Origin of the sequence: Sphingobacterium puteale, from assembly GCF_050986225.1 — a bacterium.
GTDB lineage: Bacteria > Bacteroidota > Bacteroidia > Sphingobacteriales > Sphingobacteriaceae > Sphingobacterium > Sphingobacterium puteale.
Map to the genome: position 1 here is coordinate 4786726 of NZ_CP158959.1, position 57671 is coordinate 4844396.

The window sequence follows — 57671 nt, forward strand, 5'->3', positions numbered from 1 at the left end:
TCCATTGTAGCACGTGTGTAGCCCCGGACGTAAGGGCCATGATGACTTGACGTCGTCCCCACCTTCCTCTCTGCTTGCGCAGGCAGTCTGTTTAGAGTCCCCACCATCACATGCTGGCAACTAAACATAGGGGTTGCGCTCGTTGCGGGACTTAACCCAACACCTCACGGCACGAGCTGACGACAGCCATGCAGCACCTAGTTTCGTGTCCCGAAGGACGGATGCGTCTCTGCATCCTTCACTAACTTTCAAGCCCGGGTAAGGTTCCTCGCGTATCATCGAATTAAACCACATGCTCCTCCGCTTGTGCGGGCCCCCGTCAATTCCTTTGAGTTTCACCCTTGCGGGCGTACTCCCCAGGTGGATAACTTAACGCTTTCGCTTGGACGCTGGCGGTCTATCGCCAACATCGAGTTATCATCGTTTAGGGCGTGGACTACCAGGGTATCTAATCCTGTTCGATCCCCACGCTTTCGTGCATCAGCGTCAATACCAGCTTAGTGAGCTGCCTTCGCAATCGGAGTTCTAAGACATATCTATGCATTTCACCGCTACTTGTCTTATTCCGCCCACTTCAAATGGATTCAAGCCCGTCAGTATCAAAGGCACTGCGATGGTTGAGCCACCGTATTTCACCCCTGACTTAACAGGCCGCCTACGCACCCTTTAAACCCAATAAATCCGGATAACGCTCGGATCCTCCGTATTACCGCGGCTGCTGGCACGGAGTTAGCCGATCCTTATTCTTCCAGTACATTCAGCCAGATACTCGTATCTGGGTTTATTCCTGGACAAAAGCAGTTTACAACCCATAGGGCAGTCATCCTGCACGCGGCATGGCTGGTTCAGGCTTCCGCCCATTGACCAATATTCCTTACTGCTGCCTCCCGTAGGAGTCTGGTCCGTGTCTCAGTACCAGTGTGGGGGATTCTCCTCTCAGAGCCCCTAGACATCGTCGCCTTGGTAAGCCGTTACCCTACCAACTAGCTAATGTCACGCGAGCCCATCTCTATCCTATAAATATTTAATCAACCGGACATGCGAACTGTTGATGTTATGCGGTGTTAATCTCTCTTTCGAGAGGCTATCCCCCTGATAGAGGTAGGTTGCTCACGCGTTACGCACCCGTGCGCCACTCTCATTAACTTAAAGCAAGCTTTAAGTTAAATCCCGTCCGACTTGCATGTATTAGGCCTGCCGCTAGCGTTCATCCTGAGCCAGGATCAAACTCTCCATTGTAAAATGAAGTTTTTGATTCCAACTATTTATAATAATCAGAATTCTTTTTTTATATCTCTGATCTTGGACCGAATTGAACTATTCTTGAATTTGTTCATGACTTTCGACTTTCGTCTGTCTACCCGTCACGCTTACATGATTGTGTTTTCTTAAAGAACTTCTCTCGCTTCAACTTCCGTATCCGCTATATTCCGATGGCATTGCGCCGTCTTTATCTTATTTGTTTCCCTTCGTTTTCGTTGGGACTGCAAAGGTAGAAATCTTTTCGGAACTTCCAAAAAACTTTTGAAGTTTTTTTTCTTTTCTCTTTTTCCGATTTCCGCGTTTAAAATAAACTCAGCGGGATTTTAAATCCTGCCGAACTCTCATTAAACCCTTCTTTTTTCATGGACACCTGCTCTCGCGGTAACCGTCCCTCCCTTGCGGAGTGGTGCAAAGATAGGGAGTTTAATAACAAACTTCCAAGACTTTTGTTCTTATTATTTTCATTTTGCCGCTAACTGGCTGTCAATATGGAAGATTCTTTTTGCGTTCTGGCCGTGGGAGCTGCAGAGGGTGGGAAAAAGGGCTGATCACAGGACTGCGGAATAACCCCTTTCATAACTGTACTTTCTTATTCTTTTAGTTAGGGTTTAGTTAGGGTTTGTTTAGGTTTAGTTTAGGTATAGTATAGGTAGGACCTAAACTAAACCTAATTTAATACTAGGCTAAATATAAAGAAAAGCTACACTAAGGAATAAGAAGTGCAGAACTCTTCTTTATTTAGGGGAGATCATGCCCCTCGTTCGGGGATGAGGCTCCGGATTCCGGGAAGAGCCTGTGGAAACCTCCTGTCCCCTCCCCACCTGCTCCCTGCTAGGGTCCGGGCGGGGTCGGCGTAGCTTCGGGGAACATTCGGGACAGCTTGTGGACAGCTTCGGTCTGCCAGCGTGCCGCGTCCGTGTTGCCTCCGACTATTACCCTGTACTCACCCCGCCACCATCACGGACAGATGGCGTTCCGAGGACGAACATTGCCCCCTGCATGCCCCGACCGGGGGCCAACGCTGACCCGAACTGCAACCGAAAACCTCCGCAACAACGCTCGAAACACGAAGACAACTCGCTATAAATAGCTATAACCAGATAAAAAGAAGTCGGGAGGTTCAGCATCGCACTGGGAATGCTTTAATTTAACGATGCAGTGGAACAGTCGTTGTTTCACGCCCCCGCAGGTTTAAGGTGATATGTAGGTACTTTTTATTTAGCCGCAATACACCCTGAATCCGTGTTGAGTCCGAGATGAGTACGTGTCTATACGCAGCAAGCCCTGTGGCAGTATGCCGCAAATCCGCTTAAACAGTGCTTAGAGCGGCTTTCGGGACCGAATGAAGACCGGATAAACCCTGGATAAAGACCAAATAGCGCGATATACTCTGACTTGAGTGTTATCAGTCAGCCTTCAACTAATGGTTCTTTATAAAGATAAAAGCATTTTTATCTATTTTTTTGTGTAGATTTATCTTCTTAAAATAACCATCAAAGCGATGAGCAGAACTACCCTGAAAGATATAGCCTTGGCACTCAATATTTCTGTTTCGACGGTTTCCAAAGCATTATCAGACAGCTACGAAATAAGTGAAGCGACTAAAAAGATAGTTCAGGAATATGCCAAAAAGCATAATTTCCATCCAAATAAATTAGCGCGGAGCTTGAAAATAGGAAAATCCAATACCATAGGGGTTGTTGTATCCAATATTAGCAATACATTCGTTTCACAAATCCTGGATGGAATTCAAATAGCCTCTCAGCAGACTGTATTTGATGTTATTTTCATGCAAAGTCGGGAAGACGAACGGATCGAAAAAAATTGTATTGACGTTTTGCGCATGCGAGGCGTTGATGGCTTAATGATATCTCCGGTCTCCTCGGATTCAAACATTGATGAACTGAAAGCATTAATCAAATCGCAGATACCTGTTGTTATTTTTGACCGCATCAATCACCAGCTCGATACCTTCAAAGTTGGGGTCAATAATTTTCAAGGCGCATATAACGCTACAAAACATCTCATCGAACAAGGCAAAAAAAACATTTTACATATCACAGGAAAGAACCTGGGTGTTGCAGCCGAACGATTAAATGGTTTCAAATCGGCCTTATCAGATGCGGATATTCCATTCAATAAAAACCATTATATCGAATGCAGCCTTAATAATACCACCGATATAGATCGAACGATAAAAGAAATTGTAATTCGGGAATATATTGAGAACAAGAATATAGATGCGATTTTTGGAGCAACAGATGTTATTACAACCAGAACATTGGGCATTTTAGCTGAACTGCAGATTGAGGTCCCGTTTCAGGTTGCCGTTATCGGTTTTTCAAATACGCAAATTGCCGCCTCGTTAAATCCGGCGCTATCCACAGTTGTACAGCCAGCTACCGAAATTGGCGAATTGGCAACAAATAAATTAATCGCCACCATTAACCAAACGAGACCAATACATGAATTTGAAACGATAGAGCTTCCGACACAGCTCATTATCCGCAAATCTTCTTTATAATTTTTGTCATTATATGAAGCTATATCATTCATTAAAATACTCTTTTGAAAATCAGAATTAGATTTTGTTGGTGCATTATCGGATTTAATTTTGAGTGAAATTGCAGAAGTTTATTTGGAGACAAAATCAAAAAATTGACTTTTGATACAGCCTCACTTAAAAATAAAAACAGCCGGGAAACAGGAAGAACAATACCTCCAATTTCTCGGCTATTTTGTATAAACGCTCCAGTGGAACGTTATAGATCGTTAATTAAATTTGTCCTTCTGGTATTATTCACCGGCAATACCATATTCCAGGCCCCGCAATTCGGCTAAGCCTCTCAATCGTCCAATAGCAGAATAGCCCGGATTCGTCACCTTATTAAGATCATCCAGCATCTGATGCCCATGATCTGGCCTGAATGGAATAGCTGTAGATCTCAACTGGTTTTCAGCAACCAAGATCTTCATTATTTTATACATATTGACATCACCATCCAAATGATCCGCCTCGTAAAAACTCCCGATCGCATCTTTCTTCACATTTCGTAAGTGAACAAAGTTTACCCGCCCCTTGATATTTTCCAAGATTGCTGGCAAATCATTTGTTTGACTAGCTCCCAAGGATCCCGTACAAAAACAAACGCCATTGAATTGTTGTGGAACTTCATTCAGAAAATAGTCAAAATCCTCACCATTACTGGCAATGCGAGGCAAACCTAAAATAGAGTACGGTGGATCATCAGGGTGAATGGTCATGCATACACCATTCTCCTCACAGGTTGCCGCGATTCCCCGAAGAAAATAAACCAAATTATCGCGCAAACCATCTTTTCCAATATGCTTATAGGTATCAATACTTGCTTTCAATGCTTCTAATTCCACACTCTTCTCTCCTGGAATTCCCATTAAGACAACATTTGCCAATTCATCTTTTTGTCGTTCCGAAATCTCTTCAAACCGCAAAGATGCCCCTTTAACAACATCTTCGGGATACTCCGTGCGGGCGGCATCTCGTTTTAATATAAATATATCGAAGAGTGCCAAATCAATCCAATCAAAGTACAGTGCCTTTGAACCATCTGCCATCAATAGATCCAATTGTGTCCTAGTCCAATCCAGCACTGGCATAAAATTATAGCAGATGGTTTTAATACCACACTGGGCGAGGTTGGCCAATGTCTGGTTATACTTAGCGATATACTCATCAGCTTTCGGTCCTTTTGTTTTAATTTCTTCATGAACCGTCACGCTCTCCACCACTGACCAAACTAAGCCCGCATCTTCAATAATACGTTTTCGTTCCTGAATATCGGCTAGAGGCCAAATTTCCCCATGAGGAATATGATGTAATGCCGTTACGATGCCCGTTGCACCGGCCTGTTTAACATCCTGTAAGGATACCGGATCGTTGGGACCATACCAACGCCATGTTTGTTCTAATTTATTCATCTCAAAATTTCGTTAAACGCCACACCATGCATTAAAGCCACCATCCACAAAAACCGTTTCTCCAGTTACAAATGCTGAGGCATCACTCAACAAATAGATCAAAGTCCCTTTCAATTCCCGCGGATCTCCCAATCGATTATAAGGTGTTCCACTGAGTATCCGCTTGGTTCGTTCACTATAGCTACCGTCGGAGTTTATTAATAGATTTTTGTTTTGTTTGGTCAGGAAGACACCCGGAGCAATTGCATTGACACGAACTTGGTCACCGTAACGTTGCGCAAGTTCCGTTGCCATCCATTTTGTATAACCGTCAATACCGTGTTTAGCAACGGTATATCCTAATACCCGTGTGAAGGGCCTGCTTGCAGTCAGGGAGGAAATATTTACGATTACACCCTTTCCGCTTTCTGCTATTTCACGGCCAATAATATGTGTAGGAATAATTGTTCCATAAAGGTTCAGCTCAATCGCTTTGATGGTGTCCTGAATATTGCTTGCAAACAGATCTTGATCAGCTCCTATTGTTGCGCCCGGGATATTTCCGCCAACAGCATTCACAAGTCCGTCTATTCGTCCCCATTTATTGAGGACTTCATCCTTTGCTCTGCTGATATCCTGTTCGTCCATGATATCTACTTCTACAAACATGGCCTCCCCACCAAGGGATTCCACCTGTTGCACACGCTCTGTTCCGGTCTGCTGATTACGTCCAAGAATAGCAACTTTAGCCTCTGCTTCAGCCAGTGCTTCCACAAATGCTTCACCTAGAATTCCCGTACCTCCCGTGATAACGACAACCTTATCTTTTAATGAAAATGGGTTATTACTCATGTATTTCTATTTCAAATTGGTATTTATCCCCAATTTTATTGATAATAACCTTAATTACAAAAAAAAGTAATTGATTTAATTACGATAACGTTTTAGTTAACACTACTCTATTTTCCCTCTTCTTCGATTATTTCATCATCAAACAGAATTCTTACCGAAGGGGTATAAGTATCGTCGTGCTGGCCCGATTTATTCGCCCAGAAAAAAGCGCATAAAAACACCAAGGCCAAAAGGACACTACAACCGATTAGAATGTACATGATTTCCATAACAACTATAGTTTATGACGTTTTGCATACCATCTTGTCATTAAGCTGGTAAAAGAGATGATCGTAACAGTACTTATCGGCATCAAAATTGCCGCAAATAAGGGCGACATAATCCCCTGAATGGCAAAACTCAGCCCGATTATATTATAAAGTAAAGATATCCCAAAACTCATGTGAATCACCTTTACAGCATCTTTACTAAAAGCAAAGAAATCGGATAGTTTTGAAAACGACTCTCCGTCAAGAATAGCATCACATCCGGGTGAAAAGTTATTAATATCATCACTGACCGCAATTCCCAAATCAGCTTTACGCAATGCTCCGGCATCATTCAATCCATCACCGATCATACAGACATGTTTTCCTTCCTGCTGAAATTTCTGAATACGCCCCAGTTTTTCCATTGGCGACTGGTTAAATATCAAACAGGCTGCTGAGGGAAAAATCAATTTTAGTGCATCCAGACGTCGGTCATTATCTCCCGATATCAGATGCAGGTCGTAACGAGGTTTGAAATCTTCGATCAATGCCGACAAGCCTGCTCTCCAGGCCTGCTCCATGGTAAAATATCCTTTCAGTTCATCACCGATGCGTACGAATACGACAGATCCGTCGGTCTTGATCTTTCCTATATTCAAAAAATTGGCGCTACCGACCTTAACCACCTGCCCTGCAAGTTCAGCCGTCATTCCTTTTCCGGGAAACTCTTTGAAGTTTGTCACCGGAATATCCGATGACACATTCAGCCATTTCACGATCTCACGGCTTAACGGATGGCTAGAATTTCGACATGTTGCATTGAGCAACTTTTTTTCGTTCGTTGTAAGTGCTCCTTCAAAATAAATAGAAGTTGCTTTGGGCGAAGAAATAGTCCCTGTTTTGTCGAAAACGAGTGTGTCTATCGTTGCCATCTGTTCGATTGCAGCGGTATTTTTAACATAAAATTTATTTCGATCGAAAATACTTAATGCCGCAGATAGGGTGAATGGAGAGCTCAACGCCAATGCGCAAGGGCACGCAATAATCAGCACTGCCGTAAAAGCTCCCCAGGCCCTGTTGGCACTTCCATCTACAGCCCAATAAAGCGCTGCAAAGAAAGCGATCGCCAATAAAACAACAGTAAAATATTTACTTATAAAGTTTACAAAAGTCTGAAAATGCTTATCGTAATCTTTATAGTTTTCATTATTCCATAATTTGGTCAGATACGACTGAGAAATTGGCTTTACGACCTCCAGTTCGATTGCCTCCCCTGTCTGACGTCCCCCAGCATAAATAATTTCCCCTAAGGTTTTACTCACAGGACTTGATTCGCCGGTTACAAAACTAAAGTCAATTGCTGCATCGCCTTTTAATAATATGGCGTCTGCCGGGATAATCTCATTGTTGCGAACAAGGATACGGTCTCCGATATGAATATCGGCCAATTGTACGGGTTTGTCCCCATTTTCAGTAAGCACGGTTACCGCAACGGGGAAATAGCTCCGATAATCCCTTTCAAAAGAAATGTGATAATAAGTCCGCTGCTGTACCCACTTTCCGATCAGAATAAAGAACACCAAGCTACACAAAGTATCTGTAAAACCAGCTCCAGTCTGCGTTATTACTTCGAAAGCCGAACGTAAAAACAGCACCAAAATACCCAAGGCCAAAGGGACGTCCAGATTCAACCTTTTTTGTTTCAAACTGACATACGCGGACTTAAAGTAATCTGAAGCACAATACAACAAAACTGGCAAGCCAAAAGCTAAATTGATGTAACCGAAAAAACTCGCATACTCCTTTTCAAATGCTCCCATACCAAAGTAGTCCGGAAAACTAAATAACATCGAATTTCCGAAACAGAATCCTGCTACTGCAATCTTGGCAACCAAGGGATTCAGGTTATTCTTGTTTCCCTCTTTAACGACATCCTGCAAAGTAATTTTGGGATCATAGCCAATGTTCACTAAGAGGTAAACTAAATCTTTCAGAGGAAGTAAAGTATGATTAAAGGTAATACTGGCCTGTTTTTTCATAAAGTCCACACGGGACTGCAGCACATTTGGATTGAGCTTATAAAGATTTTCCAATAGCCAAATACATGAGCTACAATGGATAGCGGGAATATAAAAAGTAATGATAGTCATTTTATCATCCTTAAAATCAACTAATTTAGTAGCAATCTGTGGTTCATCCAAATATGAAAAATCCGCTTGTTTTTCTTTATTGGATTTCCCCGGATGCTGATTATAACGGTAGTACTGTTGCATCCCCCCATCCTGCAAAACCTGATATACCGTTTGACATCCGAGGCAGCAAAAATCATGATCATCGAGACAGTAACCTGTTTCTTCGATTCTGTCTCCGCAGTGGAAACATTTTTCGATTCGTTGTACTTCTTCCTTTATTGCCGCCATATCACCTATTAAATTGCTTCACTAAATAATTGCTTTTTGGTACGCAGCTTCAAAAAACGCTGATCAAAAGCCATACAAATATTCCGTAGAAATGAACGCCCCACAGCAGTACATTGAATCAGCTCACCCTCTATGCTAACCAAGCCATCCTGAACCAATATTGACAATTCCTCTTTAATCTGTTCGGTTAAATCCGATGCAGGATCCAATTGCACTTTACCTTTACACATCATATCGAGAATATAACGTCTTATGACCAGATCTTCCGCATTAAGGATATGTCCTTTCACTACGGGCAACACACCCGATGCGATCAGCTTATGATATTCCTCAACTGTTTTCACATTTTGTGCGAAACCAGCCCAAGCGTCACTGATTGAAGACACACCAAGACCAATTAATAACGGGTTAAACCGATCCGCATAACCCATAAAATTACGGTGCAAGCGTTCCTCCTGAAAAGCCAGATAGAGCTCATCGTCTTTTTTCGAAAAATGGTCCATCCCGATATCTGCGTAGCCCTGTGCCAGAATCAGTTTTTTCCCAAGATTATAAAGCGCTAGTTTGGCAGTGCCCTTTGGCAGATCCGCTTCCGTATAATGCCGCTGTCCAGGTTTCAACCAAGGGACATGGGCATAACTATAAAAAGATATCCGATCAGGCTTGAGCAGCATGGATTTATCAATGGTATCCTGTACAGATGCTTGGGTCTGCTTCGGCAATCCGTAGATCAAATCAAAATTAATGGATTCAAAACCGATCTCTCTGGCATTCAACATCACTGCTTCAACTTCTTCAAAGGTCTGTTGTCTATTGATCATAAACTGCACCAAAGGGTCAAAATCCTGTATCCCTAAGCTAAGACGACGGAAGCCTAGGTCGAAAAGAATCTGTAGGTGTTCGGTTGTGGTATTAGCTGGGTGCGCTTCAAATGAAAAAGAGCGATCTGCTGTGACATTGACATCTTTCAGAATCCCCTCAATCAAGAATTTTAAGTTTTTCGGTTGAAAAAAAGTTGGTGTGCCGCCGCCCAGATGTATTTCTGAGACGAGCAGTTTCTCTCCTTTAAAAATACCCCGATACATCTCCCACTCCTTCAGGAGCGCCGTAATATAAGGAAGTTCAACCTGATGATTTTTTGTGATTCGTGTATTACAACCACAGTATGTGCATAGACTTTCGCAAAAGGGCAGGTGGATATATAGGCTCATTCCCTTATCTTTTGACTGCCGGAAAGTATGGTATACTTGATCCTTCCAAGCTTTGGCAGAAAATGTGCTCTCGTCCCAAAATGGAACTGTCGGATAACTGGTATACCGTGGAGCCGCAACATTGTATTTCTGCACCAATTCCTCCATAGATTTTTCTTGTGTACTCATTGAAAGTTATTTTTTTGCGCAGTCATTTAAACAACAGCACGCTTTACCGACACATTTTTCCATTCCCCAAAGATTGAGATTCCGGACAGTCTGTTCTGCCAGTCCTTTTGGGCTTTGATCCTCAAAAGGCGCATTGGCAATCTGAATGCTCAAATCACCCGCTTTGACCAAATCAATATGGGATGTATGCTTACTTCTTGTCATGATCTTACTAATTCCTAATTTTTTTAAATTAAGTAGCATTTTATCATCCAAAATATCTCCTCCTGAGATGACAACCGCATCCTTTCCGCGCGCATAATTTTGCGTTTCGGCATTTAATCCGTTTGAAATCAGGGTGAGGTCATGCTGTTTTGCATTGGCCAATGCCCAAAACTCCTTTTCAAATGACCTCACATTATATACAACTACTTTCATTTTGAATTCTACAATCAACCACGTATAAGTTTATCCTAAAAACAAAATTAGCTCATAGCACGGCCTAAAAACATGATACAAGACCATATCTGACAATGATATATATCACAATTACACAAAAAGGGTGTATCCGAAGAATTCGGACACACCCTTTTTGTATTGATAATTATGACCCGTAAGCTTCAAAGCTCACGCCATATTTACTTGTTTGATTGTTATTGTTTTACATCCCTTAAATTTTTGATCGAATTGATGTAAATCTTTCCTTTTTCCTTCGAGATCAGCTTTTCCTCTTTAAAATCAGAAAGCATACGTGAAACTGTTTCATTTGCCGTACCAGCTATCGAAGCAATCCCATCTCTGGTAATATCAATTGTACAGGCATTGACCTCATTGATATTGATTCCGCTTTTTTCGGCGACACTGATCAAAGCATTGGCCACACGTTTGCGGACAGAATGGTATGCGAAGCCCAACAATTGCTCTTCTTTTTCACGAAGGTCCACCGAAAGTAATTTAATAAATTTGCTAGCTATAGCAGGTTTTTTCCATAGGAGCTCCAAAAAGGCGTCTTTTGGTATTAAAATAACTTCGCTGGATTCAACAGCTTCCGCATAATCTTCATAGTTTTCATTCAACAGTACAGAAGCATAGCCAAAATAATTCCCTCCTATATAAATCCCTGTCGATAGTTCCCGCCCATCTTTGTACAACTTAAAGCTACGAATCTGCCCCGATTTGACATAATAAACATACGTAGGTGAATCGTCTTTCTCAAAGATTGACTGTTTCTTTTTTACCGTTTTCACACGCGAATTGGCGAGCAATTCTTGCAGCAATAAAACTTGTTCCTCTTCACTCAGGTTCAAATCATCGTCCACGGCCGAATCTGCGGATAACTGCTCATGCTTTTTCAGACGAACCTCAATTGCGTTCATCAGTTCCACATCATCAAAAGGTTTGGTCAGGTAATCATCCGCCCCCATCTCCATTGCCTTACGCATATCTGCGCGTTCGGCTTTTGCGGTCAGAAAAATAAAAGGAATTTTTGCGGTACTCTCTATCTTGCTCAGCATAAATAGCACACCATAACCATCCAATTCTGGCATCATGATATCACAGAGAATCAAATCAGGGATATGTCGAGTTGCCAAATCAACTCCGACCCGACCATTCTCAGCCGTAATCACCTCATACCGTCCTGTCAACTCTAAAATCTCGGTTGTTCCCTCTCTAATGTCAATATTATCCTCAATGATTAGAATAGTCTTTTTATTGTTCATGTTTCAATAATTATTGATGAGTGTCTATTGTCATTGCTTTCAATTAACTTTTTTACACTCAGTTCTTCATTCGTATTTATAGTCATTTGAATACACAAATCCTTTCCATTTATGATCGACAAGGCTATCGTTCTACCATCGATTCAGATAGAATTTAAATCTTATCAAAACTGACTTTAAATGATGTTCCCTTATGCAATTCCGAAACAAATTCCATTTTACCCTCCATAAGCTCGATATACCTTTTTACGATATTTAAGCCCAGTCCAGTCCCCGGAATATTTCCGGTGTTATGAGCTCTGAAAAACGGTTCGAACAAATGCACCTGATCTTCTTTGGGAATACCTATACCATTATCCTTAACGGAGATCGAACAGCCCTTATCATCGATACAGGTTGTAAATTCTATTAAAGTATCTTCACCCGAATATTTGATGGCGTTGGAAATCAAATTCACCAACGCATTTTTTAATAAGTTCGTATCCAGCGAGAAATGTCCGATTTCACCGGTATGCTGGTAGACAATATGCTGATTTTTCTTACAGATCAATTGCATCTCCTCGGTGATTTCTTCCGCCAGTTCAACCAGATTAATATACTGTTTGTTCATGACCACAATTCCCGCTTCCAATTTTTCCAGTGAGAGAAAATCATTTAATATACTGGTGAGAAGCTGCACTGCCCCCTTGATTTTGTTGGTATGTTTGATAATACTGGCCTTATCATCGGGACGGTCCGCATATTTTTCAATCAGTGAAGCCGACAATTGGACAGAGCTCAGCGGTGTGCGGAATTCATGTGAGGCCATGGATACAAAACGTGATTTCAGCTGGTTAAGTTCAATTTCTTTTTCCAGAGATTTGGAAACTTCTGCTTTTGCTTTCTCCAGTTCGGAAACCAGTGATATCAAATCACGTGTCCTTTCACTGACTTTATGTTCCAATTCGGCGGCATGCTGTTTTAGCATATCTTCCGCTGCCTTTTCACGTGAGAGATCATGGATAAATCCTGTAAAAATATTTTTGTCTTTAAGCCAGACTTCACTCACTGCCAGTCGAAACGGAAATGTCTTTCCGCTCTTCTTTAGCCCCATCACCTCGCGGCCGATCCCTATAATTTTTTTATGGCCGGTGGTTTGATAATTATGAATATAACTATCATGATTACCCCGATCGGGCTCAGGCATTAACATCGACACATTATGTCCTATTACTTCTTCAGCGTTATATCCAAACAATTCTAAGGCAGCAGGGTTAATGCTTTCGACATTCCCCCTGTTGTCTATGGTAATAATTCCATCAATTGCATGGTCTATTATGGCCGCCAAAAGCCTTCCGCCTTCCATGATCATTTTTATTTCACCAATTTTTTGTATTTAATGCGATGTGGAGTTACGTCCCCCAAACGTTTTTTACGGTTTTCCTCATATTCGGTATAGTTACCTTCAAAGAAATACACCTGAGAATCGCCTTCAAAAGCAAGAATATGTGTACAGATACGGTCCAAAAACCATCTATCATGGGAGATGACCACAGCACAGCCACCAAAATTCTCCAGACCTTCCTCTAAAGCACGTAATGTATTGACATCGATGTCATTGGTCGGTTCATCGAGGAGGAGCACATTTGATCCTTCTTTTAGCGTGATCGCCAAATGGACACGGTTGCGTTCTCCACCGGAAAGCACACCGACTTTCTTTTGTTGGTCAGCACCATTAAAGTTAAATTTAGACACATAAGCTCTGGAATTTACGGAGCGATTGCCTAGAATCATGTTATCGTTACCGCCAGTGATATTTTCCCAAACAGATTTCTCAGGATCAAGGTCATGGTGCATCTGATCGACATACCCCAATTTGACAGTCTCTCCTACTTTGAACGATCCCGTATCCGGCGTCTCCTGTCCCGTGATCAGGCGGAATAAGGTTGTTTTACCCGCGCCATTTGGTCCGATGATCCCAACGATACCCGCAGGAGGCAACATGAAACTTAGATTTTCAAATAAAATACGGTCGCCATAAGCTTTGGAGATATCGGTTGCCTCGATGACAGAGTTACCCAAACGCGGCCCAGGCGGAATAAATAATTCCAATTTCTCTTCGCGTTCTTTGGTTTCCTCAGAAGCCAATTTTTCATAGTTATGAAGACGGGCTTTCGATTTGGCATGGCGTGCCTTTGGAGCCATACGTACCCACTCCAGCTCACGCTCCAATGTTTTCTGACGTTTGGTTTCCTGTTTTTCTTCCTGTGCCAGGCGTTTAGCCTTTTGGTCTAACCAAGAGGAATAATTTCCTTTCCATGGAATACCTTCACCACGGTCCAATTCTAAGATCCATCCGGCGACGTTATCCAAGAAGTAACGGTCGTGGGTGACAGCAATGACAGTTCCTTTATATTGTTTTAAATGTTGTTCTAACCAGTCGATAGACTCTGCATCCAAGTGGTTGGTCGGCTCATCGAGCAATAACACATCTGGTTCTTGCAATAATAAGCGACATAATGCTACACGTCTGCGCTCGCCACCTGACAAATTGGCAATTTTAGCATCAGGTTCGGGACAACGTAAGGCATCCATTGCTCTATCCAATTTGGAATCGATTTCCCAGGCATTTGTTGCGTCAATTTTATCTTGTAATTCACCTTGTCTGGCCAACAGTTTATCCATCTCATCTGGATTTTCGTAGACCTCAGGCAAGCCGAATTTCTCATTGATTTCTTCGTATTCTTTTAAGGTCGCCGTAATTTCAGCAACACCCTCCTGTACAATTTCAAGAACGGTCTTTTCGAGATCCAATTGGGGTTCTTGTGCCAAATATCCCACAGAGTAACCCGGAGAAAACACGACTTCACCCTGATAAGATTTGTCCAAACCCGCGATAATTTTCAATAGTGAGGATTTTCCGGATCCGTTCAAACCGATCACGCCGATTTTGGCACCATAGAAAAAAGATAAATAGATATTTTTTAGAACTTGTTTTTGAGGCGGATAGATTTTGTTGACACCCGCCATCGAAAAAATAATCTTCTCGTCTGACATAAAATTTAAAAAAATTGGAAAACTCTTGTTATATTAACATACAAATGTAATCTTTTATACTGACATTTTGGACGTATAATGGTCATGGCTTAATTGTTGATGACATTATTTAAAATAATTTTAAGGTTTGAAATGTAGAATTTACTACATTTATATATCCTTAATATAAAACAGAAAGGTATTCAATGGAAGCAAAATTTTCACCGCGCGTAAAGGATGTCATATCGTACAGTAGAGAGGAAGCTTTGAGATTGCGTCACGATTATATAGGCACAGAGCACTTGTTGCTCGGCTTGATTCGTGAAGGCGATGGAATGGCGATCAAAATCCTTAAAAACATAGGCATTGACACAACTGCCCTACGTCAATCTGTGGAAGACGCAGTGAAGGGGGCATCTGTATCACGTGCACCTATTGGCAACATGCCGTTAACTAAACAAGCTGAAAAAGTTCTGAAAATTACTTATTTGGAAGCGAAGATTTTCAAATCTGACATTATTGGGACCGAGCATCTATTATTGGCAATCTTACGGGATGAAGATAATATCGCTTCGCAAATTTTACAGCAATATAATGTGACCTATGACATCTTCAAAGCCGAAGTAGAGCAAAATAAAACCACCATCAAGGATGAAGCTCCGGGCTCTCCTACCGGTGATGATGATTTTGCTGAGGATGATCAATATATCCAACCTAAAAAGGTTTCGGATATCAAATCCAAAACCCCTGTATTGGACAACTTTGGTCGAGATCTGACCAAAGCTGCTGAGGAAGGCAGATTGGATCCGATTGTAGGTCGTGAAAAAGAAATCGAACGTGTATCACAGATTCTTTCTCGTCGTAAAAAGAATAATCCGTTATTAATAGGTGAACCCGGAGTAGGTAAATCAGCGATAGCGGAAGGATTGGCACTACGTATTGTGCAACGCAAAGTATCCCGTGTCCTGTTCAACAAGCGTGTAGTTACTTTGGACCTGGCGTCATTGGTTGCGGGCACGAAATATCGGGGTCAATTTGAGGAGCGCATGAAAGCGGTCATGAATGAACTGGAAAAATCACCGGATGTCATTTTGTTTATCGACGAAATACATACCATTGTTGGTGCTGGCGGTGCTTCAGGATCTTTGGATGCTTCCAATATGTTCAAACCAGCCTTGGCAAGGGGAGAAATACAATGTATCGGTGCAACTACACTGGACGAATACCGTCAATATATTGAAAAAGATGGCGCTTTAGACCGTCGTTTCCAACGTGTGACGATTGAACCCGCTACACATGATGAAACTGTAGAGATCTTGAATCGTATCAAAGAGAAATATGAGGATCACCACAATGTGACTTATACCCCAGAAGCGATTGAAGCTTGTGTATCGTTGACAACACGATATATTACGGATCGGTTCCTACCCGATAAAGCGATTGACGCTTTGGATGAGGCTGGTTCACGTGTACACTTGAATAATATTCATGTTCCACAATCCATTATTGACATCGAGAATAAAATCGAGGAAGTCAAATTGGAGAAAAACAAGGTAGTGCGTAGTCAAAAATATGAAGAAGCTGCTAAGTTACGCGATACAGAGAAAAAGCTTATCGAGGAATTGGAGAAAGAAAAGATCGCCTGGGAAGAAGAAACCAAATCTAAGCGATATACTGTTTCCGAGGAAAATGTAGCGGAAGTTGTCGCGATGATGACCGGTATCCCCGTACAGCGTGTCAGCCAAACAGACAGCCAAAAGCTGTTGAATATGGGTGAGTTGATGAAAGGAAGAATCATTGGCCAGGACGATGCTGTTGGTAAATTGGTGAAAGCCATCCAACGTACGCGTGCCGGACTGAAAGATCCTAAGAAGCCAATCGGTTCCTTTATATTCTTAGGCCCTACTGGTGTCGGTAAGACAGAATTAGCGAAAGAGCTTGCACGGTTTATGTTTGATACTGAGGACGCACTGATTCAGATTGACATGAGTGAATACATGGAGAAATTTGCGATATCGCGGCTCGTAGGGGCGCCTCCGGGATATGTCGGTTATGAAGAAGGTGGACAATTAACGGAGAAGGTACGTCGTAAGCCTTATGCTGTCGTGCTTTTGGATGAAATCGAGAAAGCGCATCCAGATGTGTTCAATTTGTTATTGCAAGTATTGGATGAAGGTCAATTGACCGACAGTTTGGGCCGTAAAGTAGATTTCCGTAACACCATTATCATCATGACCTCTAATATTGGCGCACGTCAATTGAAAGAATTTGGTCAGGGCGTTGGTTTCACGACCGCGGCAAAATCGCAACAAACAGATGCGCATTCCCGTGGAGTAATCGAAACTGCACTAAAAAGAGCATTTGCGCCGGAGTTTTTAAACCGTATTGACGACGTTATTGTTTTCAATTCGTTGACAAAAGAAAATATCTTTAAGATCATTGATATTGAATTGACGTCATTGTTTAAACGAATCTCAGATTTGGGTTATACCATTAACTTGACGGATGAGGCTAAAGGTTTCATTGCAGATAAAGGTTATGACAGTAATTTCGGTGCACGTCCTTTAAAACGTGCAATCCAAAAATATCTGGAGGATCCAATTGCGGAAGAAATTCTGAAAGGAAATGTCCAAACCGGTTCAGTTTTAACGGTGAGCATTAATCCGGAAACCAAAGATATTGAGGTCTCTAGTTCAGATCCGAAGTCTTCAAAAGATACAGCGGAGAAATAATCGCTTGCTGTAATCGAAATAAATTCATGAAAATGCACCATAATGGTGCATTTTTTGTTGTAAAGAAGATTGACGTTAAACTTTTACACTATTTTATCGTCCTATAATAAAAAAACTGTCACAAATAACACAAACGATATGAAAAGACTTTTATTAGCAGCTTTAATTGGAACCGCAGCCTTGGTTTCATTCTCTTCTTGTAAGAAGGAGTATATAACGAATTCCCTTCCAGGGGTTACCTATAAGTTTGCAGTACCAGGAGCCAATTACCAATGGAAAACTGAGGGAGATCCCAGAACTTTCGTAATCTCAGTTCCATTCAACGAAATTGATTCTAAATATTTTGATTATGGACAAGTTGCCGTGGCAATATCATTTAACGATAGTCCAGATTTTTATATCAACTTAGGGGCGAACAACGTACCAACAAAAAACGGCCTTTACAATTTCAGGACAGAATATACTTTTTTTGATGGTAAAGTAGACGGGAATTTAAATATTTATGCTGATTATCTTGGCACAGGAACAGCAACTCCACCGCCACCTTTCCAAGCTAAAGTCACACTTACTGATGGCGAAAACGGCGGGCAATAATAAAAAATCAGCCTCAGAATAACTTATTCTGAGGCTGATTTTTTATATAAGGTTTCATTATTTTATCCCTAACCTTTCAACAGCAGCTCTGCATGCTCCAGTGCAGCATCCGTTGGATTTGCTCCGCTCAGCATTTGCGCGATCTCTTTTACCCTACCGGTTTGATCCAGTCGGACGATATTTGATATGGTACGATCGGCCTTGTCTTCCTTATATACTTTAAAATGCGCCGCCCCTTTTGACGCAATCTGCGGTAAGTGCGAGATAGCGATTACCTGCATATTTTCGGCTAGGTTTTCCATAACCTCTCCTACACGTAATGCCACCTCTCCCGAAATCCCGGTATCGATCTCATCAAAGACAATTGTTGGTAAAGCCGAAGTTTTGGCAACCAGTGATTTTATGGCTAACATCACCCGGGAAAGTTCCCCTCCTGAAGCTACACGATGAATAGATTGCAATGCCTGCCCCTTATTGGCAGAAAATAAGAACTGAATGGTATCTATTCCAGACTCACGCATCTCTCCCTCTTTTAGTGGTTCCAATACAATCTGAAGTACCGCATTTGGCATACCCACATTCAACAGCGTATTTTGTATCTCCCCGGCTATTGTATCCAATACTAATCCGCGTGCGCTTGAAAGCGCTTTCGCATTGTGTAGCGCAACTTTCAGCTTCTCTATAACCTCGGCCTCCAGACGCTCCAATTGTTCATCGGAGGAATTAATGGCCAATAGTTTTGCCTCCAGATCATCTCTTAATTGAATGAGTTCCTCCACTGAGTCGACATGATGTTTTTTCTGCAGCGAATACAGTAAGCTCAATCGCTCATTGATCTCCAGTAAGGTGCCCTCATCCAGGTGAGTATCCTCTTCCAGCAAAGTCAACTCCGCAGCCACATCTTTCAGTTCGATCAAGGTGCTCTTCACCCGTGCAGCAAGATCAGCCGCTTCGGGCAGAAAAGAAGATATTCCTTCGACCTGCGACATAGCATCTTTCAACTGTGTCAATACTGCTATATCTTCGTTTTCTAACAGACGGGAGGCCGCATTTAAGGCTCGCTTGATATCCTCGGCATTCTCCAATTGCCGCTGTTGCTGCTCTAGTGTACCCTGTTCGTCAGGCACGAGCTTCGCCCCATCAAGTTCGTCAAATTGAAATTGAAAATAGTCCAGCTCTACAGCCGCCTTTTTTACCGTTTCTTTCAGTTCTTCCAGTTCCCGTTTTGCTTTTTTATAAGCTATATAGCTCTCTTTATAGCTTTGTTTCAGTGCAAATGAATCCGCCACGCTGTCCACTACTAAAAACTGAAATTCCTCGGTATTGATCTGTAAAGTCGCATGCTGTGAATGTACATCAATCAATTGCTCGCCCAATTGCCTCAGTATAACCAAATTAACAGGTGAATCATTAACAAAGGCACGGGATTTACCATCCGGTGTTATTTCCCGTCGGATAATCGTATGATCTGCATAGTCAAGATCATACTGCTCAAAGAAGCCATTTAATTGATAAGCTCCGATATTAAATTCTCCTTCGATCACACATTTCTTTGATGGATCAAAAAAGTGTTTTCCCTCTGCCCTATTTCCCAGAATTAAGGAAAGTGCTCCCATAATAATGGATTTACCCGCTCCAGTCTCCCCAGTAATCATATTCAACCCTTTATCAAATTGGATTTCCAATGCGTCGATCAGGGCGTAATTCTTAATATGTAAGGTATCTAGCATATTCTTGAAGGTCTATTTTATAGCTGAGAGGAAAACCTTTCCTCATCCAGATGATATCGTATATTTTATGATCCTTTCTTTAGTAGGTAATTTACCTAAAAATCAGGCGATTTCAATGCTTTTTGTTCCAAAAAAATATCTATCCAGATTTGAACATCTTCTACTTTAATTAATTTACCAATACTAAATACTAAAAATAATATCAAAAATACAAATAAAACTAATTATAATAGCTAAAACACTTTACTATTATAAAGCCATCAGTAGTATTTTATTTGTCAATAACTACTCAGATTTGCCCCTTGATACAATGAATTGATCTTATTAAGAGAAATACTACAAGTAGCTACTTCGACTATAAACATACAAGCCTTATCTTTTGACAGTATCATGTTTGCTTGTGACAAAATAATGTCGCGCCATTATTAGGTAAGCATGAATAAATAACTATTTTTACAGCATGCAAGATTACAGTGCTATCCTAAAAAAATACATGCCAGAGGAAGCTGCGCCGATCATATCTAACTGGATCAATCATACAGCGTGCCTGTTTAAGATCTCCCGTGCCCGTAGCAGCAAATTGGGCGATTACCGTGCTCCTTTTAGGGGCAGTCCACACCGCATTTCGGTCAATCATGATCTGAATCCTTATTCCTTTCTGATCACAACCATACATGAATTTGCTCATCTACAGACTTGGAACAAGCATCAGCACCGTGTCAAACCGCATGGAACTGAATGGAAAAAACATTTTAAGGAGCTAATGGATCCATTTTTAAAACTAAATATCTTTCCGGCTGACATCAGCGGTGCAATACACAGTTATATGGAGAATCCGGCCGCATCAAGCTGTACCGATCTTCATCTATTCCGAGCGTTAAAAGCTTATGACAAAGCAAAAAGCAATGCACTGACGGTAGAAGCATTGGAGGATGGCCATTTTTTTAAATTGAAGAACGGACGGTCTTTTCAGCGGATCGAAAAGATACGGAAGCGTTATAAATGCATGGAGCTGAGCAGCAAACGCATGTACCTGTTCAACCCAATTGCGGAGGTATTTCTGCTAGAACAATGATTTTTAACAAATACATTCATTATATTTTTATCTTTGCTAACTTAGGAAACAATTAAAGAGAGCTTTTATGTTACACTTACACTCGACAATAGCAATTGTCTTATTGCTAGCCCTGGTGATATCTATTGTGATCACCTTAATGAACTATTTAGGCAACAAACCTTACAACCGTAAAATTGCCTTATTAGGTTTTATCGTATCGCATATTCAATTATTGGTGGGATTGATCTTATACTTTTATTTGAAGTACCCATCGATGATCTCTGGCAGCGTGATGAAAGATCCGACATTACGTTTAAAAATCATTGAGCACCCATTGACAATGATCATTGCCATTGTATTGATCACCATCGGTTACTCAAAAGCTAAAAAGATGGAAAACTCAAGAAAAGCAAATCAAACTGTTGTGATATTCTACATCATCGGCTTAATCCTGATGCTTGCCCGTATTCCATGGGGTACATGGTCATTATTTGCATAGTCTATCATCAATCATAGCAAAAGGCATCAATTGTTTAGTTGATGCCTTTTTTATTTATTATTTGCCCCGTATAATATTTTCTATACAGATGCTTTTCCACTATTGATTCTATGTTGGTTAATGTATCAGTAAATTCCTGTCCTTCAAGAGGCTATCATTTATTCCAGCTGCTGGAATCCTATTCAAAAACATTATTTTCTTTGTTTTAAATGAGCACAAAAAAAAGCCTCAGTAAAACTGAGGCTTTCAATATTTTAAACGACTATTAATTAGTCACGGTTTTTTCCAAATCCCAAAATACCGAAAACAGTTTTAAATGCAATAAGAGAACCTACGATCAATGAGATATTTGCTATCGCGGAGAACAAGAAAGTTTGTTGTCCCATTGCAGTACATACATCCGGTACAAAACGGATAAATGTGCCTATTAAACCTAAAGCGATAGCTACTACCAATGTTTTGTAGTAATGAGTTTGATTCGCATTATTATCAGTTGTCTTTGGAGCTCTTGGTTGTACAGTTTCTGCCATTTCTATTTCGATTTTATTCGATACAAATGTACAAAATATTCTATGTTTGAAAAATAAAATTGCAAAAAGCATTATCTGTTGAAATCCCCCAAACAAAAGACAGGTATTTCTCTCTATTTCTGACAATTGTTGTACAGTTTTTCTGCTGTAAATTATCTTCACTATAAACCTGGCAACGATGCTTTAACTCCATCGCTTAAAAAACCTTTCCGAAAGTAGTACACTTTTATTAGCTTCTATGCCGAACAAAAACTGATTCCTACCAGCTGTATTTTGCGATGTCTTTTCTTATGATTATTTTTAAATATCATATCATATTAATCGAATTAAAGTACATGGGATTATTCGACATTTTTAAGAAAAAGAAAAACATCTCCACATTTCCCGAAAATGAATTGGAAAGATGCCTTTTAAGAGGTACAAATAACATCGAAGCTCAAAAAGAATTCTATCAAAAATTATTGTGGAGTAATTTATATATACTGACCATGGATTTGGTCGATTCTAATATGGCAGAGCAAAATCCTGAAAAAGTAACAGTAAAAGCCGCCACATTTGAAGGAGGCCAAGTTCCTATTTTTACCTCAATCAACAGAATATTTGATAAAGGTATAGTCAAAGAAGGAAAGGTAAATTATATCGGGATCAAAGGCCAGGACCTTTTTGATGGAATAAAAGCGGCTACTTTCGTTCTAAATCCTTACTCCGAGTATTGCAAAGAAATGAAGCCAGCGGAAATCGATGATATACTAAACGGATCAATATATCAAAAAATTGACGCTAACGCTCGGAAGGTGATCGCGATGGAAAAGTTCAATGAGATATTTAGACGCTCAAATGAGAGACAAAAAGACTTGATCTATCTAAATGAAATAAGCATAGAAAATCCCACCTCTGCTGAAATAGTTGCGCTTGAAAGCTCGATAACAGACTTTCAGGAATGCCTTTCGATTGTCCCACATCATTGGCAAAGTATGTTTTTTATGGCCAAAGCGCTGCAACGATTAGAGCGCCATACTGAAGCGCTCGAACAATTTGAAGCTGCATTTAAGATAGAATTGGAAAATCATTTTATCCCCATGGAGGCCGCAACGGAGGCAATGCATCTCAAGGACCTGGATAAAGCTTTATTTTATTCAGAAGAATCTCTGAAAAGAAACCCTAATGATATCGCTTCGATGGGTAATCATGCCATGAATTTGCTAATCGCTCTTAAAGATATGGAGGCGTTAATGACGATTGAAAATGCAATTAAATTGGCCCCGCATGACAAAATAAATAACAATATTGCGTCCATTGTACGAGATGTAATAGCGGGAAAACGTCAAAGACCAACGTTTGAAGAGATGATAGTAGTGCCTTCAAGGTCTTTTTCATAATAAGCGCTTTCTCGCTTCAAACCAAAAAACTCCAGTACCATTGGATCTTTGATGATCTCTTTCGCATCGGAGGGCATCTTTTTCTTTTTTTGCCACAGCCAATACACTTTCCTTATCATTACTCAGTAGCAGGCGTTCATATAAATTACTAAAGACCTATCGTTCCAACTGCCGTGATGTCCAGTTATTTTTAATGGTTTCGGCGATATAAAACTCCCGTTGCTCTTCTGTGTCAAGCCGCATCAATAAGCGGTATTGTGTCCAGCTCAATTGCGAACGCAGTGCGTTCGCAATTGGAAAAACACGAAAGAACTGTCTAAACAATTCAACTTGTCTTCTCGAAAACCCGCTACCATATTCGGGTTCTAATTCTTTGGCGATATATCCAGTCAGATATTTTCCATAATCGGCCCTATCCTTACCTTGTTGCCCCTGTTCAAATACGTTTGCCAATATGCCAATACATTAATGTACGCTGATGATCGGCAGCACGAACCGCATTATCTTTGGACTGTGCAATAATCGCCTTTATATCGGATACTAAAGTCTGATCGGACAACAATTAACAGACGCATAGCTCCCAGTCCTCCTCCGCCAGACACATCAAATAAGTCAATCGTTTAACAAATTGATATAACTGAGATATCATAAAGTTTGATTAACTTCACCTTACTAGAAGAAAAATAAATGAAAATATCGGAAAAATATCTATTGGGCTTAAAAAAGGCGTACTATGACAACAATGGTGTTGAAACTTGGGATCATTTTGACCAGATCAAACATGGGGCAAGTAAAACAGACATGGAGCAGCTCAAGGAGATATTTCCAGATGTCCCTCAGCCACTCGTAGACCTGCTTGAGTATGTAGATGGGACTTACTGGAGAACCTACGCCGATGAAGAAATTGCCTTCTTCTTTCTAGGCTCTGACTTAAATGAGTATCCTTATTATCTGCTTTCTTCCAAAGAGATGATCGAAAATCAATCTATTGCATATACCTATTATGCTGACTATATCGATCGGAAATATGACCACGTGGAAATTGATAGCAAGATTACTGATAAATCAGCTAACTTAAAATGGCTTCATTTTTCAGACTGTATGAACAATGGTGGCACTTCTCAATTATTTGTGGATTTCAGTCCTTCAGAAAAAGGTAAAAGAGGGCAAATCGTACGTTTCGTGCATGACCCTGATGAGTTTCGTGTCATAGCGGATAGTTTCGATGAATATCTCCAGCTGCTGATCAATACTGGTTATAATTTTATTGATGAAGAAGATATGTATTAGCACAAAATAAAGAAAAAATAGAAGATAAAAATGTACTCATCGGCAGATTGAAAGAATTGGCCGATTTTCTAAAGATCGGTTATATTATCGATGAAAACTGGGAATGGAAATAGGGTTAAAACATGACTAAATTATGTGGCGCATATTCTCCTCAAGGACCAAGAAAAAACATATTTCAACTCCTTGTTAAAAATCCAAGTGATTTTTTCCTTGTTTATAAAGGTGATAAAGCTGATTTGCAAAATCTATTGGATGGATGAAAATGTGTAAAAAAAGCCAATGACTGCCTTTAAATTAAGATATCCCATCATATTGATCCATGGTACAGCTGCGGGAGATAGTAGTTTGTTTTGGGGCAGGATTCCCAAAACCTTCAAAAAAAACAATATCTCATTTTTTTATGGCAAGACCGATGGATGGGGCACCGTCGCTAACAATGCGCAGATGCTGAAAAGAAATCTGTCAGATCTTGCAGAAAAAACAGGTGCAACTAAATTTAATCTCATCGCGCATTCTAAAGGTGGGATAGACGCCCGCCATTTTATTTCAACGCTAAACGGACATCAAATGGTGGCCTCCTTAAGCACAATATCCACGCCACACTTAGGAACGCCAATAGCAGATTATCTAATGGAAAAACATCTATCCGGGGATTCTGCCACAAAAAAACTGATTCAACGTATTTCTTTCTTATTTGGTGGTCAATCTCCCGCACCAATCGAACTAATCCGAGATCTCAGTGTAAAAGAAATGCGTGTTTTCAACCAGCTCAACCCCAATATGGACAATGTATTTTATCAGAGCTTTGCTTCGACAATGAATAAGCCACAGGATGATTTATTGTATGCATTGAGTTTTAAATACCTGAGGCGACTGGTAGGTAAAAATGATGGGATGGTTCCATTAGAAAGTACAGTCTGGGGTGCCAACTTTAAACATATATATGCTTCCCGTGGCATCTCACATGCTGGTATTACCGATGTCACCCGTAAAAATATTGGAAATTTACATATACCGCAAATCTATTTAGACATTATTAGTGGATTAGGAGCTTTAGGATTATAACGATTAACAAATGTATACACTATACGCGCTGATTTTTTTGATATGGTTTGGCATCCCAGGCCTATTCATCTATTTAATGTACTGGATCCTAAAAAAGTCTGGCCGTAAAAAATTGGGAACTATCGTCTCGATTGTTTTAATCTTACCTTTTCTTATATTCACGCTATACTTGCTATTTGATGATCTATTATTCTCTAAATCTGATGCAAGAAAACTACTCAGCGAACAGCATATCACGCTAAACGATGATTTTAAAATTATTTCCAACCAAAGTGGCGGGTTAAGAGATTACACACACCAATTTGAACTATTTATCTCTGAAAAAGACAAACAATCTTTTATAGATCAACGTACCTGGAGTGATAAAATGGATGAAAGAATAGAAGTTCATACCTCTGCGGTAGACAGGTATGAAGGTGACACGCTACGGGCTAATTATCACGACAATGATTCCTATATTTATTCCATGTACCGTCCCAATGGCAAAGGTATCGCTCCGACATTTATCACTATCCGTGTATCAAAGAGTAAAAACACATTGACATACGAGGAGATCTTAGACTAGTTCAACACAGAACCGATCAAATCTCCTATCGCTTTGCTTTTAAATATTTGACCACTATAATATTTTGTTACTTCATACTTTACAGCAAGCAACAAACAGGTTAGTCATTCAACATCTTGACGGCTAGTATATGTTTACATAGCCCTCTTTTTCCCTGATGATTGGTAAACCAATTGCAGGTACATTGATGTTTGTCACCCTGTATAATGACGGTATGTTGTACCCCTGATCCATCAACTCTAGCTTCGATATAATCCGTTGTATTCTTAACAAATTGTACACCTGCTGTCGCAACAAGTTTTTTAGCATTTTTTAGCCTCGGGTTCAATGCCAAGATACGTTCCATCTTAAACGGCAGTCGTCTATAATAATGCTGATGGCTATGTAGATCATAACCCAGCAACCCGATGGAAGATAACGATGCTGACAAGGTATCCATCGTGTCAAAGTCGACATCGTGCTCTATGGAAAGCATTGTTGGATCAAATAACTCGTTGGATTTGAGTAGTCCGTTGACGGCATGAATCCATTCATCCGGAACGGCCTTAATCATATTTTCCAATACATTACCTTCGCCCGAAAATCCGCGATAACTATCTGGCGACAAGGCAAGAGTAAGTCTCATTTTACCAAAGTCAGCAACAAAAGCGGCACTTTCACCTCCTTTTTCCTGATAAACAAGCAACTTATCTGCGAAGGTCAGCAACCCCTCCAGTAAACGTAATCGCTGTATACCACCAATACGTACCGCATCACCTGTACTTATAGGGGAAAACACAAATCGGTTAGCTCTTTTCGTCAAATAGAATTCCCCTTTCACATTACCTTTTGGAATGCCCTGAAATAATTGGATAAGCTGAATTTTATTTAATTCAAACTGTAGCTCCATTCCCGCCAAATATAATTGAACCGAAGTCAGCCCTTTGATCCAACGCGGCGGCAAAGTCACTTTCTTTTCAGTCACTTTGGCCTTATCGGTACTAATGGCAACCTCATTGCTTCCTACTCCCAACACCATCTTTTCGGTTTTCTTGACAGCATTTAACGCATTGAGCATAGGTTCATTAAAATCCACATTGGTTGTACCACTTGTAATAAACTCACCATCAATAGCATCTTCCAATAAATCCAGGCGTGCATAAACACCATTGCAGGAAGAGAAGCCCTCAAAACGAATCTGATTGGTACCAGCTGAAACGATAGGATCCCGCAAACTCGGAGGTACGGGGCCGAAACTCGACCGCACTACTTTCGACAAGGTCAACAAACATTTGGATGTCAGTAAAGGATCCGTCAAACTACCCCAAAAGAAACAAGGTACATTGGCGACTTCTGCCAATTCCGACTGATGTGCCAATACCAATTGCTGTATGCCCGATTGTTGGGTCAGTTGTGAATTTCGTGCATAGCTAATCGCTAAATCTTGCTCTGCCATATTATTATTTTATTATTTTTTTCAAAATAGGTTGTAAACTCTTATATATTTCCAGTTTCCCAAAAACCTGCTGAAGATCATCTGGAAAATGATATTGTTCCTTGTTCATCAAATCGTAATAATATTCGATGATTTTCTTAAAATTGGTCGGCATTTTTTCAGCAATGTTATAATGCGCAAAAGCCACATCCAATAACTGCAATAAGGCATTGTTATGCTTCGAAGATATATCGCGGCATTGTTCCAGCACTTCAACACAACGACCGATCGGGCCATAACCATTGCTCAGCAGCATTCCCAATTGTTTACCTAATACAGTGGTGTCTATCCTATTTTCATTAACTGCAGCCAGAATGACTTCAACAGCCATCGCACGCACCTCTTTCTCTTTATTGAAGAGTGAAGTTGCCAGGTATAGATTGGACTGCTGATCAAAACGGAAAAAGTCGTACAGCATCTCCTGTAGGTAGGCTGCCGAAGATTTTCCCCCAATATCACTTTTACTATTCAGCCCCATCGTTAAAAACATGGAAAGACTTTCCGTATTCTGCGGCATCAAACTATGCATATAGGGGACATCCGCCCTGTACAAATAATAAGACAGTAAAGTATCGTTCCCACGGTTAAAAATATCTTTGTGATACAAAAAGGCCTCAGCTCCCTGTTTGTAAGACGGAAAATGATAGGTCAGCTTATCGCCGTTATACACCTGTTCCGATTTTCTAGTTGTGTAGTTATAACCGTTATAATAGGTTGGTTCTATTTTCAATGCCGGACGGAATGGCTGGGCAGCAAAAGGAATATTCGCTAAAGGCTCTTTGGAAAATTCTTCAAAATAGGCATCCCGATGATGCGTGCGCGCCACGGTAGCCCATACACCAATCCAATTGACCGGATCGGAATCTTTGGAAGACAATAAATTTTTAAGCCAAGATTGCTGCTGAACCTTCATCGGATCCAGCCCCAAGGCATAGCTGATCACATCCTGTACCTGCTGTTCATTTATTTGTTTTATCAGGGCTTCAATTCCTTCTAGATCTTCACGGACAGTACGGCTCAGAGCTATGGATAAATCCAATAAATTGATCTTCACTCGTGCTTCCTGATAAGCCAAAATACGCTCAACGAGAACGCTCGGTGCAATCCAAAATGGCTTATGTGTCGGCAAACTCAAAAGCGGCAGGCGGATACCATCAATCCGATAACGTTGCAATAGTTCCAATTGGCTCCCCATCAGACTGACCCATTTGGAGTAATTGTGATACCGATCCTTATCTTTATATACGACAGTGGGTTTATAATACATATTAATGAAGGTCCCTGAGAAATGATTGTACCAGGAAGATTCACGATACGCTCCTGTCAGTTGTTTAATGTAAGGTTCCAGCTGTATCTGATAGTCTGCTGGAAAAACAGCCGTTTGTTGCACCCATGCATTCATTAAGATCTCCACCTGAATGGGGTCAGAACCACCAATGACCTCCCCCACCTTGAAAAATAATTCGTTCCAGGTCTGTGGGTATTCATAAGCTTCGTTCAGGCAACGAACTTCTGTTGGCTGATAACTATATTGCGCTGAAGATTGACCATTCAGTTCTGCTAGGATTTCATCTTCAGAATATCCATCTTCTTGTAAAAGATGCTTCAGGTCAACAGCCACTGTACCCATCATTTGGGCTTTATATAACTGAAGCTTACCGGATAGTTCTTCTGAAGGCTCCGTCTGATTTTTTAAGATAAACTTCGCCGCCCTTTCCTGTAACTGCAAATCCGAGATCATAAAGATATCCGACGTTAGCGAAACAAATCGCTCCTGCCATTCCGTTTTTTGTTTCAATAGCTTATCAAATTGAATCAAAAGAGTTTTAAGACTTGTCTTAATATCAGTCCGCATAAAGATCGGTTCGGCCCAATCTAAAAATTCCTGTAACTGGAAATCACGATGCGAGAAGAATGGTTTTAGATAATCGACCACAAAATTGATCACAGCGCTATGTTCAGCATGCAATAAGGGAAAGAACTGTTGCTGATGTTCAATCACTGTATTCTCGGAAAGCTTCATCCGTTCAATAAGCTTTCTGAAATAGCTTTTTAGATTATTATTCCAATTTTTGGTTTGAGCTTCAAGCGCTCCAGTGATGATGAGTTCCGGATCAATTTTTCCGTTTTCCAACAAGGTATCAAACACCTTATCCCATAACAGTTTATTGTCCGCATTATTATAATCATAATTCCAATAGGTGCTGTGAATCCCTGTTTCGTAGGCAAATACTAGCGGAATATCCCGTTGGATCGTCAATTCATCCGTTGTCAATTGTTCAAAAAACCTTTTTGATTCATAATTAAAACCAGAGATTGAACTTGCATAAAGTTCCGGTTCAAAATCAACATATCCCATTTGCTCCAAAAGTCGGAGATTATCGTAATTGATCCGCTGCCAATCATTTTTACGAACCAACTGCAATAAATATCCGCCCAGCCAGTTGGGCTTGGCATAGGTTAGGATCTGCATGACATCCTTGCTCCTTGCCTGGTTCAAAAGTTCATAAAAAATATCCCAATTACCAGCATCCGAGCCCGAAAATGTGGCGAGCGCTAGTAATTTTACTGTACGCTGTTGCTCCTTCGTGCCTCGTGTCCCCCAGTTGTACTGTGCCTTATTTTTAAATTCAGGGTCTTTGGAGAGATCACTGTAATCAACCCAATATCGCTTGGCTGCACGAATTTCTTTTTTTAAAACTTCAAGGTTGCCACTGGAATATTCCTCCAGAAAAGGGATGATATCTACCATCCTCGCCTCTTTGATAAGCAACTTCAGTGCTGCTATCGCCTCTTCTTTTCGCTGGCTGGCAGCCGTTGGCGGTCGAACAGCTGATCCTTTTTCCTTGCTATCAGCATCTACTGTACCATCTTCAGAATAGCCTTTTTTAGTCTTCTCCGCAATTAGTTTTTCGGCATCCTTTAGACAGGCTTCCTCCGAATCGAAGGTTTTACTTTTACTTTGTCCCGTCGTTCCATTTCGACCATAGGTAACCGTATGTGTCGCACCAGCTGTTTGTATTTCCCAAAATTTATCTGATGTCCCGTCTATGTATTTTAAATGCTTAAACATTTTTTCTTAACGTATTATAAATTCTTTTCTCTGATGCTTAAATATAGGAAATTTAAACACAACAACAGCCCTTATTTTTCACTTATGAGATAATAATCCCCTTTTACATACGAGAAAATACACTTTTGAAAGAGCCTGAGATTTTATCTACCAGGATTAAATGAGTTAACATTATTTTCTTATCAAAAAAGCGTATATTAAACATCAAATCACAGTCATATGATACGTATATATATCCTATTTAGTTTTGCCCTGTTGCTTTCCAGCATTACCGTAAAAGGTGAATTTTCATCAGATAAAAACCGTTTTAGACAAGGATCAGACACACTATCGAATAATGTAAAAAATTACATTACCAAGCTGGCCATCTTAGAAGGTTTAGATAAAAGCTCTATTCAGATTGAAGTAGATCCCTGGGGAGAAGTTACCGTTTCTGATAAATGGCGTAAAAGCGTAAAATATAGCAAAAGCTACGGCGGTGATTATACAGCAAAAGATAAATATGGTGCAAAAACAATAATAAAAGAGGATTTATCGGGAAATATTATAGTAAAAGATGAGGATGGAAATGAGACCACAGTCCGGAAAAACAACAATGGTGATTTCGATGTTCCTAATCTGGACAGAAGTCCTTCTACAATCGTTAAAAACATACATGGCAACTTAGAGATGTATGACAATAAAGGCAATGTAACGACTATATCCAAAAATATTTTCGGTGGTTTAGAAATACGTGACAACAATGGAAACAGCAGTACAATATCCAAAAATGTTCTAGGCGATCTGGAAATCTCTGACAATAAAGGAAACCGTACCTTTGTATCAAAGGATGTACTTGGTAACCTTAGTATACAAAGTAGCAATGGTAAACGTACATCGGTAACGACAGATGTCCTAGGGAACAAAGCAATTGATGATAATAGAGGAAATCGTATTTCTGTAAGAAAAGATATATTTGGAAATTACGAGGCAAGTGACAATCATGGTAACAATGCTTCAATTAAAAAGGATATTTTTGGGAAAATAGTCGTTGACGACCCGAAAGGAATTTTGGAAACTGTAAAACTTCAGTTAGTTGAAGAGCTAATGAAGAAATAATTTTTTCCGCCACAACCTTTTAGTATACTGATTTTGGCATTCAGATATGGACAGAAAGTTTCTACAAAACCAATATAACGGTCAACTAAGAATTATCAGGAAGATCATTAAGTCCTGGAATTTAATCCCTGGCGCACCATTGGATGAACTTAATGCATTGGCACATAAATTACTAAAACATTTATCAGAAGGGGCCCATATAATAAAAATCAGAGAGATTATTGCGAGCGGGCTGGTGTCGAGATATGGCTTTTCCAACCATGAGATAGATACGGAATCATTTACTAATGAAATTATGGATTGGTGGTATGATTAGATTCCTATTGTTAATAAGTTGATTTTGTATATTTATGCCTTAACTTGAATTCAATAGTATTTAACTTCTGACAATACCTACAATATCCAAACTGGAAAATGAAAAATTTATTTATCTGGACGTGTGTACTCGTTTTTTTCGCTTGCAATAACTCGCAATCTCAATCCTACAAAATACCGTTAGAAGAGATCGAAGAAATGTTTTCCAAGATGGAAGCTAATGGAGTTTATACAGATAGAACATTGCTTTGGGGATATTTTTTCACTGCAGATAAAAAAGATCATTTTAATCAGATCACCAAAGAGCTCAAAAATCAGAATTTTGAACTTGTTGAAATTTTTCAGGCCGACGACAAAAGCTATTGGTTGCATCTAGAAAGAAAAGAAATCCACAATCCGAAGAGTTTATTTGAACTTGACAAAGTACTCTATAATGTAGCGAAAAAATATGAAGTCACTTATGATGGCTTTGATGTTGGAAATATAAACAAAGGCCAGCCAATACCACGAGATACATACGTTGTACCGGAAGAATTTAAGACTACCGATTACCCAAACGACAATTTCCCTTACTTATTGGTTGGTAATACTGCATTTGATAGATTTCTACATAAGCCCGAATTTTGCTACTTTGCAAAAATAACAACAGCTTGTGTCAGCAAAGACACAGCGACAATGCTACCAACAAATGAAGAACTGAATGAGTTAGATCAATTTGAACACACTATTGAAAATTACCTGAAAGAAAGTAATATCCAGTGTTATTATGTTTTCAGAGATACACACAAAGGAATCAGAAATTTTTATATTGTAACAAATGACAAAACAGGTACTACAACCGTCCTCAATAATATAAAGAATTCAAAAAAATTAAGAGAATTTGATTTTGCTATAGCAACAGACAAAAACTGGGACGTATATCATGATTTTAGAAAGAAAATCCGCGATAAATAACATTCTTGAACAATGAATCTATTCGAATAAATAAATGACAGACGACAATATAATTGACATCGTTGTTGCGGAACTCACAAAATATCCTTCAGTAAAATTCCAAAAGGGAAAGAACGACGAACTTAAAATTTATCGTAATGACGAATATGGTTTTGACATTACTCTACAAACAAATGTAAGAGAGAATACACTCCATTTTGGCTCATTTCATTGGCATTATGAAAATACCGAAGAAGAAATCGATGAAATGCTCAGTCAGCTGATTTTTGCTTTAGTAGGATTGGTCAGAATTCAAGAGTTTTCCAAAAATAGTATAGCCTATAAATGGACACTTCAGATCAAAGATTCAGATGGGAAGTGGCACGACAACGGAACGATGCAAACAATAAATCTAAAATTTTGGACCACTCCAGATATTAGTTATCTACAAAATTCAATACTACCTGAAAGTATAGTTAAATAATAATGACTACTTTTTCATCGTACTGATGTACATCAGAAAGTCGCGACTTCCTCTAACAAAGGCTGCCAGTCAAAACCAAACGGCATAGTGATCAGCTTCCCGCCTGGTGTTATATACTTGCTTGGATACCCTCTGACCTGAAAGCTTTTTTCCACCCAACCATCTGACATTAACACATTTACGGTTATTTTTATAACGTTGCTTACCCTTGACGCGAGGGAGATAAAACAGATTGAAGCAATACTACGCAATAAAGCTGCGCACTTAAATATACTAACCCCATATTTTTTTGAAATAAAAAAATATAAACCTAACAATCAATCATATACATAAAATTATTTTCTTTCTATATACTGCGTACATCTACTGCGTAGAGGTGCTTGCAATTTTGTAATGTCAGTTCAGAATAGTCTGGCAGAAATGTTTAACGATAATAAAATGAATATGAAATTCAACTTCCTTAACACTAAAAAACAGCTGGTTACGAATCATGAAAAAGCAAAGGCTTACCTCATGACACCAGAACTGGAATTGTATACTACGGTAGTCACAACTGGATTGAATGATTCATTTTATGAAAGCGGCAACAGTAGATTGAATCGAATCAAGGAACTGGTCATGACATGCGAATCGACATTTGTTGCCAAACTGGCCATCTATGCACGTACAGTGATGAACTTAAGGTCCATCCCGATAGTACTAGCTGTCGAATTAGCGAAGAAAGCCTCTGGCCAGTCGATCGTTAGTAAAGCCGTGAGCCGGGTAATATTGCGTGCTGACGAGATAACTGAACTTCTGGCCTATTACCAGATTGCAAATAACAGAAATGGAGCGAAGAAGTTAAGTAGGCTTTCTAAGCAAATCCAAAAAGGTCTTGGAGCCTCTTTTAACAGATTTGATGAATACCAGTTTGCAAAATATAACAGAGAAGCTGAAATTAAGTTAAAGGATGCATTGTTTCTTGTACACCCTAGCCCTAAGAACGATCAACAGCAGGCTATTTTTGACAGGATCGCAGCGGATAATCTTTCGACCGTCTATACTTGGGAAACGGAGCTTTCTAAATTGGGTCAGGAAAATTTTGATAACGCTTTGGCCAGATCTGATGCTTTCACCAGAAAATGGGAAGAGTTGATCGAAAGTAAAAAAATGGGTTACATGGCTTTGCTCAGAAATCTTCGTAATATACTGGAGGCTAACATATCAGCACAACATGTTTTGATGGTCTGCAATTATCTATCGAATGAGCAAGCAGTACTCAACTCTAGACAACTTCCGTTCAGGTTTCTTTCAGCTTATAGAGAGTTGAAAGTGCTAAAATCAGGTTTAACGTCAACTGTATTAACAGCATTGGAAGATGCCACGTTATGCAGTGCCAGAAATATAAAAGGCTTCGGTTTTGAGACTTCGGTTGTGATTGCCTGTGACGTTTCAGGATCTATGCAAAAGCCTATTTCGGCAAAAAGTACGGTTTTACTGTATGATGTGGGCTTAATGCTAGCAATGCTATTGCAGTCACAGTGTAAAGATGTAACAACAGGGATATTCGGTGATACATACAAGATAATCAATATGCCTAAACATCGGGTGCTGACGAACGTAATGGAATATTACAAACGAGAAGGTGAAGTGGGCTATTCAACAAATGGATACCTGGTCGTGGACGATCTAATCCGTAGAAAGAAGATCGTGGATAAGGTCATGATATTTACTGACTGTCAATTATGGGATAGTAATTATAATGGTAATTCTTTGGAAAAGTCATGGAATAATTACAAAAGTTTGGCTCCAAAGGCGAAACTCTATCTATTCGATCTGGGGGGATATGGAAAACAGCCTATAGATGTGAAGCAAAATGATGTTTACCTGTTAGCGGGCTGGTCGGATAAAGTGTTTGATATACTTTCTGGCATGGACAATGCCCTATCCGCTGTCGAACAGATCCATCAAGTTGAAATATAAGATCATCCCGCAGTATAAAATAAGCAAGTGTCGTAGAAGAGAGTTACTTCGCATTTGGGTTGCCCGTGTCACAGGTTCGAGTCCTGTCTCTATAAGTATATAGAGTAGCTCAGTTGGTAGAGCAGGAAAAACAGTCTCTTTTCGTTAGTTACCTTGCTTTATGATAAAATTGGATAAGTGCCGTAGAAAAGAGTTACTTCGGTCCAATGGCAGGTTCAAATCCTGCTTCCGATCAGTTCTAGATAGACGATATCGAAAACGTCGGAAAAAACTCTTTTCGTCAGTCGCCTTTCTGATGCTAAACAGAATGCCGTAAACGATAGTTACTTCGTCACCGTTAAGGGGAGGAATAATGAAGTTGTAAAATCAACAAGATTATCCGGTTCGAATCCGGCAATGACTAGCCCCTACTATTGTTGCTTTTTGCTTCTGTTTTTTTAAACTAGAAAATTTGTCAAGTACAATGTATTCGCTTACATTGTACTTTTAATGCTAGGCCTCTTAAAAGACTGGGCATATTAGAATCACCACAAATGAAGTTAAATGGACAAAATAGATTTTATACCGCTGATTGAACTTCCTACCATAAAGGGAGCCCAAAGCAATATAGTACCCAAGGGAACTTCCTTTACGAATACGAAAGAATGGGATCTATATCAAGAAAATGAATTAAGGAAAAACTATATTGGTATCCCCCGTCCAATCGCAATGGGAATTTATCAATATAGACTTTTTGACATTAAGATCGAGGATTTAAGAACAATAATCAAACTACATATTGGAGACATGCCCATAAAAGACTCTTGCTCACTATTTGGAGGGTATGCAATTTCCATTAATGGACAGATTGAATTGTATCCACAATGCTGTGGTCTAATGGAAGAAATCCAACAATGGAAAAAAATATTAAATGAAAATTTCGAAGATTTTTCGTTATTGGAGTGCCACCCTTCACCCCTAATCACCAAAAATCAAGAAAGGATTATCATTTTCTGCGACGATAAAGACGAACCTTTCTTTCCATATTTTTCAAAAAATAAAATCGAACTTGATTATCAAACCACAAAAAATGCTTTCATCACCTTGCTAAGTCAACTGCATTCTTTCTCCGAAAAATTGGACAATCTAGCGGCAGAATTTAAGGTAACTAATATCGCTAACATCTTGATTTGGGGACAGAATGAAAACAAAGAATCTAACGAGGAAGATTAATTTCGGCATATTGCTCATACACAAAAAAACAAAAGAACCCAAGCTTCGCTGGACGGAAAAAATTAGCCATTAGACCTGTAAAAAAAAAAGAAAGTTTTCGATTAGAATCATCGCCCCAATAATTTAAGATTTCCAAAAGAAGATTAAAATTCCTAAAATTGCATGCTCATTTCGACAAGATCTGTTTCGACATTGTCAACATGAATTTGTCCTGGCTTGTAGAACGTGATATAAGCAAATAAGTCAAATCTCTTGCTGCAAATGGACTAAAATTAAACGCTTATAATAAAATGAAAAAGATTATATTTTTTCTGCTGTTGATACCTTTTTGGGCAAATGCTCAACAACAAAATATTCAAGACTTTGTTGTGAAAGAAAATCTTTCCAAAAACGGCAAACTAGCCATTGTAGCTTTGGACTCATTAGGTAATACCAATGAGACAATCAACGGACACTACATGTTCACCATCAATGGTTTTTCGCAGGCACTTCAATTTCACGATGGTGTCGCGGTTGCCAATCAAAAAATTGAATCGTCTACCTTTGTATTCTTTAGTCATAAAAACCAAGCGAAATCTAAGGGCCGTCTCTTTTATATCTACAAGACTGACAAGGGGCTTTCCCCTTTTGCCATCAGCGGACTGATGTTTTTGATTATCCCGGCCATTGTGCTAGGAATAGCTTACATGTTTAAAAAAGTGATTATGACAGCGATCGCACTGGCTATAGTTTTCTTTGTATTCAACCATTCGCAGGGTCTAGACTTGAGTAAAATTTTTGAATCTATATTTTCAAGTCTCAAAAATCTCCTCGGTTAACAACGCGATCTGTCTGGATATCGTATCAATGGATGGGATCAAAGTAAATCATAACGAAACGATTGTACATTAAAACGGCATACCGATTCCGAAATTGTATTGGATAAAATTATACCGGTCGGGCCTGTGGCTTTCATAATATTGCTGTTTAAATTTTTTGGAGTCAAAGAAATGCTTGATTACCCATTGATCACTGCCTGAAAATTGTGGATCTTTAACTTTTAGACCAGCATCCAGACGGATGACAAAATAGTCAGAGTCAAAACGTAAACCAAATCCTGTACCGATCGCTACTTGCCCCAGGAATTTATTGAATTTAAATTCACCGCCTGGATTTAGTTCCTCATCTTTTTTCAGGCGCCAGACATTCCCCATATCCACAAATGTCGCCCCATTCATCTTAGCTCCAAGAAAATTATTCAGGAGACGAAAGCGATATTCTGCATTTGCTTCCAATTTGATTTCCCCCAGTTGATCGAGATTACGCAAATTGAGCCGGAGATCTTCACTCAGATTTTGTCTATTGTAGGCTCCTGGACCGAGCGTCCGGGCTTGCCATGCCCGTATGCCATTCATTCCACCGCTATAAAAACTCTTTTCAAAGATCAATAACTTCGAATTGTTTCCATACGGAATAGCAATTCCGGGATTAAATCGGAATACAAACTGTCTATTTCCACCAAAATTTCGATACAGGCGATAATCAAATTCAGTTTTTGCATATTGTAAAAAAGGTACCCCAAAGATCTTCTTTTCACCATCAGCATTGGCGGGTAGCTTCGCTAAGCTACTGATGAGATCCAGCACATTCCCGCTGACATCCACTGTTCCACGGAAATATTGAAAGTCTTCCTTACTGGTCAATTTCTTGCCATTCAGAATAAAAGTATATTGTGTCCCTAGCCCGAAATATTGACGATCATTGCTTCGTACATACAGTTGGTATCCTTCCTGTTCCAGATTTTTTCTAAAATTCGAATCCAATCTTCCGTCCCGATATTCCAATACGATCGGAGTAAAACTATGATACTTATTCTCCGTTTCATACCAAGAGTAATTCAACGAAGTCGTAAAGTAACGGTTAGAGTAAGTCCGATCCTGATCGAATAACTGTAGAGTCATGGAATAGGTCGTCTTGGGCAAACCAAATTTCCCACCCGGATTAATATGAAAAGGTACCATGAGCCGTGGGATCACCAAATTTACACCCGCCTGAAAATCATTGTTGAAGATTTTACTGGAAAGCCCGCCCGACAGACGCGGATCAAACAGCACCCCGTAGCGCAACTTGACCTCCAACTGCTCTGAACCACCAAAAATATTACGCTGCGAAAATGTATTTCCAATGTTAAAACCACTCATACCCGAACTAAAGGTATATTCTCCTTCAATCTGATTTCCCATACGTGGTCTCGGTACAAAATCATAGTGAACATTGAGTTTATTAGAATCCTTTTTTACAAACTGTACTTTCACAGACCGAAAACCATTCATTTCATAAAGCCGATCATAAGATTTGTTTTCTTCTGCCAGCGAATAATAATGACCAGACCGCAGATACATATACCGCTCCAAAGGCTTCCAGCGAAAGCTATTGGTCTCATCTATAAAAAGAAGCTTCTTCGTTGAATCTGTTATACGACGTGGCGGTTTTTTTGATATAGCCCCATAATTCCTAATAGTCATATATACACTATCAATTTGATACTTTTTATGTATCGTTGAATCGCTAGGGTTTTCAACATTTATTTTTAGATCAATTGCGTTACCTTTCAGCGTAGAGTCGATACCGACACGCATATATTGCCGCAAGTAATCATAATAACCATTGTTGCGCATAACAAGATATAGCTTTTCCCGTTCATCGAGCAGTTTTGCAGCATCATATTGCGTGTTGGGTGTAACTTTGGTTTTGGGGAGAACATCCCGATCAAAAAGCCATTTTACCTCATCATCATCAAATTTACGGTCAATATTCCTGATCTGATATGCATTTCCTTCATCGACCTTGAAGTCGATATGTGCTCGCTTCTTGTCAACTGAAATCTCAGGATTAACTTTAGCATTGAAATATCCTTTGGTAAATAGAAAACGTCTAATCTGGTTAGCAGATAAATCAACCATTGCCGAGTCCAACAAATGAGGTGGCTCACCAACATTTCGAATCTTCTTGGTCTTATAACGTCCTTTTTTAGTATTGAAAGTATTGTAAATAAATAGATTTACCCTCGAATTAGGTCTGATCTGATTGGATACATAGGTTTCGGAAGACTCTTTCAATGCTGGTGAAACACCAGAAATCTGTACTTTTGTAACCAAAGCCTGGTCGTCATCTATATATTTTGAAGATCGGCAAGATGCAAAAAATAGTGTCAAAAGCATTATACTTGCAAATCCGATAAAACGAGGGTACTTAATCATCAATAAAAATGTTGTCAAAAGCGCAAATCAGTCTAATAACGTCTCTACAAAATAAAAAGTATAGAAAACAACATGGCTTATTCATCGTTGAGGGCATAAAATCCGTCAGGGAATTTATCTCATCAAATTACCAGGTCGAATCCATTTTCTATACAGACGACGCAAACACAAAAGTGGGTAAAATCTCGCATAATATAAAATCCCATGAAGTGACCGAGGCTGAATTTCAAAAGATTAGTACATTAAAATCTCCTCAGGGAGTCCTTGCCTTAGTCAAGCTCCCCAAACAACAACAGATCGAATTAAATGATCTCAAAAACTGTTACAATATTGTATTGGATGATGTGCAAGATCCTGGCAATCTAGGAACCATCATCCGTACTGCAGAATGGTTTGGAATCAAGCATATCATTTGTTCCATAGGTACCGTGGACGCCTATAACCCAAAAGTTGTACAGGCGACTATGGGCTCACTGGCCAGAATACAGGTTCATTACCTGGATTTAAACAAATTTATTTCTGACACAAATTTACCTGTGTACGGCGCATTGCTTGATGGCCAGTCTATTTATCAAACACAATGGGATTCAGAAGGATTAATTGTCATGGGTAATGAAGGCAATGGTATCAGCGAAGAAATAATAGCATTAATAGATCAGGCGGTGACCATACCTCGTATCGGCCAAGCGGAATCATTGAATGTCGCTGTAGCAACAACGATATTCTGCAGTGAGATTGCACGGCGGCAGCTGATCTAAAGCGATATTTAACCGTACATGATATCCGTTGATCCACTCAATGTGATGTCATGGTTGGAAGATTTCTCCAAAATTTCAGCCAAAAGAAAAAGTTTAATCGTTCCAAAAGCTGTACATTTGACCTATTCTTCGAAAAGCACAGTTATCTTTCGTGATAAATGCCAGCTGGGAGACTTATTCACGCACGACAATTGTTTTAAAATGCAATCTGAACAGAAATCCATCTACACGCTTCAATTTATTTTACTTTGCCTGAGCTCACTCCTATTCTCGTCTAGTTTCAATATGATTATTCCCGAGCTACCTAATTACCTGAGTAGCCTGGGCGGGGCTGAATATAAGGGTCTGATCATAGCACTATTTACATTGACGGCCGGAATTTCACGACCTTTCAGTGGTAAACTGACCGATCGTTGGGGCCGTGTACCAGTTATGGCCATCGGATCCATTGTCTGTTTTATCTGCGGGTTTCTCTATCCGATTTTAACTTCTGTGGCGGGTTTTTTATTTCTGCGGTTGATCCATGGTTTCTCTACCGGTTTTAAACCTACCTCCACCTCGGCGTATGTCGCAGATCTTGTTCCTCAGAAAAGATGGGGAGAAGCCCTGGGGATGCATGGCCTTGCATTCAGTGTTGGAACGGCAGTAGGGCCAGCAATAGGGAGCGCAATTTTTGATGCTTTTGGAATTAATGTCATGTTCTACTCCTCGTCTTTCATGGCATTGTTATCAATCCTCATCGTCATCAATATGAAGGAAACCCTAGTTAAAAAGGAGAAATTTAACCTTTCCATGCTCAAAATAAACCGAAAAGACATTATTGAATGGCGCGCACTCCCTGCTGGAATAATTACCTTTCTTTCGTATACGGCATACGGTGTGATCCTGACCCTTATACCGGATTGGAGTGAACATCTTGGATTAAAAAATAAAGGCCTTTTCTTTCTGGCATTTACGATTGCATCCGTCATGATACGTTTTGTTTCGGGAAAGGTTTCCGATCGCTATGGGAGGCCGAAGGTTATTATTACAGGCTTAGTGATCATTGCGATTGCTTTGGTGGTCATTGGCTTTGAGGATAGCTTTATCGGTATGATGATCGGGGCGAGCATTTATGGTATCGGCACCGGTATATTATCTCCCGCGGTCAATGCATGGACCATTGACCTGAGTATTCCTGAACATCGCGGCAAAGCGGTCGCGACCATGTATATTTCGCTCGAAGCGGGAATTGGCCTTGGAGCCCTCCTCGCCGGACTATACTATGCCGATGTCATCCTTCGCATTCCGCAAATTATGTATGCCAATGCCGTTGTCCTAGTGATTGCTTTACTCTATATGCTAAATTGGCAAAGAAAATCTCAGCTTTAGCTATTCGATTGGAATCGTTAAATTTAAGTATGCCAACGGCGGACAAACAAGTTCACGAGCATCACTTGTATGACTATTTATAAACAGATGGCAAATGATAAACAATTATTTAAAGCTTCAATATAAGTTATTGACCCGCCATTTTACGGCGACAGGATTACCTTTAGTGATTGCGCCAATTTTGCTTTTGGGAGCATGTTATCTTGTTTACTATCTTTTATTGCAGTATCCCGTCTTTGGAAGTTATGCCATACTCCTGGGCAATTTTCAGTTACTCTTTCTCCTGACCGAAAAAAACAGAAACGATTTTCTAAAAAACACGTTTAACAAAAAGGACTTTTACACCATTAGACTACTGGAAAATGTTCTAGTGACCTTACCTTCTATTGCTCTATTGCTATCTCAAAGTCTTTGGCTCTATGCGTTCATCTTAGGCCTGTTAGCGGTTGTATTTGCCTTTTTGACTTTTAAAGCTTTTGGTAAATCCATCCCTACTCCCTTCGCAAAGAAACCCTTTGAATTTATTATCGGATTCCGAAGGAGTTACCTGCTGATTATCGTTTTGTATCTACTGGCAGCAATTGGTTTTTATGTCACGAATTCCAACCTTGTTCTATTTTGTGTAAGCGGTATAGCCCTGACTTGTATACTCTATTATCAGTTGCCTGAACCTGTCTTTTATCTATGGAACAGTAGAGAAACACCTGCTGGATTTCTACTGCGTAAATTTAGACGTGGACTGCTGCAATGTCTTTTGTTTGTCCTGCCACTCCTACTGACATATGCCTTTATTTATTCATCAGAATGGTTTAATGCATTAATTGTTTTGGGTGGAATATTATTCCTGATCCCTTTTGCCATTACCTTAAAATATGTCGCTTATCCGAGAGAGATCAATTTTCCTGAGGTCTCTGTGCTGATATTGTGTTTTAGTTTCTATCCCCTGATAGTAGCCTTATCGCCCTTTTATTACCTTAAGGCCCTCAAAAATCTAAAAAACTATTTATGATCGAGCTTATTCATATCAGTAAATCCTTTGGTCAGCATCAGGTCTTGCATGAGGTGACTTTTACTTTTGAGGACGGAAAAGTCTACGGTATCGTAGGCGAAAACGGTGCTGGAAAAACAACCTTATTTCGCTGTATAGCGGGGCTGGAAACAGCTTCGGGAAAAATCAGCTCGAACCTACAGCCACTTAAGAACCATTTAGGCTACCTGACATCAGATCCGTATTTCTTATCGAAACTCACAGGCGAAGAATATATCTATCTCCTTACCGATGCCCGAGGAAAAAGTATTCAGCATCTAAGCGAAAGAAATATCTTCGAATTACCATTAAAAGAGTATGCGAACTCCTATTCTACAGGCATGAAAAAGAAACTGGCACTGACAGCGACCCTGCTCCAGGACAACAGTTTCTACATTCTGGATGAACCTTTTAACGGGATAGATCTACAAAGCAGTATTATCCTGACTGAAATTATTCTACGACTTAAAGCAATGGGCAAAACCATCCTGATCTCATCGCATATATTTTCGACATTAAAGGATACCTGTGACGAGATATTGGTTTTGGAAGAAGGTCGGATCAGCAAGACTGTCAAAAAAGAACAGTTCGGTGATTTTGAAGAAGAAATGAAAGAGAAAATATTGAAAAAAGATATCGATAAACTGTGGCTTTAAAACCCGTTAAAATTTAAGATAACTAGATGGAAAAATATCTACCAACATTAGAAACCAAACGACTAATCATCCGCCCGATAAGCATGGACGATAAGGACTATTTTTTTGCCACGGATTCGCAGGCTGAGGTACATACCTTCCTCAATAAAGAGCCTGTTCAATCCATCGAAGAAATGGAAAAAGTGATCGCTTTCATTCAGCAACAATATGAAAAATACGGTATTGGCCGGTTGGGAGTTATTGAAAAATCAAGCAACCAATGGATCGGCTGGACGGGTTTTAAATATATTGATGAACTGGAAAACGGACGTATCGATTTTTTGGACCTAGGTTATCGTTTCAGGGTAGAATCCTGGGGTAAAGGATATGCCACTGAGGCAGCATTGGCCTGTATGCAGTATTATCGGGAACACCTGACTCATTTCGAACTCCATGCCATCACCCATACCAAAAACGAAGGATCAAGAAATGTATTGGAAAAAGTGGGATTTCAGATCACAGAGGAATTTTATTTCGACCGTTGGGATATCCATTGTTATTGGTACGATCTGGTCGAGCAATCGGTACAAAGCTAATTATATTAGCTTAAAAAGCTAATTTTTTTAACTTTTTATACTTTCACTGGGATAAAACAAAATGGTTTTGTATTTTTACACGTTCGAATAAAATAAAATTTCGAACATTTCTGTATTGTACAATTTAATCTATTGCTGAGTAAATGAGTGACGAAACAAACTTCCCAACGGAAGATAACCAAGAAGAATTAGGATCAGGAAAAACAGAAGGCGGAAGTCAGACAATACCTTTATCTGGACTGTACGAGAACTGGTTTTTGGATTATGCATCCTATGTGATCTTGGATAGAGCTGTACCCCATATAAATGACGGCTTGAAGCCGGTACAACGCCGTATTCTCCATTCCTTAAAAGAAATGGATGATGGACGATATAATAAAGCTGCCAATGTAATTGGTAATACCATGAAATATCACCCGCATGGAGATGCTTCCATCGGTGATGCGATGGTACAATTAGGACAAAAGGATCTGCTGATCGATTGCCAAGGAAACTGGGGCTTCCCGATTACAGGTGATTCGGCTGCAGCGCCACGTTATATTGAGGGTCGGCTTTCTAAATTTGCGAATGAAGTTGTCTTCAATCCCGAAACGACCGAATGGCAACTAAGCTACGACGGACGTAACCGCGAGCCAGTCACGTTACCTGTTAAATTCCCCTTGCTTCTGGCACAGGGAGCCGAAGGTATTGCCGTAGGTTTAGCGACCAAAATTATGCCGCACAACTTTATTGAACTTATCGATGGTTCAATTCAGGCGCTGAATGGCGAACGCCCGAATATTCTTCCCGATTTTCCCACAGGTGGTATGGCCGATGTGTCCAACTACAACGAAGGTCAACGTGGCGGAAAGATCCGTGTACGCGCTAAAATCGAAGAACGGGATAAAAAGACTTTGGCAATCACCGAGATTCCTTTTGGTACGACCACTGGCGGGCTTATCGAGAGCGTCGTAACAGCGAATGAAAAAGGTAAAATCAAAATCAAGAAAATCGAAGACAACACGGCTGGAAATGTTGAAATCATCGTGCATTTAGCACCGGGAATCTCTCCCGATGTTACGATCGATGCGCTTTATGCATTCACAGCCTGCGAGGTTTCGATTTCGCCCAATACCTGTGTCATCAAAGATGAAAAACCTCATTTTATGAGTGTCAATGACATCTTGATTGAAAACACCAAAAACACCAAAAACCTATTGAAGCGGGAACTGGAGATCCGTTTAAATGATCTTCAGGAAAAAATCTTCTTCAATAGTTTATTGAAAATATTCATCCAGGAAGGGATGTATAAACATGCCGATTATGAAAATGCCGGTGACTTTGACACCGTCGTACAGGTTTTAAATCGCTTGTTTGAACCATTCTTTGAACAGTTTTATCGCGAAATTCTTCCTGAGGATTATAAGAAATTGATCGATAAACCGATGAGCAGCATTACGCGTTTCGATGTTAAAAAATCGGACGAAACGATGAAGACCCTCGAAAATGAGATCAAAGAAGTTAAGCGGAACCTACGTCAACTGACGGAATATGCCATTGCATGGTATGAAAAACTACGTGAAAAATATAGTAAAGATCGCGAGCGTAAGACCGAGTTACGCATCTTTGATAAGGTGGAAGCTACACAGGTCGCGCTAGCTAATACCAAACTATATGTCAACCGTGAAGAAGGATTCATCGGTTCAGGAATGAAGAAAGATGTGTTCGTCTGCGATTGCTCGGATATCGACGATATCATCGTCTTTCGCGAAGACGGCAAATATGTCGTCAGTAAGATTCAGGATAAGGTATTCGTCGGAAAAGGAATTATCCATGTAGCGGTCTTTAAAAAAGGTGACGAACGAACCATATACAATGTCATTTATAAAGAAGGTGAAACCGGCACAAGTTATATCAAACGTTTCTCTGTAGTGGGCGTGACCCGTGATAAGGAATACGATGTATCAAAAGGATCGAAAGGATCAAAAGTCCTATACTTCACCGCTAATCCAAATGGCGAGGCCGAAGTGGTCAATATACAGCTTAAACCACACACGAAATTACGCAAATTGAATTTCGACATGGATTTCGCTGAGATTGCCATCAAAGGTCGTGCATCTCAGGGCAATATTGTTTCCAAATACCCTGTCAAGAAAATAACCTTTAAAAGCTCAGGTATTTCAACACTCGCAGGACGAAAAATTTGGTATGACAGCATCATGAAACGTCTCAACGCCGATGAACGTGGTCAGTATCTAGGAGAATTTGATGGTGATGATAAAATATTGGTGGTACTTTCTGATGGTAGTTACGAGCTATCGAACTTCGACCTGAGCAACCACTTTGATGAAAAAATGATCCGTATTGAGAAATTCTATCCTGAACACATTTATACCGTTGTGCATCAAGATGGCAAAAGCGGAACTTATTTCGTCAAACGCTTTAAATTTGATGACCAACCTATCGGTAAACGTATTTCGTTTATCAATGAGGAACCTGGTTCAAAGCTAATACTTATGAGCAATGCCGCTGAGCCTACCGTCAGATTAGATATATTAAAAGGCAAATCCCAAACAGAGGAAACACTGGAGCAACCATTGACTGAGATCATTGATATCAAAGGTATAAAGGCACAGGGCAACCGCCTATCTTTCCATACCGTAAAATCTGTCACTTTGATCACTGCGGATGAGGATCTAAGTGAAAAAGGAAAGGAAAAAGCCGAAGTCGCTTCTGTGGATGGAGAGGCCAAATCGGATGAAACAAAGTCTGAGACATCAACGACCCAAGCCTCCACGGATGCATCCGACAATAAAAAAGAAGATGATATCAAGTTAGAGATCACCAATCCTGACGACATCCAAATTGATGACAATGGACAAATGGAAATGTTTTAATAAGCTTTCTCCATAAGTAATTCCTATAAGAAAGGCTCGAATATGATATTCGAGCCTTTTTATATTATTGTAGATCGCAGGTCGTTCTCAAAAAGGTAATCAAGACCTTGTTTCAATCCTCCGGCCCTCTGTTAAATACACAGCATCAATTCGCTGCGCGCAGGCACCAAGTTCTTGCAATAAAGCTTTTAAGCTTTAAATTCTTTCAAGAATTTTTGAAGTTTCGGTGCAATGACCACCGAACAGAACGGATTCTCAGGATGATCATTGAAATAATTATGATGATAGTCTTCAGCCAGCCAAAACGTTGACGCCGGTTCTACGGCTGTAACAATCGGATCCTCGTAGACAGCTTCATTTTCCAATTCATCAATAAAGTTTTTGGCCAAAATCTCCTGTTCTTCATTGTGAAAAAATACCACAGACCGATATTGTGTGCCCACATCATTCCCTTGACGGTTCAATGTTGTCGGATTATGTGTCTTGAAGAAAATTTTCAACAGGTCCTCATAATTGACCAATTCATCGTCATACTCCAACTCCACCACTTCCACGTGATCGGTTGTACCAGTACAGACCTGCTCATAAGTAGGATGATCTACATGACCACCCATATATCCTGGCAATACGGATGTCACTCCCTCGGTATTCTGGAAAATTACCTCCGTGCACCAAAAACATCCACCTCCAAATGTTGCTTTCATATTTTTATTGTATTTAGTATTGCGTATTGAGTAGCTAGTATTTAGACTTTACTTTTATAAGCTGCTGGCAATTTGTTATTCTGTTTTTTCACTTAAACAACGCTTATACAAAGATAATCAATATTAAATTTAATACTCAAACCTCAACATGTATTCTAAATTAAGTACTGTTTATTGAATAGCGAGTAATTAGACATAATTGCTATTATCTTTTTTTTACAAAGACGACAATTATCACTTATATGCAAATCTGCATCCAGAAGAATGACAAAGAGCAAGGATTAGGAACCTCCAATCTCTTATCTAAATCTTACATCTAATAGCTAAATACTAATATCTATTCACTAATAATAATGTTTTCCTTTGATCAAAAGATCCTGCTGCTTACTATCACAAACAGCATATGAGAATCCCTCCTGCAAAGCAAAAGCTCCATACTCGCCTTTTTTATTGATCGCCAAAAATCCAACTTGTATCTCTTTGGCAATTGCAGGCTTTTTCTTCACGATACGCATCACCGCTTCCTTGCAAGCATCTTCGGGCGAGTACCCCTGACGCATTAATTCAACCACCAAAAAGCTACCTACATTACGGATAACTTCTTCACCTACCCCGGTCGAAGTAGCTCCACCAACTTCATTGTCAACATATAAACCAGCGCCGATAATCGGGCTATCTCCCACCCTGCCGTGCATTTTAAATGCCATTCCACTGGTTGTACAAGCTCCGGATATATTTCCATTGACATCTAAGGCCAGCATACCAATCGTATCGTGGTTGTACCGGTTGCCCGGTAGGCGCTCCGCAGCAAAAGATTTATTTTCGATATTAACGACCGGTTTATACTTCTTCTCCTTTAACCATTCTTTCCAAGCTTTTTCTCCCTCTGGCGTCAGCAAATTTTCTTCCTTGAAACCGTTTTCCAACGCAAATTGCAAGGCCCCCTCCCCAACTAGCATTACGTGTGGTGTTTTCTCCATAACCAAGCGGGCCACCGATATCGGATGTCCGATTTTTTCCATACCGGCCACAGCACCGCAATTGCCATCAGCATCCATAATACAGGCATCTAAGGTCACATGTCCATCACGATCCGGATACCCTCCTTTTCCGACGGTCATATTTTTCAAGTCCGCTTCAGGTACACGCACGCCTTGTTCGACAGCATCAAGAGCTTTTCCGCCTTTCGATAAGATCTCCCAGGCCGCTTTATTTGCCGCTATTCCGAAATCCCAGGTTGATATGACAATCGGATATTTTTTTACCTTATCATCAGATGCAATCGTCAGCCCTTTTGTATCAAATGCACGCAAGGTACCTATGGCTGCAGCAGCCATAAAACCTTGTCTAATAAAATTACGTCTAGAACTCATATATAATCTATTTGTCTTTTAATAACCTGTTTGCCTCCGCCGTCCGGCATTTTCAAGCATGAATAATTCGTTTTTGAATTTTCATTACCACAGTTCACAATCGCTAACCTGCTTTTGGCAGTGAGATTCAAAAACAATCAACGGTTTTGCGATCAATAAGCAATAATACAAAATGGTTTTAGCAAATAGACAAATTAATTAAAATTAAGCCCAAAGGTTCGTTTTTTAGCAACACAATATTCAAATCACTCAAAAATCGACAACAAACATTGATTTATATTGTGAATTAATCCTATCTTTAGAAACAAACTAATCAGCATGAAAAACACACTAAAATTCGCTATTTTAGCATGTGCAAGTCTTATTGGCACAAGTCATGGCCATGCACAGCAAGTAGATTCCACCACTTATTTCAAAATCAAAGAATTGCAAGAAAACGTAAAGCGTGAATTTGCACCGGATCGGAGAACGAAAATTGTGGCTATCCAAAAAGCGGATGTCCCCCAAAATATATATATTCTCGAAACAACCGAAAAAGATGCTAAGTTTGTTCTCGAACAAAAGGCAAAAGAAATATCCGCGAATATCCAAGTTCAGCTCTTACCGGACGCCAGTGTTGATGGCAAAACTGTAGGGGTAATCAGGCTTTCAGTTGCCAACATGCGTACCTTTCCGGATAATTCCGCGGAACTGACAAGCCAAGTTTTATTGGGTACACAAGTAGATCTGCTACAGAAGAAAAGTGGTGAATACCGGGTACGCACCCCTGATGGTTATATCGCTTGGGTGCCAGCATCCTCAATAGCAGTAATGGATCAGGCCGAGGCCGACAAGTGGAGACAATCAGACAAGCTGATCTACACCACTGAATTCGGAAGATCTTATTCCGAACCCACAGAGAAAAGCCAACGGGTATCGGATCTTGTATATGGGGATATCTTGAAATTAACCGGACAAAAAGGTGGTTTTTATGAAATCGCTTACCCCGATGGCCGCAAAGGTTATATCAAGAAATCTGAAGGTCTAACATTAAAAAATTGGCTGGATACACGTAATCCTACCGCTGATCATATTATTGCAAGTGCAAAGTCCATGTTGGGACTACCCTATTTGTGGGGCGGCACATCGGTCAAAGGGGTCGATTGTAGCGGATTTACCAAGACAAGCTTCTTTATGAATGGCTTCGTTATCCCTAGAGATGCATCACAACAGGTTTTAGCGGGCGAAAAGATAGATATCTTGGACAGCGAGGGGCATTTTGATCCTGAAAAAGCGCTTAAAAACCTGAAACCTGCGGATTTGCTCTTTTTTGCTGCGGGCAAAAACAGTAATCCCAATGCGCGCGTCACCCATGTAGCGCTTTATATAGGCAATGGCACTTTTATCCATGCTGCAGGATTGGTTCGCATTAACAGCATGCTAAAAGACGCTGCTGATTACGACGATTTTCAGACACGTACCGTTGTTGCTGCCCGGCGTTATTTAGGTGCCAAGGATTCTGCAATTCAAAAAATCGCTGAAAGCAATTACTATATCAATAAATAAACCATAATGAGCAATCAATCTGAATGGATCAGCAAGGACTTTGGAGCCTTTAAGCTAAGGTTCCGTCCATATACCCTAACATTGCGCCATGTCTTTACCGTCGCTTCCTATAGCCGCAGTACGACGCCTGTCGTACTAACCGAATTGGAGTATGACGGTATAGTGGGCTATGGTGAGGCCAGCATGCCGCCATACCTTGGTGAATCACAGGAAAGCGTGATCGCCTTTTTAAATCAAATTAACTTATCAGCATTCAACTCACCTTTCCAGACGGAGGAGATTCTGCATTATGTAGACCAAGTAGCAGCAAAAAATACTGCCGCAAAAGCAGCAATAGATATTGCCCTACATGATGTGCTTGGTAAAATTATGCGCCAGCCCTTCTATAAAATATGGGGATTAAATCCGGATCTTATCCCACCGACTTCCTACACCATCGGCATCGATACGGAGGATATGATCCGTAAAAAGGTTGCTGAAGCAGATCAGTTTAAGATCCTAAAAGTAAAATTGGGACTGGATACCGATAAGATGATCATTGACACCATTCGTCAGGTCACAGACCGCCCATTATGTGCGGATGTTAATCAAGGTTGGAAAACGCGGGAAGAAGCGCTGGAAATGGCACATTGGCTCGCTGAGCGAAATGTTTCTTTCCTTGAACAACCCATGCCCAAAGAACAGATTGATGACAATGCCTGGCTGACTGAACATAGTCCGATACCAACAATTGCGGATGAGGGGTGTCAACGTTTGGTTGATGTACCTGCCCTAAAAGGAGTTTACAGTGGCATCAACATCAAACTGATGAAATGTACAGGCATGCGTGAAGCCAAACGGATGGCTGAACTTGCACGTTCCCTCGAAATGAAAGTCATGATCGGCTGTATGACCGAAACTTCCTGTGCCATCAGTGCTGCGGCACAATTAGCACCATTGACCGATTGGGCAGATTTAGATGGGGCACTTCTGATCGATAACGATATCTATGATGGCATGACGGTAATTGATGGCAACTGCATCTTACCGAACCGTCCGGGAATTGGAATTTTAAGAAAATAAGATTATATTCAATGCAATGTTTTTTGTCTTATAAGGAGAACATTGCATTGAATCTTTGTCGGAGTTGAGATCAACAACCGATGAAACCAACATATTAACAAACTAAATTAATCAATTCAAACTCTTATGAAACAACATGTGCTCACAACGTTGTGTCTCATAGCCTGTAGTTCGATGCAGTCTTTATATGCACAACAGATTCAGATTGCTGGGAAAATCACAGACAGCAAAGGAAATCCCGTCAGTGGAGTTACCATAAATGTCAAAGGATCCAGCCAAGGAACATCAACCAACGAACAAGGCTTATTCACGCTCAATGCAAATTCAAATGCCACACTAATACTATCTGCTGTTGGCTATAATGCGCAGGAGGTTCGGGTTAATGGCCGGAAAACGATCAGTATTACACTCGTCAGCAACGAACAAGCCTTAGATGAGGTGGTTGTAACTGCATTAGGAATCAAACGTTCCCAAAAGTCCATTGGTTATTCCGCACAACAAGTCAAAGGAGATGATCTAACATTTACAAAAGAAACCAATGTGTTAGGTTCCTTAGCAGGAAAAGTTGCCGGCGCACAAGTAACGGGATCTTCTGGCGCAAATTTGGGTGGAACACAAAAAATCAAGATCCGTGGCGTTAACTCAGTTACAGGTGGAGGCCAACCGCTTATGGTCATCGACGGCACTCCAATCTCAAATTCGAATTTCAGTAGTTCAACTGGTAATGGTGTAGACCTTGGAAATGTTGGACAAGATATAAATCCTGAAGATATCGAAACAATCAACGTTCTGAAAGGTCCTACGGCTTCCGCTTTATATGGTATGCGGGGACAATACGGAGTAATCATGATTACTACCAAGAAAGGAAAAAAGGGTCCTAAAAAAATTGATATCGGCTTTAACTCCGCTACTTCATGGGAGAAAACAGGCAATTTTATGCCCCTTCAAAATATATATGGTGTCGGTAATAATCAGACTTTCCTGAAATTAGCATCCGGAGAGTACTATGTCAATGGCAATGACGAATCTTGGGGACCAAAAATGGATGGAACTCCTGTTCGCATGTATTATAGCTTTTATCCTCAAGATGTTGATTTCGGCAAAACTACCCCTTTCTCTCCTCAACCCAATAACATAAAGGACTTCTATAATACGGGATTCACAACAAACAATGGTCTGACGATTGCTGGCGGTAATGAAAATGCCGCAATCCGCTTTAGCTATAATAACACCTATATCAAAGGTGTTATTCCTAATACCTCCCTAAAGAGAAATAATTTTGGCTTAAACGGGACATTGGACATCACATCCAAACTGCTTGTTGGAGCTAATATCAATTACGCAAATAATAATGGACAAAGACCTGTTCAAGGTTATCAGGGATCATTCACTGGTGCTACACAATGGTTTCAACGTAACATTGATATTAATAGGCTCCGAAATTATAAATATGCAGACGGCACAATATTAAATTGGAACGTAAATCCGAATACATCCACAGGAATAATTACAAATAACAAACCCTCAGACTGGAACAATCCATTTTTTGACGCATACGAAAATCTAAACAATGACTCACGCGATCGAGTATTTGGAGATGTTAACGTATCCTACAAAATTTTTGACAATCTAAAGGTTTCAGGTTTTGTAAGAAAAGATTTCTTTACACAAAACCTCAGCAGTAGAACCGCATTTGGAGGTCGGTTAGATGAAGCATTTTCTGTAGGAAAATATCAAAATGATGAGAGCAATTATGAGTTTTTAGCAGAATACAATAACAAGTGGAATGATTTTTCGCTAAATGCTAATTTAGGTACCAATATTTATACCCGCGACTATTCTTATGTTTCGCAAGCTACCGTTGGAGGTTTGGCAACGAGGGGATTTTATAATATTGCGGCATCTATTGACCGACCGGAAACAACTTCCTATAAGTTGAAAAAACAAATCCGGTCACTGTATGCAATGGCCTCTTTCGGTTATAAGGATATCTACTTTATAGACGCATCAATTCGTCAGGACGTGTCTTCAGCATTACCTAAAAACAACAATTCTTATGTTTATCCATCGGTTTCCGGATCTTTCCTATTTAGCGAATTATTCGATTCCAAAGTACTATCTTTTGGTAAATTGAGAGCTTCCTATGCGATTGCGGGTTCTGATGTAGATCCTTATTCTGCACTTTTGAACTATCAAATGGGTACGGCCTACAAAACCAGTACAGGAACAATTACAACCGTCTCTGTCCCAGATAAACTAAAAAATGCAAATCTAGAACCATCTTTTGCCCATACCTTTGAGATCGGTACAGACCTCAAATTTTTCAATGACCGTTTAGGACTTGATTTCACTTATTACCAACAGCGTAATAAAAAACAAGTTATTGATCTATCTCAGTCATCAGCTACCGGATATGAATCTGAATTTGTAAATGCCGGGGATATTGAGAACAATGGTATCGAAATATCGCTTTCTGGAACACCTGCGAAATCAGCCAACTTCACTTGGAACACCACCTTAAATTTTGCAAGAAACAACAGTAAGATCCACGAATTGATCGACAATATTAATTCTTACCAGCTGGATTTAAACACCTATTCTAGTCAAACGGTTTATTTAAGAGCAGACAGAGGAAAAGCATTCGGTACATTGATCGGTCCGGGTTATTTACGTGATCAAGCAACAGGAAAAATATTATTGGACGCCAATAATATGCCGATCCAAGAACTGAACAAAGATTTCGGTTCTGTTCTACCCAATTTTACCGGTGGTTTCTTAAACTCAATCCGATATAAAAACATCGATTTTAATGCCATGATAGACTTCCAATCTGGAGGTAAATTCTTTAGCTGGTCTAAAATGCTCGCCGTAAAATCTGGACAGGCAGAAGAGACTGCGGCAATGAATAGTAAAGGCAAAAATGTACGCGATCCATTAGCCGATGGTGGTGGTTACGAAATTTCTGGTATTTCACAAGCTACAGGGGAAGCTGTCAATGCATTTGTCGATGCAAGAAGTTATTTTAGAAACCAGATCGGAACTAAATTTTACGAAGAATGGTTGTTCAATGCCTCTTATATAAAATTGAGAGAAGTAAGCCTAGGGTATACATTTTCTGAAAATACATTAAAGAAAACACCATTTAAATCTATCCGTATTGCTGCTATTGCAAGAAACCCATGGATGATCTGGCAAAAGGCTCCGAAAGGAATTGATCCTTCCGAACTTTCTATGGGAAGTGCATCCATCAGCTGGATCGAGAAAGGGGAATTACAAACAGTACGTTCTTATGGGGTAAACCTAAGCTTTAAATTCTAAAATCATGAAACAGTTATCATTATTAAAATATGCCCTCGTTTTTACCGCTATAACGACGATGGTATCATGCAGCAAAAAATTTGACGATTCATATTATATAGATCCAAATAACCCTTCCACTGCGACAGGCATGCAATTATTGGCGAATGCAGAGTTCTTTCTATCAGGAACGAGTGCCAATACGGCTAATCAGATGGGGGTTCATTATCCTCAGTACTTATCATTAACGACATATACAGACAACTCTAGGTATATATCAACCAATTTAAATTTTGAAAGTTGGTATAAGGGTCCGTTAAAAAATATTCAGGAAGTAAAGGATAAAGCTAGAAATGGAACATTAAGTGAATCAGAGGGCAGCGCTGTGAACCAAATTGCACTAGCTAATATCTTGGAATCCTATTTTATGTTGCATATGACCGATCGTTGGGGAGATTTACCTTATAGCGATGCACTCAAGGGTAGTCAGAATCGTCTTCCTAAATATGATACACAGAAAGAAATCTACACTAGCCTCTTCAAACAGCTTAAAGAGGCAAGCGCAAACCTAGATCCCAATGCCACATTAAAAAATGAGATCATCTTCAATGGCAATATGAGCAAATGGAAGAAAGTCGGCAATTCGATTCGTCTTCTTATGGCACTCCGTTTGTCTAAAGTGGATGCCACTTGGGGTAAACAGGAATTTGTCAGCGCCTTAGCAGACGGAGTCATGGCTTCTAATACTGACAATTTTGCCTACCCACATTTGGCGGAAAAGGATCATGAAAATTTCTGGTATAATTCCTTCACACGTCTTGAACGTCAGTGGTTTGCACTGAGTAAGCCCTTAGTGGACTATATGAAACCTAAAAATGACCCGCGTTTGCCTATTTATGGTGATAAAAATCAATCTGGGGAATATGTTGGTTTAGAATATGGAAAAGCGGCTGGAAATTCGGGTGATATTCCGGGAATATCGTTATTGGGAGCAAAGCTTAGGCAGCAAAATTCTCCAGTCAATCTGGTTACTTACCCACAAGTACTGTTTGCAATGGCGGAAGCTGCGAAATTAGGTTGGATAAGCGGGGGTGATGCTGTTGCTGAAACCAACTATAAAAATGCGATCAAAGAATCAATTAATTTATGGACTGCCAACGCGACCTCTGCTTCTGCCATCGACGCTTATATTAATCAACCCGCTGTCGCCTATTCCGCGGCTACGGCCATACAGCAGATAGCCGAGCAACGTTGGATCCATCTTTTCTTAAATGGGTATGAGGCATGGGCAGAATGGCGAAGAACAGGTTTCCCTGTATTAACGGCACCAGCCGGAGCTAACGGGAATCTGATCCCACGCAGAGAAGGTTACCCTACCCAGGAGGCATCAAATAATACAGTGAACTACAATGCCGCTGTTGCAGCTTTCCCATATGGAGGTGCTGACGGCCTTAATGCAAGAGTATGGTGGGATAAACCATAACGTATTCTCCTGCATTAATTCATTAGCATTTCAAAAAAGAGGCTGTCTCAAAAAGACAGCCTCTATTTATTACTTCAAGCGATAAAACAGTATTATTTCACTACATTTTTTGATTTATTATCAATCGATTGCGTTAAATTGATCAGATAACCATTTATCACTGCATATTGTACCTCCTTTTCGGATCCAATAAAAAAATCAGCACTACCACCTAACCGAAGACAGCTCTCAGCTTGGAAATTAGCACCACTCAATACTTGGATAGGAAAAGAATGCAACCTAGTCTGCGCTAAATTATCAGAAACCACAATTGCTCCATACCCCTGTTTCAATAGACTTTCTACAAATGATGAAGTTAAATCCGCCAGTGAAAATATCTTGTCTGTATACATTTTTGATGGAGTAAATTGGAGTCCTTCGACATCAATATCGGTATATCCGTAGAAATCCTGCAAATCGCCAATATCCTCAATCACACCTTCTACGTAATAGTCACCCGCGACAGTTTTTTCATTTTGTCGAATAGCCACATCTACCAACATCCTTTTACCATTTTTTTCGATGGATAAGTTTCGAATCAAAACATCATGAAGCTTTTCATCATTAAAGGGAATTGCGTTGTAATCTGCAATATCATGTACCAGATAGGATCCCGACGCGATTTCCTGAAAGGCGTGTAAAAGCGCAATGAAATTATATTTTCGAACTTCCAGTTTTTCAGGGTCACCGGCGTAGGCTCCTGATTCAATCAGAATGGTACTGGCACCCCATTTTTGAAAATTGTCCCCGAAACCACGGGGGGTATGCTCATCATCATATTTCGCGACAGCATTCGGAATAAATTCCTGCAGTATCTTATTTATTCCCACGATTACCCGCATTGCATCTGCTCTAACCGTA

Annotated in this window: 43 protein-coding genes, 1 tRNA gene and 1 rRNA gene (2 of these 45 only partly in view); 26 read left to right on the forward strand and 19 right to left on the reverse strand. The window is 40.1% G+C overall.

Annotated features, from left to right (window positions below):
- Positions 1–1239 (reverse strand): 16S ribosomal RNA (locus ABTV71_RS20395) (it extends 291 nt beyond the left edge of the window).
- A gap of 1525 nt (positions 1240–2764) precedes the next feature.
- Here ABTV71_RS20395 and ABTV71_RS20400 point away from each other — a divergent pair.
- Positions 2765–3787 (forward strand): LacI family DNA-binding transcriptional regulator, encoded by a 1023-nt coding sequence (locus ABTV71_RS20400; protein WP_121127388.1) that lies wholly within the window; start codon positions 2765–2767, stop codon positions 3785–3787.
- Positions 3788–4059: 272 nt separating this feature from the next.
- Here ABTV71_RS20400 and uxuA read toward each other — a convergent pair whose 3' ends face one another.
- From uxuA to ettA, 9 genes are all read right to left on the reverse strand, one after another.
- Complete coding sequence (gene uxuA, locus ABTV71_RS20405) at positions 4060–5220, reverse strand: mannonate dehydratase (RefSeq protein WP_433900854.1); 1161 nt, start codon at positions 5218–5220, stop codon at positions 4060–4062.
- A gap of 12 nt (positions 5221–5232) precedes the next feature.
- Positions 5233–6051, reverse strand: coding sequence for an SDR family oxidoreductase (locus ABTV71_RS20410; RefSeq protein WP_121127390.1), 819 nt, complete (start codon positions 6049–6051; stop codon positions 5233–5235).
- A 107-nt stretch (positions 6052–6158) separates the two neighbouring features.
- A complete protein-coding gene (gene ccoS, locus ABTV71_RS20415; protein ID WP_121127391.1) occupies positions 6159–6320 on the reverse strand; it encodes a cbb3-type cytochrome oxidase assembly protein CcoS in 162 nt (53 codons plus the stop codon).
- A gap of 5 nt (positions 6321–6325) precedes the next feature.
- Complete coding sequence (locus tag ABTV71_RS20420; protein WP_433900855.1) at positions 6326–8719, reverse strand: heavy metal translocating P-type ATPase; 2394 nt, start codon at positions 8717–8719, stop codon at positions 6326–6328.
- Positions 8720–8727: 8 nt separating this feature from the next.
- On the reverse strand, positions 8728–10098 hold the full coding sequence (hemN, locus tag ABTV71_RS20425; RefSeq protein WP_433900856.1) for an oxygen-independent coproporphyrinogen III oxidase: 1371 nt from the start codon (positions 10096–10098) through the stop codon (positions 8728–8730).
- A 6-nt stretch (positions 10099–10104) separates the two neighbouring features.
- Positions 10105–10515 carry a lactate dehydrogenase gene (locus ABTV71_RS20430; RefSeq protein ID WP_121127393.1) on the reverse strand — a complete coding sequence of 137 codons (411 nt, stop codon included), beginning with the start codon at positions 10513–10515 and terminating at the stop codon, positions 10105–10107.
- Between the two features lie 215 nt (positions 10516–10730).
- Positions 10731–11798 carry a response regulator gene (locus ABTV71_RS20435; RefSeq protein ID WP_121127394.1) on the reverse strand — a complete coding sequence of 356 codons (1068 nt, stop codon included), beginning with the start codon at positions 11796–11798 and terminating at the stop codon, positions 10731–10733.
- A gap of 154 nt (positions 11799–11952) precedes the next feature.
- The gene (locus ABTV71_RS20440) at positions 11953–13143 is read right to left on the reverse strand and encodes a PAS domain-containing sensor histidine kinase (protein WP_121127404.1); all 1191 of its coding nucleotides are present in this window, start codon (positions 13141–13143) and stop codon (positions 11953–11955) included.
- An 8-nt stretch (positions 13144–13151) separates the two neighbouring features.
- On the reverse strand, positions 13152–14834 hold the full coding sequence (gene ettA, locus ABTV71_RS20445) for an energy-dependent translational throttle protein EttA (protein WP_121127395.1): 1683 nt from the start codon (positions 14832–14834) through the stop codon (positions 13152–13154).
- 185 nt (positions 14835–15019) lie between these two features.
- Between ettA and ABTV71_RS20450 the strand changes: the two genes are divergently transcribed.
- Both ABTV71_RS20450 and ABTV71_RS20455 read left to right on the forward strand, forming a co-directional pair.
- The gene (locus ABTV71_RS20450; protein WP_433900857.1) at positions 15020–17545 is read left to right on the forward strand and encodes an ATP-dependent Clp protease ATP-binding subunit; all 2526 of its coding nucleotides are present in this window, start codon (positions 15020–15022) and stop codon (positions 17543–17545) included.
- Between the two features lie 138 nt (positions 17546–17683).
- Positions 17684–18139: a hypothetical protein gene (locus ABTV71_RS20455; RefSeq protein ID WP_147430561.1), complete on the forward strand. Its 456-nt coding sequence runs from the start codon at positions 17684–17686 to the stop codon at positions 18137–18139.
- A 68-nt stretch (positions 18140–18207) separates the two neighbouring features.
- On the opposite strand, the gene recN is transcribed toward ABTV71_RS20455, so the two are convergent.
- Positions 18208–19869 (reverse strand): DNA repair protein RecN, encoded by a 1662-nt coding sequence (recN, locus tag ABTV71_RS20460; protein WP_433900858.1) that lies wholly within the window; start codon positions 19867–19869, stop codon positions 18208–18210.
- Between the two features lie 460 nt (positions 19870–20329).
- On the opposite strand from recN, the gene ABTV71_RS20465 reads away from it, so the two are divergent.
- Positions 20330–20944 carry a SprT-like domain-containing protein gene (locus ABTV71_RS20465; RefSeq protein ID WP_433900859.1) on the forward strand — a complete coding sequence of 205 codons (615 nt, stop codon included), beginning with the start codon at positions 20330–20332 and terminating at the stop codon, positions 20942–20944.
- 67 nt (positions 20945–21011) lie between these two features.
- Positions 21012–21425 carry a hypothetical protein gene (locus ABTV71_RS20470; protein ID WP_121127400.1) on the forward strand — a complete coding sequence of 138 codons (414 nt, stop codon included), beginning with the start codon at positions 21012–21014 and terminating at the stop codon, positions 21423–21425.
- A 269-nt stretch (positions 21426–21694) separates the two neighbouring features.
- On the opposite strand, the gene ABTV71_RS20475 is transcribed toward ABTV71_RS20470, so the two are convergent.
- Complete coding sequence (locus ABTV71_RS20475) at positions 21695–22081, reverse strand: hypothetical protein (RefSeq protein ID WP_433900860.1); 387 nt, start codon at positions 22079–22081, stop codon at positions 21695–21697.
- A 209-nt stretch (positions 22082–22290) separates the two neighbouring features.
- On the opposite strand from ABTV71_RS20475, the gene ABTV71_RS20480 reads away from it, so the two are divergent.
- The gene (locus ABTV71_RS20480; RefSeq protein ID WP_433900861.1) at positions 22291–23334 is read left to right on the forward strand and encodes an SseB family protein; all 1044 of its coding nucleotides are present in this window, start codon (positions 22291–22293) and stop codon (positions 23332–23334) included.
- A 156-nt stretch (positions 23335–23490) separates the two neighbouring features.
- Here ABTV71_RS20480 and ABTV71_RS20485 read toward each other — a convergent pair whose 3' ends face one another.
- Positions 23491–23787: a DUF1016 N-terminal domain-containing protein gene (locus tag ABTV71_RS20485; protein ID WP_433900862.1), complete on the reverse strand. Its 297-nt coding sequence runs from the start codon at positions 23785–23787 to the stop codon at positions 23491–23493.
- Positions 23788–24021: 234 nt separating this feature from the next.
- Here ABTV71_RS20485 and ABTV71_RS20490 point away from each other — a divergent pair, with 234 nt between their 5' ends.
- The 3 genes from ABTV71_RS20490 to ABTV71_RS20500 all read left to right on the forward strand — a co-directional run bounded on the left by ABTV71_RS20490 (position 24022) and on the right by ABTV71_RS20500 (position 26254).
- Positions 24022–24624: an SMI1/KNR4 family protein gene (locus ABTV71_RS20490; RefSeq protein WP_433900863.1), complete on the forward strand. Its 603-nt coding sequence runs from the start codon at positions 24022–24024 to the stop codon at positions 24622–24624.
- A gap of 279 nt (positions 24625–24903) precedes the next feature.
- Positions 24904–25689: an alpha/beta hydrolase gene (locus ABTV71_RS20495; protein ID WP_433900864.1), complete on the forward strand. Its 786-nt coding sequence runs from the start codon at positions 24904–24906 to the stop codon at positions 25687–25689.
- A gap of 10 nt (positions 25690–25699) precedes the next feature.
- Positions 25700–26254: a hypothetical protein gene (locus tag ABTV71_RS20500; RefSeq protein WP_433900865.1), complete on the forward strand. Its 555-nt coding sequence runs from the start codon at positions 25700–25702 to the stop codon at positions 26252–26254.
- Between the two features lie 100 nt (positions 26255–26354).
- Here the strand turns inward: ABTV71_RS20500 and ABTV71_RS20505 are convergent, their stop codons facing one another.
- Both ABTV71_RS20505 and ABTV71_RS20510 read right to left on the reverse strand, forming a co-directional pair.
- Entirely contained in the window at positions 26355–27689 is a 1335-nt protein-coding gene (locus ABTV71_RS20505; RefSeq protein WP_433900866.1) for an SWIM zinc finger family protein, read from the reverse strand.
- Between the two features lie 4 nt (positions 27690–27693).
- On the reverse strand, positions 27694–30801 hold the full coding sequence (locus ABTV71_RS20510) for a DUF6493 family protein (protein ID WP_433900867.1): 3108 nt from the start codon (positions 30799–30801) through the stop codon (positions 27694–27696).
- Between the two features lie 219 nt (positions 30802–31020).
- Here ABTV71_RS20510 and ABTV71_RS20515 point away from each other — a divergent pair, with 219 nt between their 5' ends.
- The 7 genes from ABTV71_RS20515 to ABTV71_RS20545 all read left to right on the forward strand — a co-directional run bounded on the left by ABTV71_RS20515 (position 31021) and on the right by ABTV71_RS20545 (position 37623).
- Complete coding sequence (locus ABTV71_RS20515) at positions 31021–31899, forward strand: hypothetical protein (protein ID WP_433900868.1); 879 nt, start codon at positions 31021–31023, stop codon at positions 31897–31899.
- Between the two features lie 414 nt (positions 31900–32313).
- Positions 32314–33168 carry a DUF695 domain-containing protein gene (locus ABTV71_RS20520; protein WP_433900869.1) on the forward strand — a complete coding sequence of 285 codons (855 nt, stop codon included), beginning with the start codon at positions 32314–32316 and terminating at the stop codon, positions 33166–33168.
- Positions 33169–33202: 34 nt separating this feature from the next.
- Entirely contained in the window at positions 33203–33631 is a 429-nt protein-coding gene (locus ABTV71_RS20525; protein WP_433900870.1) for a hypothetical protein, read from the forward strand.
- 444 nt (positions 33632–34075) lie between these two features.
- Positions 34076–35593 (forward strand): TROVE domain-containing protein, encoded by a 1518-nt coding sequence (locus ABTV71_RS20530; RefSeq protein ID WP_433900871.1) that lies wholly within the window; start codon positions 34076–34078, stop codon positions 35591–35593.
- A 103-nt stretch (positions 35594–35696) separates the two neighbouring features.
- Positions 35697–35825: transfer RNA gene (locus ABTV71_RS20535), tRNA-OTHER, on the forward strand.
- Between the two features lie 311 nt (positions 35826–36136).
- Positions 36137–36805: a hypothetical protein gene (locus ABTV71_RS20540; protein ID WP_433900872.1), complete on the forward strand. Its 669-nt coding sequence runs from the start codon at positions 36137–36139 to the stop codon at positions 36803–36805.
- A gap of 290 nt (positions 36806–37095) precedes the next feature.
- Positions 37096–37623 carry a hypothetical protein gene (locus ABTV71_RS20545; protein WP_433900873.1) on the forward strand — a complete coding sequence of 176 codons (528 nt, stop codon included), beginning with the start codon at positions 37096–37098 and terminating at the stop codon, positions 37621–37623.
- A 69-nt stretch (positions 37624–37692) separates the two neighbouring features.
- Here ABTV71_RS20545 and ABTV71_RS20550 read toward each other — a convergent pair whose 3' ends face one another.
- A complete protein-coding gene (locus tag ABTV71_RS20550; RefSeq protein ID WP_433900874.1) occupies positions 37693–40044 on the reverse strand; it encodes a BamA/TamA family outer membrane protein in 2352 nt (783 codons plus the stop codon).
- Positions 40045–40052: 8 nt separating this feature from the next.
- On the opposite strand from ABTV71_RS20550, the gene ABTV71_RS20555 reads away from it, so the two are divergent.
- From ABTV71_RS20555 to ABTV71_RS20580, 6 genes are all read left to right on the forward strand, one after another.
- On the forward strand, positions 40053–40802 hold the full coding sequence (locus ABTV71_RS20555) for a TrmH family RNA methyltransferase (RefSeq protein ID WP_121122200.1): 750 nt from the start codon (positions 40053–40055) through the stop codon (positions 40800–40802).
- A gap of 201 nt (positions 40803–41003) precedes the next feature.
- Positions 41004–42173 carry an MFS transporter gene (locus ABTV71_RS20560; protein ID WP_245971277.1) on the forward strand — a complete coding sequence of 390 codons (1170 nt, stop codon included), beginning with the start codon at positions 41004–41006 and terminating at the stop codon, positions 42171–42173.
- A 94-nt stretch (positions 42174–42267) separates the two neighbouring features.
- A complete protein-coding gene (locus ABTV71_RS20565) occupies positions 42268–43182 on the forward strand; it encodes a hypothetical protein (RefSeq protein ID WP_433900875.1) in 915 nt (304 codons plus the stop codon).
- Positions 43179–43856: an ABC transporter ATP-binding protein gene (locus ABTV71_RS20570; RefSeq protein WP_433900876.1), complete on the forward strand. Its 678-nt coding sequence runs from the start codon at positions 43179–43181 to the stop codon at positions 43854–43856. Before ABTV71_RS20565 ends, ABTV71_RS20570 begins: the two co-directional genes overlap by 4 nt.
- A gap of 26 nt (positions 43857–43882) precedes the next feature.
- Positions 43883–44431, forward strand: a complete 549-nt coding sequence (locus tag ABTV71_RS20575) for a GNAT family N-acetyltransferase (RefSeq protein WP_433900877.1) — start codon at positions 43883–43885, stop codon at positions 44429–44431.
- 143 nt (positions 44432–44574) lie between these two features.
- Positions 44575–47307 (forward strand): DNA gyrase/topoisomerase IV subunit A, encoded by a 2733-nt coding sequence (locus ABTV71_RS20580; protein ID WP_433900878.1) that lies wholly within the window; start codon positions 44575–44577, stop codon positions 47305–47307.
- Positions 47308–47495: 188 nt separating this feature from the next.
- Here the strand turns inward: ABTV71_RS20580 and msrA are convergent, their stop codons facing one another.
- Both msrA and ABTV71_RS20590 read right to left on the reverse strand, forming a co-directional pair.
- A complete protein-coding gene (gene msrA / locus ABTV71_RS20585) occupies positions 47496–48011 on the reverse strand; it encodes a peptide-methionine (S)-S-oxide reductase MsrA (RefSeq protein ID WP_077438346.1) in 516 nt (171 codons plus the stop codon).
- 344 nt (positions 48012–48355) lie between these two features.
- Positions 48356–49384, reverse strand: a complete 1029-nt coding sequence (locus ABTV71_RS20590; protein WP_433900879.1) for a N(4)-(beta-N-acetylglucosaminyl)-L-asparaginase — start codon at positions 49382–49384, stop codon at positions 48356–48358.
- 318 nt (positions 49385–49702) lie between these two features.
- Between ABTV71_RS20590 and ABTV71_RS20595 the strand changes: the two genes are divergently transcribed.
- The 4 genes from ABTV71_RS20595 (at position 49703) to ABTV71_RS20610 (ending at position 56771) form a co-directional block, all read left to right on the forward strand.
- On the forward strand, positions 49703–50929 hold the full coding sequence (locus ABTV71_RS20595; protein ID WP_121122213.1) for an NlpC/P60 family protein: 1227 nt from the start codon (positions 49703–49705) through the stop codon (positions 50927–50929).
- Positions 50930–50935: 6 nt separating this feature from the next.
- The gene (locus ABTV71_RS20600; RefSeq protein ID WP_433900880.1) at positions 50936–51991 is read left to right on the forward strand and encodes a dipeptide epimerase; all 1056 of its coding nucleotides are present in this window, start codon (positions 50936–50938) and stop codon (positions 51989–51991) included.
- A gap of 126 nt (positions 51992–52117) precedes the next feature.
- Complete coding sequence (locus ABTV71_RS20605; RefSeq protein ID WP_433900881.1) at positions 52118–55309, forward strand: SusC/RagA family TonB-linked outer membrane protein; 3192 nt, start codon at positions 52118–52120, stop codon at positions 55307–55309.
- Between the two features lie 4 nt (positions 55310–55313).
- Entirely contained in the window at positions 55314–56771 is a 1458-nt protein-coding gene (locus ABTV71_RS20610; RefSeq protein WP_433900882.1) for a SusD/RagB family nutrient-binding outer membrane lipoprotein, read from the forward strand.
- A gap of 92 nt (positions 56772–56863) precedes the next feature.
- Here ABTV71_RS20610 and ABTV71_RS20615 read toward each other — a convergent pair whose 3' ends face one another.
- A protein-coding gene (locus ABTV71_RS20615) for a M14 family zinc carboxypeptidase (protein WP_433900883.1) crosses the window boundary here: on the reverse strand, positions 56864–57671 show its 3' portion. 596 nt of this gene lie beyond the right edge of the window; 808 of the gene's 1404 nt are visible here — the last part of the coding sequence; its start codon lies beyond the right edge, outside the window; its stop codon occupies positions 56864–56866.

What these genes read in the sequence shown, in the direction of transcription:
- ABTV71_RS20450 (WP_433900857.1), top strand. Translation starts at nt 15,020, where the DNA reads ATGGAAGCAAAATTTTCACCGCGCGTAAAGGATGTCATATCGTACAGT.
- ABTV71_RS20515 (WP_433900868.1), top strand. Translation starts at nt 31,021, where the DNA reads ATGATACGTATATATATCCTATTTAGTTTTGCCCTGTTGCTTTCCAGC.
- ABTV71_RS20500 (WP_433900865.1), top strand. Translation starts at nt 25,700, where the DNA reads ATGTATACACTATACGCGCTGATTTTTTTGATATGGTTTGGCATCCCA.
- ABTV71_RS20520 (WP_433900869.1), top strand. Translation starts at nt 32,314, where the DNA reads ATGAAAAATTTATTTATCTGGACGTGTGTACTCGTTTTTTTCGCTTGC.
- uxuA (WP_433900854.1), bottom strand. Translation starts at nt 5,220, where the DNA reads ATGAATAAATTAGAACAAACATGGCGTTGGTATGGTCCCAACGATCCG.
- ABTV71_RS20480 (WP_433900861.1), top strand. Translation starts at nt 22,291, where the DNA reads ATGGGATTATTCGACATTTTTAAGAAAAAGAAAAACATCTCCACATTT.
- ABTV71_RS20435 (WP_121127394.1), bottom strand. Translation starts at nt 11,798, where the DNA reads ATGAACAATAAAAAGACTATTCTAATCATTGAGGATAATATTGACATT.
- ABTV71_RS20420 (WP_433900855.1), bottom strand. Translation starts at nt 8,719, where the DNA reads ATGGCGGCAATAAAGGAAGAAGTACAACGAATCGAAAAATGTTTCCAC.
- ABTV71_RS20575 (WP_433900877.1), top strand. Translation starts at nt 43,883, where the DNA reads ATGGAAAAATATCTACCAACATTAGAAACCAAACGACTAATCATCCGC.
- ABTV71_RS20495 (WP_433900864.1), top strand. Translation starts at nt 24,904, where the DNA reads ATGACTGCCTTTAAATTAAGATATCCCATCATATTGATCCATGGTACA.
- ABTV71_RS20610 (WP_433900882.1), top strand. Translation starts at nt 55,314, where the DNA reads ATGAAACAGTTATCATTATTAAAATATGCCCTCGTTTTTACCGCTATA.
- ABTV71_RS20565 (WP_433900875.1), top strand. Translation starts at nt 42,268, where the DNA reads ATGATAAACAATTATTTAAAGCTTCAATATAAGTTATTGACCCGCCAT.
- ABTV71_RS20545 (WP_433900873.1), top strand. Translation starts at nt 37,096, where the DNA reads ATGAAAAAGATTATATTTTTTCTGCTGTTGATACCTTTTTGGGCAAAT.
- ABTV71_RS20550 (WP_433900874.1), bottom strand. Translation starts at nt 40,044, where the DNA reads ATGATTAAGTACCCTCGTTTTATCGGATTTGCAAGTATAATGCTTTTG.
- ABTV71_RS20525 (WP_433900870.1), top strand. Translation starts at nt 33,203, where the DNA reads ATGACAGACGACAATATAATTGACATCGTTGTTGCGGAACTCACAAAA.
- ABTV71_RS20605 (WP_433900881.1), top strand. Translation starts at nt 52,118, where the DNA reads ATGAAACAACATGTGCTCACAACGTTGTGTCTCATAGCCTGTAGTTCG.
- ABTV71_RS20590 (WP_433900879.1), bottom strand. Translation starts at nt 49,384, where the DNA reads ATGAGTTCTAGACGTAATTTTATTAGACAAGGTTTTATGGCTGCTGCA.
- ABTV71_RS20465 (WP_433900859.1), top strand. Translation starts at nt 20,330, where the DNA reads ATGCAAGATTACAGTGCTATCCTAAAAAAATACATGCCAGAGGAAGCT.
- ABTV71_RS20555 (WP_121122200.1), top strand. Translation starts at nt 40,053, where the DNA reads ATGTTGTCAAAAGCGCAAATCAGTCTAATAACGTCTCTACAAAATAAA.
- ABTV71_RS20470 (WP_121127400.1), top strand. Translation starts at nt 21,012, where the DNA reads ATGTTACACTTACACTCGACAATAGCAATTGTCTTATTGCTAGCCCTG.
- ettA (WP_121127395.1), bottom strand. Translation starts at nt 14,834, where the DNA reads ATGTCAGACGAGAAGATTATTTTTTCGATGGCGGGTGTCAACAAAATC.
- ABTV71_RS20595 (WP_121122213.1), top strand. Translation starts at nt 49,703, where the DNA reads ATGAAAAACACACTAAAATTCGCTATTTTAGCATGTGCAAGTCTTATT.
- ABTV71_RS20540 (WP_433900872.1), top strand. Translation starts at nt 36,137, where the DNA reads ATGGACAAAATAGATTTTATACCGCTGATTGAACTTCCTACCATAAAG.
- ABTV71_RS20505 (WP_433900866.1), bottom strand. Translation starts at nt 27,689, where the DNA reads ATGGCAGAGCAAGATTTAGCGATTAGCTATGCACGAAATTCACAACTG.
- recN (WP_433900858.1), bottom strand. Translation starts at nt 19,869, where the DNA reads ATGCTAGATACCTTACATATTAAGAATTACGCCCTGATCGACGCATTG.
- ccoS (WP_121127391.1), bottom strand. Translation starts at nt 6,320, where the DNA reads ATGGAAATCATGTACATTCTAATCGGTTGTAGTGTCCTTTTGGCCTTG.
- ABTV71_RS20490 (WP_433900863.1), top strand. Translation starts at nt 24,022, where the DNA reads ATGAAAATATCGGAAAAATATCTATTGGGCTTAAAAAAGGCGTACTAT.
- ABTV71_RS20410 (WP_121127390.1), bottom strand. Translation starts at nt 6,051, where the DNA reads ATGAGTAATAACCCATTTTCATTAAAAGATAAGGTTGTCGTTATCACG.
- ABTV71_RS20600 (WP_433900880.1), top strand. Translation starts at nt 50,936, where the DNA reads ATGAGCAATCAATCTGAATGGATCAGCAAGGACTTTGGAGCCTTTAAG.
- ABTV71_RS20430 (WP_121127393.1), bottom strand. Translation starts at nt 10,515, where the DNA reads ATGAAAGTAGTTGTATATAATGTGAGGTCATTTGAAAAGGAGTTTTGG.
- ABTV71_RS20560 (WP_245971277.1), top strand. Translation starts at nt 41,004, where the DNA reads ATGCAATCTGAACAGAAATCCATCTACACGCTTCAATTTATTTTACTT.
- ABTV71_RS20580 (WP_433900878.1), top strand. Translation starts at nt 44,575, where the DNA reads ATGAGTGACGAAACAAACTTCCCAACGGAAGATAACCAAGAAGAATTA.
- msrA (WP_077438346.1), bottom strand. Translation starts at nt 48,011, where the DNA reads ATGAAAGCAACATTTGGAGGTGGATGTTTTTGGTGCACGGAGGTAATT.
- ABTV71_RS20510 (WP_433900867.1), bottom strand. Translation starts at nt 30,801, where the DNA reads ATGTTTAAGCATTTAAAATACATAGACGGGACATCAGATAAATTTTGG.
- ABTV71_RS20440 (WP_121127404.1), bottom strand. Translation starts at nt 13,143, where the DNA reads ATGGAAGGCGGAAGGCTTTTGGCGGCCATAATAGACCATGCAATTGAT.
- ABTV71_RS20570 (WP_433900876.1), top strand. Translation starts at nt 43,179, where the DNA reads ATGATCGAGCTTATTCATATCAGTAAATCCTTTGGTCAGCATCAGGTC.
- ABTV71_RS20530 (WP_433900871.1), top strand. Translation starts at nt 34,076, where the DNA reads ATGAAATTCAACTTCCTTAACACTAAAAAACAGCTGGTTACGAATCAT.
- ABTV71_RS20455 (WP_147430561.1), top strand. Translation starts at nt 17,684, where the DNA reads ATGAAAAGACTTTTATTAGCAGCTTTAATTGGAACCGCAGCCTTGGTT.
- hemN (WP_433900856.1), bottom strand. Translation starts at nt 10,098, where the DNA reads ATGAGTACACAAGAAAAATCTATGGAGGAATTGGTGCAGAAATACAAT.
- ABTV71_RS20400 (WP_121127388.1), top strand. Translation starts at nt 2,765, where the DNA reads ATGAGCAGAACTACCCTGAAAGATATAGCCTTGGCACTCAATATTTCT.